The sequence below is a fragment of the Lachnoanaerobaculum sp. genome (assembly GCF_057250505.1).
In genome coordinates this window covers 1-46,256 of the sequence record NZ_DBHIEQ010000008.1, presented here as the reverse complement: position 1 = coordinate 46,256, position 46,256 = coordinate 1, and the positions used below count along the sequence as shown (strand labels likewise).

The window sequence follows — 46,256 nt, the reverse complement described above, 5'->3', positions numbered from 1 at the left end:
AAAATTAACTTAATTATATAAAAGTTAAGGTTTAAAATCATTTAAGTATCTTCTTCATTTGTTGTGCAAAATCTAATTTATAATTAATGTTTCTTTTTGCCTGTTTAATGTATAATGTAAGTATCAATCTATATGGAGGGAAAATGAAAAGATTATTTTTATATTTGACAATAGTTGCAATGCCTCTGCTTTTTGCAGGCTGTAAAAAGGCTGATACTACAGACTTAAAAAGTATTATGACAACCGAGGCAAACGGAGCCATGTCTCCTACCACAGCATCGGCCGATGAAAGTAAAACCGCTACCGATAACAAAAAACCTACCGCTGAAGCTAAAAAGGGTATCACCGAACAGTCACAAAGTTTTTCCAAGGATAAAAGTGAGATATCCTATCCTAAGCTTACAGGAAGCAAGGATGATACTTCTCTGAACACTATGATTTCAGATAATGCCAAGCTTGGATTAAGTACATTTGCAAAAGCACCCGACTCCGATGTAGAGATCAAATACAATATAAAGAATCAGAGCGGCAAGAGAATGAGTATTGTATACACAGGAAAAAGCGGTGACAACAATATTATTTTTACAAACAATATCGACCTTGAGAGCGGAAAGAGTATCGGACTTTCAGACTTTGCGGATCCGCTTACAATCGCAAACTATATACTCTCAGATGATGTGGTACTTGAGAACGCTTCCAATGCACAGGCGGCAGGATTTGCAGAGTACAAAAAAACCTTAAGTGTTGACATATTAAAGACTTTACTTGAGGATGCGGACTTCCCGCTGATTAAGGAAAATGACATAAACGAAGGATTTCCTAAGGTATTTTCATATGAAGCCGGAGGAGATATCTTTATAGCAATACCTGTATCGCATGAGCTTGGAGACTATGTTCTTGTAAAGTATTCTCCTGCAACAAAATAATTCTATGTACTTATATGTTTTTTTGAACTATAATAAGGAGAATTAAATTAAAGATTGAGGTGAAAGATGTCAAAAGTTTATATTAATAAGCATCCGTTGGTACAGCACAAGATTTCAAGACTTCGCGATAAAAACACAGGAACCAATGAGTTCAGAGCTTTGGTCGGAGAGATTGCAATGCTTATGGGTTATGAAGCGCTAAACGATCTTCCTACAGAGGATGTTCAGGTGGAAACTCCGCTTGAGGCTTGTATGACAGAGGTGATTTCAGGCAGAAAACTGGCGGTTGTTCCTATACTCAGAGCAGGTCTAGGTATGGTAGACGGTATTCTAAATCTTGTTCCGGCTTCAAAGGTAGGACATATAGGACTTTACAGAGACGAGGAAACCCATACACCTGTAGAATACTACTGCAAATTGCCTAAGCCTATTGAAGAGAGAATAATCGTTGTTACAGATCCTATGCTTGCAACCGGCGGTTCCGCTATAGATGCCATCACACAGATCAAAAAGCATGGCGGAAAGAAAATAAAGTTTATGTGTATAATCGCCGCTCCTGAGGGACTTAAGGCTTTAGAAGAAGCTCATCCTGATATACAGATTTATGTCGGACATCTTGACAGAGAGCTGAATAAAGATGCTTATATCTGTCCTGGACTTGGAGATGCCGGTGACAGAATATTCGGTACAAAATAATTAATTAAGCCGCCTTACGGCGGCTTTTTTAATTTAAAAAAGGCCTCGGGACAAAACCCGAAGCCTCGTAATTTTTAAAATAAGATTATCTCTTTACATTGAATGCCTTGATACCAGGATATACTGCGCTCTCACCAAGTTCTTCTTCGATTCTAAGCAACTGATTGTACTTAGCAACTCTCTCAGATCTTGAAGGTGCACCTGTCTTAATCTGACATGTGTTAAGAGCTACAGCAAGGTCAGCTATAGTTGTATCCTCTGTCTCACCTGATCTGTGTGAAGATATTGCAGTGTAACCTGCCTTATGAGCCATCTTGATAGCCTCAAGAGTCTCTGAAACTGAACCGATCTGGTTAAGCTTGATAAGGATTGAGTTTGCACATCCGTTATCAATACCCTTCTCCAATCTCTCTGTATTTGTAACGAATAAGTCATCACCTACAAGCTGTACTCTTCCGCCAAGTTCCTTTGTAAAGATCTTCCATCCTTCCCAGTCTTCCTCATCAAGACCGTCCTCAAGAGAGATGATAGGATACTTGTCGATAAGCTTCTTCCAATGCTCAACAAGCTCTGCCGATGTAAACTCCGTACCTGCCTTTGGAAGTTTGTACTTTCCTACAGTACCTGTCTTCCACTCACTTGAAGCTGCATCCATAGCGATCATGAAGTCAACACCCGGCTTGTAACCTGCCTTCTCAATTGCCTTAAGGATGAACTCGATAGCTTCCTCGTCACCGCCTGTAAGGTTAGGAGCAAAACCGCCCTCATCACCTACGCTTGTAGCAAGACCTTCCGCCTTTAAAAGTGCTGCCAAGTTGTGGAATACTTCAGCACACCATCTGAGAGCTTCTTTAAAGCTTGGAGCTCCAACAGGCATTATCATGAACTCCTGTACATCTACGTTGTTTGATGCATGAGCACCACCGTTTAAGATGTTCATCATAGGAACAGGAAGTCTGTTTGCGTTAACACCGCCAAGGAATCTGTATAGCGGGATGTCAAGTGAGATAGCTGCAGCTCTTGCACAAGCTATAGATACTGCAAGGATTGCATTTGCACCGAGCTTTGACTTATCCTTTGTACCGTCAGCCTCGATCATAGCCTTATCAACCGCATATGTGTCTGATGCATCCATACCCTCAAGTACATCATTGATAACTGTATTTATATTCTCAACCGCCTTTGAAACACCCTTTCCAAGGTAGCGTGACTTGTCACCGTCTCTAAGCTCAAGTGCCTCAAACTCACCTGTAGATGCACCTGACGGAGCTGTTCCTCTTCCAACTGTTCCGTCTACCAGATAAACCTCTGCCTCTACTGTAGGGTTTCCTCTGGAGTCAAGTATTTCTCTTCCGATTACCTTCTCAATTTCTAAATAGTTCATTGGTAAAACCTCCTTTTGGTCTCATATATCGCTTATCTATATGAAATTAACTGTCTGCGACGATAGTATAATAACACAAATCAGAACATAACTCTATATAATTTTATAGTTTTTTGTTATAATGTGAAAATAACGGTTACAGTATTCATTTAGGAGTGTTTATGTCAGATTTCAAATACAGTGAACAAGTTGATATAGAGAATATCCAAAAGCTTAGAAAGATGCTTTCCGAGCTGCCTGCATTCTTCAAAGATTTCTTTAGAGGTATCGAACCCAGAACCCTTTCAAGAACCAGAATAGCCTACGCCTATGATATAAAAGTCTTTTTGGAATTCTTACTGAATGAAAATCCGAATATCAAAAGTACATACTCCAAAATATCCGACATTCCGCTATCGGTACTTGAGAATTTGTCGGTCACAGATATAGAGGAATTTATGGAGTATCTTAAGTATCGTGACAGTGAAGGCAGGAAAATCTCCAACAAGGAAAATGCAGTAAAAAGAAAGATATCCACTCTAAAAAGCGTCTTTAAATACTTTTATCGTGTTGAAAAAATCAGTGAAAATATTATGGAAAAGGTACAGCTGCCTAAGCTTCATACTAAGGAAATAATAAGACTTGATATAGAAGAAGTCGCTATGATGATTGATGAAGCCGAAAAGGGTGAAGGACTGAGCGACAGGCAAAAGGCTTACCATGAAAAGACCAAGGTAAGAGATGTAGCCCTGCTCTCACTGCTGCTCGGCACCGGTATCAGAGTCTCCGAATGTGTGGGACTTAATATTTCAGATGTTGACTTTAAAAATAACGGAATACTGATACACAGAAAAGGCGGCAAGGAAGTCACTATATATTTCTCGGATGAAGTAAAAGAAGCTCTTCAAAACTACTGTGATGAAAGAGTACTTATCCTTGAAGAAAGCGGACATGAAGGTGCCTTCTTTCTATCCATGCAGAATAAAAGGATGTCTGTACGCAGTGTAGAAAATCTGGTTAAAAAATATGCGAGAATAATAAGTCCGCTAAAAAAGATTACACCTCATAAGCTGCGCTCCACCTACGGCACCAATCTTTATAAGGAAACCGGAGATATATATCTGGTAGCGGATGTGCTTGGACACAGTGATGTAAACACCACCAAAAAGCACTACGCAGCTATAGAGGATGACAGACGAAGAAGCGCAAGGAATGCCGTAAAGCTTAGGGAGAGTTGATCTCCCTTTGCTTATTCTTCTTTATAGCTTACCACTATAAAGCAACCCGGATGTACTTTCTCGGATTCCATTTTGTTCATCCTAAGTACATCTTTAACGTACTCCGCATGTGATACGCCTGTGTTGTTATATTTTCTTGATATACTGTCAAGGCTGTCGCCATACTCGACTTTCACTGTGGTATATCTTATATTCTCTCTATCCATATCAGCTCTTGTGGTATTGGCTCTGCCCAGTAAAAAACTGACTAAAAACAATGTAAAAATAAAAGCTAAAAATAATTTTCTCATATTCCCTCCAAACATTTGTTCTATGTCATAATATTACAATAAGAACATATGTTTGTCAAGAATAAAATCGAACAAATGTTTATCTCACGCTTCTCTTCATTGCTTTTTCTATTTCTCTTTGCTGTGTCTTCTTTGCAAGTGTCTCTCTCTTATCATAGTTTTTCTTACCCTTTGCAAGACCTATTTCCACTTTTACAAGGCTTCCCTTAAGATACACTTTAAGAGGTACTATGGTAAGTCCCTTTTCATTAAGCTTTGCATCAAGCTTTAATATCTCTTTTTTGTGCATCAAAAGCTTCCTTACTCTGAGCGGATCTTTATTGAATATATTTCCCTTCTCATACGGGTTGATATGCATACCCATTATGAAAAGTTCTCCTTTTTCAATCCTTATCCATGACTCTTTTATAGAAACATGACCCATTCTCACAGATTTTACTTCCGTTCCGAAAAGCTCAATACCTGTTTCATAGTTTTCCAAGATAAAATAGTCAAAATACGCCTTTTTGTTATTTGCAATAACCTTAATCCCCTCTGCCATTTTTCTCCTTTACAAGTTTGAAGTCAATTCTTTTTGCAAGCCTGTCAATATCGTATACCTTAACTCTGACTTTTTGACCCAAAACAAATTTCTTTTTTGTAAATTCTCCTACCAGCTCATATCCGGCCTCATTGTATACAAAGTAATCACCTTCCAAATCAGCCATTTTTATAAAGCCTTCCACCGTATTTTCAAGCTCCACAAATATTCCGAAGCCTGTTACTCCGCTTATTATTCCGTCAAACTCTTCGCCGATGTGATTTAACATATATTCACATTTTTTATACTTTACAGTCTCTCTTTCCGCCTCTTCAGCCCTTCTCTCCATCTGAGACGACTGCAAGGCCACGCTGTCCAATATGGACCTATAGTGTTCTATACGCCTGCCTGAGAGTCCTTTTTTTATATTCTCTTTGATTATCCTGTGTATCTGAAGATCCGGATATCTTCTTATAGGTGAAGTAAAATGTGTGTAATATTTTGCAGCCAAACCGAAATGCCCTACACAAACCGTATCATATCTTGCCTGCTTCATACTTCTTAGTGCAATTCTTGATATTATAGGCTCGGCATCACTTCCTTCTATATTTGCAAGCAACTTTTGAAGTTCCTTAGGTGACACCTCATCATTTTTTCTTCTCAGTGTAAATCCGAAATTGTTGATAAATATTGCAAGACTCTTCATCTTCTCAGGATCCGGATTTTCATGTACTCTGTAAAGGAAAGGTATATCCTGCCAGAAAAAATCCTCAGCTACAGTCTCATTTGCAGCCAACATAAAATCTTCTATAAGCTTTGTCGCCGCATTCCTGTCATAAGGCTTTATATCTACAGCCTTGCCGTTTTTATCAAGTATCACCTTGCTCTCAGGCAGATCAAAGTCTATAGAGCCTCTCTTTGTCCTGGCTCCTCTAAGCAAATCTGAAACTTTCTTAAAATCATGAAACAAGTCTACATAATCGGCATATCTTTTTTTAGTCTCTTCATTGCTGTCTGTGATGACTTCATTGACCGCCGTATATGTCATCCTTTCATTTACATTAATAACGCTCTCACAGATATTGTGGCCTATTATATTGCCCTTTTTATCTATCTCCATAATACATGAGAGTGCAAGTCTGTCCTCGCCCTGATTGAGTGAACATATGCCGTTACTTAGCTTTCTTGGAAGCATTGGTATTACTCTGTCTACCAGATACACACTTGTAGCCCTGTGAAGCGCCTCCTTATCCAAAGCGGTATTTTCTTTTACATAGTGAGTAACATCCGCTATATGTACTCCCAAGTGCCATATATTGCCGTTTCTTTCAAGTGTAATTGCGTCATCAAGATCTTTTGCATCCTCTCCGTCTATGGTCACAGTTACTTTATCTCTAAAGTCCGCTCTTCCTCTTATATCCTTTTTTAACACCTTGGTCGGGATACTATTAAGCTCATTTTCCACCTCTTCATTAAACTTTTCAGGCAGTCCGAATGACTTTGCTATAGAAAGTATGTCTACTCCCGCATCCGTATTCTTTCCGAGGATTTCAACCACCTTGCCTTCAGGCTTTCTCTTATCTCCACCGAAGTCCGTGATTTCAACCACTACCTTGTCGCCTGTTTTGGCTCCCTTACCCCTTGTCTCAGGGATATATATATCCTTAAAAAGCTTGGTGTTATCAGGCAGTACAAAACCGAATCTGTTGTTCTTTTGATAGTAACCGACAACCTGAACATTGGCATGTTTTTCTATACCTATAATATGTCCTTCAGCTCTTTTTTCACCGTTTTCCACGTCTATAACCACTTTTACCGTGTCACCGTTCATAGCGTTATTTACATACTCTGTAGGTATAAATATATCCGATTCTCTTCCTTCCACTCTTACGAAGCCGAAACCTCTTTGGTTTGCCATAAATTCACCGATCAAAAAATTATGCTCGGGCTTTCTGTACTTACCTCTTTTGGTTATTTCAAGCTTTCCTTCAAGCAAAAGCTCCTGTAAGACCTCGTTTAGCTCATATCTTTTTGCTTTTTCAATACCGAAGAAGGTCGCCAGCTCCTTTGCCTTCATAGGTACATACATCGGACTTTCTACAAAGTCCATAATTACTTTTTTTCTGTTCTCTATAATGTTATACATGTCTACCCTTATAAAACTTATAATAAAAAGCACTCGTGTGAGTGCTTTTTATTATTTAACAATATTTAATACTAATGATAAAATCAAAAACAGTGCCGCAGCCACCTTGGTAAGCTTCTCAAGCAAACCTTCTACTGAACGTCCTCTGTTCTTACCCCAATATGTATCTGCGATACCGCCTATTGAGCCAAGTCCCTGCTCGTTACCCTCCTGAAACAGTACCACTGCAGTCAGGAAAACACACACTAAAATAAATATTATTGAAATCAACTTATTTAACATATCTACACTCCATTTTATACAAAACTGTTTTTATAATATCACTAAACCATAACTATTGCAAGCAAAGATTACTCTATCTTCACACTGCTTCCGGTTTTACTCTTAACATCTGTCTGTAAAGACTCGTTACCGTCCACAACTTTTACATTTGCACTGTTACTTATCCAAGTATTCGGCAATATCTCATAGGAATATTTTACAGTGTATTCGCCCTTTTTCTTTGTATCTACATTGCTTTCGACCTTTATCTTACCTCTGTCTATATCGGTAATTTCACTTCCGTTTTGAAGTTTTGCCGATATCAAATTGTCAAATTCATTCCACTCTTTACCAAGCGCCACCTCGCTGTCATTGCAATCCAGCACTTTTTGAAATTCCACATATACCTTTGAAAGGATATGCCCGTATTTATCCTTTTTTCCAAGGTTCAGTTCAAGTCCGTCTTCATAAATATGCTTTTTTTCGCCCACTATAAAATCATATTTATTCTCCAATGTAAAATCTTTTATAAGTAATGAATATCCTCTGTCCTTTACCAAATCCTGTAACCCCTTTGTATCCACACTTACAAAGGTATAGTCATTTACAAATGCATCTTTGCTTTCATCTAAGCTGAACATTGAAAAGGAAGCCGTATTTGCATCGCCGAATTTATCTATTATATCACTTGGTAATATATCATAGCTTTCCTCGTCTCTTTTTGCTATACCTACTATTTTACCGTTTGCAAAATCTTCCGTTTTCTCACTTCCGTGGCAGGTAGCAATGCTTAAGTCAAGGTTCTTTTTGATAGGGTATCTGTAGTTTATCTTAAAATCAAAATTATTGTCGGTATTTATCTCATCAATAGTTTTTAAATCATCTACAAACTCATCTTTTTTCTCAGGTAATGATTTATTTTCAATGATTTCCATCGGTAAAATACCTTCAAATTTTTGCCCGGCAGATATTTTACCGTCTATCTTGATTGTCTTTACCTTATTAAAGTCAAGTTCATTTCCGGATTTTCTTTGTGCCTCTGTAATATTGCCGCTACCTGTCTCATACTTGATATCCACACCTGTCAAATCTCCCTTAAAGATATCAAGATCCGAGTTGATAAGCCTGATTGTGGACACACTGCCGTCAGTACCTGACGGCATTACTATGTCCACACTTATATCTCTGTCCACATTTGAACCGTTTTCTATATTTGCACAAAAACAGAGGTTGCTGTATATATCCATATCCAAGATATCCGCAAAGTTCTTTATTGTACTTTTTTTATTGTCCTCATCACTTACCGATATAAGTGACATTGCATTGGATCCGTACTCTACCTCTCCGCTCAGATTGTTGAGTGCTCTCAATCTGAACGATGTCTTTACGCCGTTATCATTGCTCTCATAATCCGGATTGACAGGATTTTTAAATATAGCACTTCTTCCTTCTCCATAAGCCCCGGCATCATCTCCAATCAGTAAAGAAGTAAGTAAGATAACAGCACATACAAAAAGGCAAAAATACCTGATAAAAGCTTTACTCTTTTTTTTCCTTCTCCTACTTCTACCCATTTTTTCTCACTTTTCAAAAAACAATACCGCTAAAGACTCATGTAAAAGACTTAAGATCTGATTTTTATATTCTTAGCCTCAAGCTTATTTAAAATCTTATCCATAACCTCGTTCACCTCGGTATCCAGAAGAGTTCTCTCCTTATTTCTGAATGTCAGTGAATAAGCCACAGACTTAAATCCCGCTTCTATCTGGTCACCCTCGTATATATCGAATAATTTGAATGACTCAAGGTTGTTTCCTCCGTTTTGCTCGATAACATCCTCTATCTCGCCGACTAAGATATTTTTCGGCACTACAAGTGAAATATCTCTTGATGTTGCAGGGTATTTTGCTATTCCCGTATACTTTATATCAAAGTTTACAAAAGGAATAATATTCGGCAAATCAAGCACTGCAATATATGTTCTCTCACCGAGCTTATAATTCTCACAAACACTCGGATGTACCTCGCCCAAGTATCCGATGCGTACACCGTCAAGTATTATATCGGCCTTTCTTCCCGGATGTAGAAACTCTTCCTTACAGCTTGGGTCATAGTTAAGTTTTGCATCAATTCCTATAGTTGTAAGGAATTCCTCCACAACTCCCTTCATATCAAAGAAATCTTCTTTTCCGTAGAATCCGAGAACGAACTGCATTCTCTCGTCAGGTAATTCCTTTAGCGGAAGTTCCTTAGGAATATAGATGTTTGCAAGTTCGAAAAGATGAACATCCTTATTTCTTCTGTTGTAGTTGGTTGATAAAGAATTCAAAATGCCGTTTACAGCCTGAGTTCTCATCATCCTGAAGTCCTCACCGAGAGGATTTGAAATCTCAATAGCTTTTCTGTAGTGACTGTCCTTTGAAAGGTTCAGCTTATCAAATACCTTGGCACTTTCAAATGAATAGTTCATCGCTTCAGAAAATCCCAAGAATTTTGCAACTTCTCTTGCAATCTCTTCTATCTCAAGCTTTAAATTGATTCCGCCTATAGTTGCACTTGATTTCGGCAATGTGGTAGGTATCTTGTCGTATCCGAAGAATCTTGCAACTTCCTCTGCAAGGTCTGCCATAAAGTGAATATCCTGTCTGAAGGTCGGAGCCACTATCTCATCAGTCTCTTTATCATATTTTAACTCAATTCTGTCAAAGATTTCAAGCATCTCTTCTTTTGATATATTTGTTCCCAGTAACTTGTTAATCCTGTCAGGCTCAAATTTTACCCTTGATTCCACAACCTTTACAGGATATACATCAACACATCCTCCTACAACTTCACCTGCACCGAGCTCTTCCACCAAAGAACAAGCTCTCATCATAGCATCATATGCATTGTTCGGGTCAAGTCCTTTTTCAAACTTACCTGACGAGTCTGTACGAAGTCCGAGTCTCTTTGATGAAAGTCTGATATTTGTACCGTCAAATGTAGCACACTCAAATACCATTGTAGATACATCATCTGTAATCTTTGAGTTTTCACCGCCCATGATACCTGCAATTGCCACAGCCTTTTTTGCATCATTTATCATAAGAATGTCTTTGTCAAGCTTTCTTACAACTCCGTCAAGTGTCTCAAACTCTTCCCCGTCTTTTGCTCTGTCAACTACTATCTTATGTCCTTCAAGTAAGTCATAGTCAAAGGCGTGCATAGGTTGTCCGTACTCTTCCATTACATAGTTTGTAATATCAACTATATTGTTTATAGGCCTTATACCTACGGCACGAAGTCTCTCCTGCATCCAGGCAGGTGAAGGTGCAAGCTTGATATTTTTTACAACTCTTGCAACATATCTCTTACAAAGCTCATTATCTTTTACTTCAACGCTCAGATATTCGGCTACATTCTTACTGTTTCCGGTTTCATTTACCTTCGGTAATACAAACTTTTTCTTAAATGTAGCTGCGGCCTCTCTTGCAATTCCTATTACACCGTAGCAATCCACTCTGTTTGATGTTATTTCATACTCAAATACGGTATCTCTGAGTCCTAAAAGCTCTATAGCGTCGCCTCCTACCTTTGCATCCTTTGGCAGAATATAGATTCCGCTCTCAGGTGCGTCAGGGAAGTAGTTTTTGTCCTGTCCGAGCTCGTCAATAGAGCACATCATTCCAAGTGACTCCACTCCGCGAAGCTTACCCTTTTTTATCTTTATTCCGTTCTCAGGTAGAGGGCCGCCGTCATGTCCGCCTGCCACCTTTCCTCCGTCAAGTACTACAGGAACTTTATCTCCTACTGAAACATTAGGCGCTCCTGTAACTATCTGTATTTTCTCATTGCCTACATCCACCTGACAAATAATAAGTTTATTTGCATCGGGATGTTTTTCTATCGAAAGTATCTCACCTACAACTATCTTTTCAAGATTTTTATCTAAATTCTTATAACCCTCTACCTTGGTTCCGGTTAGAGTCATTGCATCTGTATATTCACTTGGTGTCACATCCAAGTCAGGCACATATGCCTTTACCCATGATAATGCTGTATCCATTCTTTACCTCTGCTCTATGTATATTTTGTTGACTAAAACTGCTTTAAAAATCTGATATCGTTCTCGTATAAGAGTCTCATATCGTCTATCTCATACTTTAAGAGTGCAATTCTCTCAAGTCCGATACCGAATGCAAAGCCGTTATACTCATTCTTATCAACTCCACACATATCAAATACATGAGGATGTACCATTCCACAGCCAAGTATCTCTATCCAGCCACTGCCCTTACAAAATCTGCATCCGCTTCCGTGACATTTAAAACAGGTCACATCCATCTCCGCACTCGGCTCTGTGAAAGGGAAATGGTGAGGTCTGAACTTAACCTTTGTTTCTTCTCCAAAAAGTTTCTTTGCAAAGACTTCAAGTGTTCCCTTAAGGTCTGCAAATGTAATGTCCTTATCTACAATAAGTCCCTCTATCTGGTTAAATGTAGGTGAATGTGTAGCATCCACCTCGTCTGAACGGTATACTCTTCCCGGGCTTATCATCTTTATAGGAAGCTTACCCGTCTCCATAATTCTTGCCTGTACAGGTGATGTCTGTGTACGAAGTACTATATCCTTTGATATATAGAAGGTATCCTGTTCATCCTTTGCAGGGTGATTTGCAGGTATATTAAGCTTTGTAAAGTTGTACTCGTCAAACTCTATCTCAGGTCCTTCGACCACTTCATAGCCCATATTTGTAAATATTTTTTCAACTTCATGTAATGCAATTACATTCGGATGGCTGTGTCCGAACTCTCTTTTGTTGGCAGGTAGTGTAACATCTATGGTCTCAGCCTGCAGTCTTGCCTTAAGTGCAAGTTTTGAAAGCTCGTTTCCTACATTTTCAAGTGTATTTTCTATAGCCTCTCTTGCTTCATTCACTACTTTACCGAACTCCGCTCTGTCCTCAGGAGCTATATTCTTCATATTTTTAAGAAGTGCGGTAAGCTCTCCTTTTTTACCGAGATATGCTACTTTCAGCTCGTTTAATCTTTCTTTATTCTCTGCACTGTTTATCTTCTCTAAAGCTTCCTTTTGAAGCTTCTCTATTATGTCTATCATTATTTCTCCTTACTTAATGCATAGTCAAGCCCCATATCAGTTTATGCTGATATGGGGCAAATCACTATTTGGGCTTATCTATAGATAATATCATCTCTGCCCGGGCCGTTGCTTACCAATTTTACAGGCACTTCAAGTTCTTTTTCTATAAACTCGATATATTTCCTACAATTCTCAGGCAACTTATCATATTCCTTTATGCCTCTGATATCACATTTCCATCCCGGAAGATATTCATATACAGGCTTTGCAAGCTTTAAGTTGTTTGTCGTAGGGAAATCCCTTGTAATCTCACCGTTTATATCATAGCCTACACATACCGGAATCTCATCAAGATATCCGAGTACATCAAGTACTGTAAGAGCAACCTCTGTAGTACCCTGTATTCTTACACCGTATCTTGAAGCAACAGCATCAAACCATCCCATTCTTCTCGGTCTTCCTGTGGTTGCACCGAACTCACCGCCGTCGCCGCCTCTTCTTCTAAGCTCGTCGGCTACAGCTTCATCCAAAATTTCACTTACAAACTCTCCCGCTCCTACTGCAGATGAGTATGCTTTAACCACTGTTGTGATATCACTTATTTCATATGGCGCTATACCTGCACCGATTGCACCGTATGCCGCCAATGTGGATGATGATGTAACCATAGGGTAGATTCCGTGGTCAGGGTCTTTAAGTGAACCCAGCTGTCCCTCTAAAAGAATACTCTTACCCTCTTTTATTGCCTTATATAAATATGCACTTACATCACATACAAAAGGCTCTATCATATCTCTGTACTCGTGAAGTGTATTCATAAGTTCGGTTTTATCAAGCTCAGGCATATGATACAGATGCTTAAACATTACATTCTTAAGTGTGCAGATTTTTTCAACTTTTTCTTCAAGTATCTCATCGTCAAACAGCTCGCTTACCTGAATACCGATTTTTGCAAACTTATCTGAATAAAAAGGAGCTATTCCCGACTTGGTAGAGCCATATGCCTTTCCGGCAAGCCTTGCTTCCTCATAGGTATCTTGCAAAATATGATACGGCATCAAAAGCTGTGCTCTGTCGGATACCAAAATCCTAGGCCTCGGAACACCTTTTTCTACTATTTCATTTATTTCCTTAATCAAATATGGAATATTAAGTGCAACTCCATTGCCTATAACGCTTGTTGTATGATCATAGAATACTCCTGAAGGCAATAAATGCAATGCAAACTTACCATAATTGTTTATGATTGTATGGCCTGCGTTGCTTCCGCCTTGGAAACGGATAATAATATCTGCCTTTGCAGCCAGCATATCTGTAATTTTACCTTTACCCTCGTCTCCCCAGTTAGCACCTACTATAGCTCTTACCATTTAATTCAATTCTCCTTACACATTTATATCAGCCTTTAATCCCAGAATATCCTTGTATTCATCTAAGATAGGCTTGATATTTCTTTTTATAAAATCTTCCACCTGAACACTGCTTCTTCCGATGTATTTTTCAGGCTTCATAGATTCTTCCAACTCTTCCTTTGAAAGATTGAACATAGGATCGTTTGCAATCAAATCAAGCAGATTGTTGTCTTCTCCAAGTTCTTTTACATTTTTTCCGGCGATCATTGAAAGTTCTCTTATTCTTTCATGCAGCTCCTGTCTGTCGCCGCCCGCTTTCACGGCATCCATCATTATATTCTCTGTAGCCATAAAAGGCAATTCAGCCATCAAATGTTTTTCTATAACTTTAGGATATACCACCAGTCCGTCCACAACATTCAAATATAAGTCAAGTATACCGTCTATGCATAAAAATCCCTCAGGTACGGACAGTCTCTTGTTTGCGGAATCGTCCAATGTCCTCTCAAACCACTGTGTGGAAGCCACCATCATCGGATTCATAACATCGCTCATAACATAGTTTGAGAGTGATGCAATTCTTTCGCTTCTCATAGGATTTCTCTTATATGCCATTGCCGATGAACCTATCTGTGATTTTTCAAAAGGCTCTTCGATTTCTTTAAGGTGTTGTAAAAGTCTGATGTCATTTGAAAACTTATGTGCGGAAGCCGCAATTCCCGCAAGGACATTCAACACCTTTATGTCCACTTTTCTGGAATAAGTCTGTCCTGAAACAGGATAGCATTCTTTAAATCCCATCTTATTTGCAATCATAGGATCTATTTTATCTATCTTTTCATTATCTCCGTCAAAAAGCTCCACAAAAGAGGCTTGAGTACCTGTAGTACCCTTGCATCCCAAAAGCTTCAGATTATCAATGGTGTAGTTTATATCCTCATAGTCAAGCAAAAGCTCATTTATCCAAAGCGTGGCTCTCTTTCCGACTGTAGTCGGCTGTGCAGGCTGAAAATGAGTGAACGCCAAAGTAGGAAGGTCTTTATACTTTAGGGCAAACTTTGAAAGCTCGTTTATTACATTGACAAGTTTCTCCCTTACAAGCTCCAAAGCCTCTTTCATAATTATAATGTCGGTATTATCACCTACGTAGCAGCTTGTAGCTCCGAGATGTATTATTCCCTTTGCCTTCGGACATTGTACTCCGTAAGCATATACATGACTCATTACATCATGTCTTACTTGCTTTTCTCTCTCAATTGCCACATCAAAGTTTATATCATCTTTGAATTTTTTCAGCTCTTCTATCTGTTCGTCGGTTATATTAAGACCGAGTTCTTTTTCGGTCTCCGCCAGCGCAATCCACAGCCTTCTCCAGGTTTTAAACTTCTTATCCTGTGAAAAAATATACTGCATCTTTGCACTTGCATATCTTTCACAAAGCGGGCTTATATATCTGTCTCTCAAACCTGCCTCCTAATTTATTCCAAGTCTTCTGAATACTTCGGCATATGCGTCTTCCACTCCGCCAAGGTCTCTTCTGAATCTGTCCTTATCAAGCTTTTCATGTGTCTGCTTGTCCCAAAGCCTGCAGGTATCAGGAGAAATCTCATCAGCAAGAATTATATCTCCTTTATATCTTCCGAATTCAATTTTAAAATCTATCAGGTCTATACCTAAATTGTCAAAGTAATTTATCAATGTCTCATTTACCTTGAAAGCATATGAAGCAATCTTATCTATCTCTTCCTGTGTGGCAAGATCAAGTGCAAGTGCGTAATATCCGTTGATGAAAGGATCTCCAAGTGCATCATCCTTATATGAAAACTCAAGAGTAGGTGTCTTTAACTTAATTCCCTCTTCCATTCCGAGCTTCTTTGCAAAGCTTCCTGCAGAATAGTTTCTTACTATGACCTCAAGCGGAACTATCTTTACGGCTTTTACAGCGGTCTCTCTGTCATTCAGCTCTTTTATATAGTGAGTAGGAACCCCTTTCTTTTCCAAAATCTTAAACAAATGATTTGTCATACGATTGTTAATCGCACCTTTACCGACTATAGTTCCTTTTTTCTCACCGTTAAATGCCGTGGCATCATCCTTATAAGAAACTATCAGCACATCCGGGTCGGCAGTTTTGAACACCTTTTTTGCTTTTCCTTCATATAACTGCTCCAACTTTTCCATTGTATACCTCCATTTGCTTTCAAAATGCAACATTTCTCTGTCCGCTGTCACATAAAGCGGGCAAACACCACGACTGTATTATATACTACTCTATTGAATGTGGCAATATATTAGGGAAAATACTTACATTCCGTTCATATATTCACACATTAAAAAAGATATTTCCACTTACCGTATGGCAAACGGAAATATCTTTAAAATGAAGTATGCTATTTTATCTTCAGGAATAATCCTGATTTGATAAGTACGGGCCTTAGTGCTGTGTACAGTATTACTATAAGTACTGTACTGACAATTGCATTTATAAGAGTGGTTCCTGCCGCCCATGTAGCCATTATTTTGGCTGCATCGGCCTGAACTCCCAATATATATGTCTTATACAGATATCCTACTATCGGATCAAAGATAACATTAAATCCGAGTCCGCATATTGAAGATATTGCAGTCCACTTTATAATATACTTTGTATCATGACTCTCTGTGATATGAGCAATCTTATGTGCAACAAAACCTGATATAAGTCCTATACAAAGCTTCAATATAAATGTCTTCGGTGCCGATGTAATGTATACAGGATCCAAAACATCCGCTATTGTCATTCCGAGGCTTCCGGCCACTCCGCCATATACACCGCCAAGCAATATTGCCGCTATAACACAGAATGCGTTGCCTATATGCAGCGCCGTCATATCACCTGATATTGTAGGAATCGGAATCTTCAAATATGTAAAGCTGACATAACATAATGCCGCCATAAGTGCCGTTACCACAAGTTTAAATACCGTACTGTCTTTCATTCTCTCCATGACTCTTTCCTCCATGTCTTAAACTGTCATTATTATATAAAAATAGTGGTATGATTAAAACATCCAATCTTGATAATTTCAATCATACCACTTATAAGTTTTAAATATATTTTCCCTGAAATCAATAAAATTTTATTTATTATTCCGGATTCAATTTATTGCTTATAATGTAGTAATTAAGCACATATGATATAATGAGCACTGCTATATTTATAATTGCAATAAGAATCAGACTGATTATTGTACCTGTTTCTGTACTGTAGTAGTCCGCTTTAGCAACTTCGGTAACTATCAGATTTAGAATCCATTCAAAAGCCGCAATTATTCTGTTTATAACTATAAATGATACCACTCCCATAAGTATTCTGTGTGAATTAAACAGCTGACCTATTGATGCGGATAAAAGCAGTACAAATGTTCCGGATACTGTTTGTATCACTGCAGATATTCCGAACATAGTTACCGCCAACACAATTCCGAAACCTGTATAAAAGTATCTGCCCTCAAATATTTGTAACAGACTTGAAATATTGTACATCGCATTTTCAAATCCGTCTTTTGCCACATAATATCCTAAAAATATGATCACTCCCGATATTATGATCATTAAATCAATCAATATCTGTACCGCTATGGCAGGTATTGTCTTGCCTAAAATAAGCTCATTTATACTTAAAGGCAATGTATGTGTAAAATATCCTGTAGACGAATACATACTTTTATAGAATCTGTAGCCTATAAATATGTTCATTCCTATTGCTATAACCATCAGTATAAAGGCGTAAGCCAAAAATGAAATGCTTACCATAAATATAGACCATATGCCTGTTCCCAAATCTTTACCGCCGAAAATCAAAATAGGCATTACGCCAATCAAAAATCCTATAAGAGTAACAAAAAATAATGCTATAAAAGCGACAAGTAAAACCGGACTCATTTGCTTAAATTCGTACTTTATCATTTTGACCGTCATCATACACCTCCCTAAAGTACTCATCTACGGAACATCCCTTTTCATTTCTCATGGCAGCCGATGTCTCATGCAGTATTATTTCTCCATCTTTTATAAAGATTACATCATCAAGTATCTTTTCAACATCTGCAATAAGATGTGTTGATATAATTACCGTAGCTGTTTTGTTGTAATTTCCCACAATTGTATTTAATATGTAGTCTCTGGCCACAGGGTCAACTCCCGCTATCGGCTCATCAAGTACATACAACTTGGCTCTTCTGCTCATCACAAGTATAAGCATAAGTTTTTCTCTGTTTCCCTTTGACAATGCCTTTATCTTAAATTTATAAGGTACCTGCAAATCTTCAAGCAATTTATATGCTATGCCTATATCAAAATCAGAATAAAAACCGGCAAACATCCTCATAGTATCTTCAATACTCATATTTATATCCAAAAAGTCTTTATCCGGCAGATATGATACATATGACTTGGTTACCTTACCGGGTTCATGTCCGCATATTGTTACTATTCCGCTGCTTGGCTTTGTAAGTCCTACCATAAGCTTTATCATAGTGGTCTTTCCGCTTCCGTTCGGACCAAGCAAGCCCACTATCTTTCCGCTCTCTATGTTAAGATTGATATTTTTGAGTGCCTGTTTTGCACCGTAACTCTTATTTACACTTTTTAAATTCACCGAATCAAACATAAAACTACCGTCTCCCCAATACAATATCAGTCCAAATATTTTTTGAAGCCTTCCTCACTCATATCGGCTCTTTTTGCCGCTTCACTAACACTTATTAAGCCGTCTTTAAGTAATGAAACCAGACTGCTTAACACACCTTCCGCTCTTCCTTCTTCTATACTCTTTTCCATTCCTTCTCTCATGGCCGCTTTCATAGACTCTCTGTCAACTTCTTCTCGCAGCGCTTCATATACTCCTCTTAATGCCTCTGTCATCTTTTCTCCCTTCGTTTTTCTGTTAAATCTAAGTTTCATCTCCGATGTTACAGGAAATTTTAATCTGAAAAACAATAAATTTTATATTTAATCTCTGCTCTCCACCACCAGTATCTCACCGTTAAATATAGCACTCATATAGTCATCCACTATCTCATTGCTGATAAACAGGCTTGGATTTTCTATATTGTCAAGATATTTGTTTTCTACAGGATATGCAACTCCGGTAAGAGATTCTATAAATACCTTTTCTTTCACGGCAAAAAAGCTTATATACTTGCCCCACACCGAGCGCTTCTCCAAAATAAAAGGATTTGACTTTACATATATCCTGTTGCATCTGTCAACGACCGTTATATCCACTCCCAGTTTTTTGTACTTTCTGAGCAGTAAAATATTTGCAAATGTGTGGTCAAATCTTCTGCCAAGTGCTCCGAAAATTACTATTTCAGTTATATTTCTTTTGTATGCCCAGTCTATTGCAAGCTCAGTATCGGAGAAATCTTTAACCGGATTATGTCTTACTATTTCAATGCCCGAACCGGCATAGTACTCAAGTCTCTTTTCATCCGCCAATGTATCAAAATCTCCGACCATTACATTTGGCAACTTACCTATCTCTTCAAGCTTTTTAACAGCCGCATCAACACTTATAACAGTCGTATATTTATTTTTACTTATATATGACTCAAGCAGTGATAAATCAATATCACCGCCTGTAACAATTATTGCGTTCATTAAACTTTATGCCTTTCCATTGCATTTCTCAAATCAAGGATATTCTTCAAAATATCTCCTTTAAATACGGAAGAACCTGCAACAAACTCATCCACACCGGCGTATGAAAGTTCCTTTATATTGTCAACGCCGACACCGCCGTCCACCTGTATTATAAGATTCTTATTTTTTTCATCCCTAAGTTTTGACAACTCTCTTACCTTCTCAAGGCTGTAAGGAATAAACTTCTGTCCTCCAAACCCCGGATTCACACTCATTATAAGCACCATATCTACTTCACTGATGATATTTTGTAAAAATGAAACCGGTGTTGCCGGATTTATGGCAATACCGCTTCTAAGTCCGAAGGACTTTATCTGTGCGATACATCTGTCTATATGCTTACAAGCCTCGAAGTGTATTGTAATGCCGTTTGCACCGCTCTTATAAAAATCCTCTATATACCTTTCAGGATTTTCCACCATCATATGCACATCAAATAAAAAGTCTACAGACTTTCTTAGTGAGCTTATAACAGGCATACCGAATGAAATACTCGGCACAAACATTCCGTCCATTACATCAAGGTGCAAAACCTCTATATCTCCTTTTTTAAGCAGTTCAAGCTGTGACGACAAATCAAAAAAATTTGCAGCAAGCAGTGAAGGTGCAATATTCTTTTTCAATATTTTCTCCTTTCAGACAGTTCCTCATACATCTTCTTATAGCTCTGATATCTTATCTTGCTGATACTACCGGTTTCTAAAGCTTTTTTAACCGCACATTCAGGTTCATTGATATGTACACAGCCTGCAAACCTGCACTTTCCCTCATACTTATCAAACTCATGGAAATGAAATCTGAGCTCTTCTTTATCAAAGGTAGGAGACTCAACACTTGTAAATCCCGGCGTGTCAAAAACAAATGTGTTAGCATCAATCATAAAAAGCTCGGAATGTCTGGTAGTATGTCTGCCTCTTTCTATCTTCCTGCTGACGGTATTGGTGTCCATATTTGCCTTAGGTGCAAGTATATTGGTTATAGACGACTTACCGACTCCCGACGCTCCCGCAAGTACACTGACTTCACCCTTTAGAGCCTCTCTAAGCTCATCAAGTCCGCCTTCAGTCTTAGTTGATGCCATAATATTTTTAAATCCGGCATTTTCATAAATTTCAGCGTACTCTATAGCTTTAGCTTCATTCAAATCGCTCTTATTCCAACATATATCCACTCTTATCCCCGCATTTGACATATTTATCAAATACTTGTCCAGATAGTAGAATGCCGGCGACGGAGATTCCACCGCCAAAACAAGCACTACCTTATCAATATTTGCCACCGCTGGCCTTATCAGGGCATTTTTTCTTTTATGAATCTTTACAACATTTCCTTCAAGATCCTTGGTATGGGTAATCTCAAAATCCACATTGTCTCCGACAAGCGGCTTCATACCGATATTTCTGAAAATACCCTTCGCCTTACAGGAAAAAATTTGCCCTTTTCTCTCGCACTCATCAAGTATTATACAGTAATAAAAACCTGCAATGCCCTTTATTATCTTTGCAAAATAAACTTTGCCTTCATCCAAATTACTCAACTCTAAAGAACTCCACCGTATATGACTTCAATACTTCTCCGCTATCCACATTTACAATCTCAACCTGTCCCTGGTCCACACCGTTTGCACCTACAATAGTCCTGAACCTTACAGGAAGTATAGTATCACCCGTTACGGTTCTTGCATCCATAAGTGTGGAATATACATCACTGCCGTTTACAGTCTGCTTAAGTCTTATCATAACCTTTACACTGGTAAGTCCCGAGCTTGGTCCTATAACATCCTGCAACGAATAGTTTGTATCGATTGAACCTACATATCTGTAATTTGCCGCTGCACTTGCAGGTGCCACAGTTGCTTTGGTAGGCTGTGTCTGCTGCTGTTCATTTGTACTTTGACTTGACTGCTGTTCACTGCTTGCCTGAGTTGTCTCAGGTGCAACACCGTTACTTACCGCATAGTCTACGCTGCTTCCGCTGTCCACGCTTGAACCTGCCGCAGTCGACTGACCTATTATAACTCCCTTTGCTACGGTCGCACTGTGTTGTTCGGCTTTTTTACCAAGTATGAGACCGTTTGTCTCAAGCAAAGTCTTAGCCTCCGACTCGCTCATGCCTGTGATATTAGGAACCACCACCTTCGTCACCTTCTTGCCACTGCTTACGGTAAGAGTCACTCTTTCACCGTTCTTAGGTTTTGTAGGTGCATATGATATAACTGAGCCCTTCGGAACAGTATCTGAAGGTTCTTCTTTAGTATCTGTAGAGAATCCGTTTTCCTTTAACAAACTTTCCGCACTCTCCTTTGTCTTACCTACAAGGTTTAACTTGGATATATCAAATGCGTCCGAACCCAGACTTATTACCACACTCACCTTTGAATACTTTGATACCACCTCATCGGCCTTAGGCTCCTGTGATATAACATTGCCCTTTTCCACAGTATCCGAGTACTCACTTGACTTTACCTGCATCTGAAGATTGTTATCGGAAAGCTTCTTATCGGCCATCTTCTCCGACAGTCCCACTACATCAGGCATTTTTGTCTGTGTGGAATCAAGCTTACTCTGTGAAGTGTCGGAACCCTTACCTCCGAATACTCCTGTAAATCTGCCTACAAAGAACACCAAAAGTACCACAATGATTACCGCTATGACAACACCTGCAACGGACATAATCTTGTCCATCTTTTCATCTTCTTCATCATAGTCGTCATCGTCGTCTTCTTCCTCTTTGTCTCCTCTTTCGTACTCATCATCACTCATATCGTCAATCGGCTCCACCCTACTGAGCATTGCGGTATCCTCAGCCTTAATTATCTTTGTGGAACCGCTTATCTCATACGGTGTATCAGGATTCAAAAGCACATTTTCAAGGTCGTCAAGAAGCTCCGTAATATTTTGATATCTGTTGGCAGGGTCCTTCTTTGTACACTTTAATATAATTCTTTCAAGGTTAGGTGAAATCTTATTATTGTATACACTCGGAGGTGTCATAGCCTGCTCAAGATGTGCAAGTGCCACCGCTACTGTAGACTCTCCTGTAAAAGGAACTCTTCCTGTAAACATCTCATACATTGTAATACCCAAAGAGTATATATCACTTCTGGCATCGCATCTTCCGCCTCTTGCCTGCTCAGGCGAAATATAATGTACCGAACCTATTGCGTTCGCATTTACAGTCTGCTCGGATACCGCTCTTGCTATGCCGAAATCGGCAACCTTTACTTTGCTGTCATCTGTTATAAGTATATTTTGAGGCTTTATATCTCTATGTACTATATGCTGAGCATGAGCCGTCTTAAGCGCTCTTGCCACCTGTATAGCTATACTTACACCCTCCGTTATATCAAGCTTTCCCTTTATCCTTATATATTCTTTCAGGGTTATACCGTCTACAAGCTCCATTACTATAAAATGGTATCTACCCTCATCCACTACATCATAGATATTTACTATATTTTCACCCAAAAGACTTGCCGCCGCCTGTGCCTCTCTTTTAAACTTTTCAACAAAGTTTAAGTCGGTACAAAATTCATCCTTTAACACCTTTATAGCGACCATTCTTCCAAGTTTTAAGTCCTTGGCTCTGAATACATTAGACATGCCGCCTGAGCCTATCTTCTCTATGATTTCATATCTTCCTTGCAAGACAACTGATTCAAGATTCATAATATTACCTCGCATTCACATCTATAAGCAAAATTGATATATTATCACTTCCGCCTGACAGATTTGCCTCCTCTATTAGTCTTTTTGCACTTGACTCTACACCGGCTCCTGAAGATATTATATTAAAAATCTTCTTATCATCAACCATGTTTGTAAGTCCGTCCGAACATAATAACACATACTCGTTTCCCAAAAGTTCAACCTCAAAGCTGTCAATCAGTACCTTGGCTTCCGCCCCTACAGCTCTTGTTATCTTACTCTTGTTCTCCTTGTACTCGTCACTTTCCCTTGTAATTTCGCCCTTTGATACAAGCATCTCTACAAGAGAGTGATCCTTTGTTATTTGAGCTATTCCGTTCTCATCAAGTATATAACATCTGGAATCTCCGACATTGAAAACATACAATGTATTATCTATTATACTTGCCGCCACTACAGTGGTTCCCATACCTGTAAGGTTCGGATTTTTAATACCCTCCGCATACAAATTTTCATTTGCATACTCTATAGCTTCTCGGATAGCCACCACAGGCATTTTCATTGTATTTTCAATATATGTTATCATATATCCGATAAGAGACTTTGATGCATAATCTCCTGCTTTTTCTCCTCCCATGCCGTCAGCCACAATATATAAATTCGGCAGTACCCCTATCGGTACATCACTTACATATACTGTATCCTGATTTATGAGTCTGATCCTGCCTACATCGGTCAATGCAACCGAATACATATTTACACCTCCAAGCTTTCAGATTCACCGTTCGTCTCGATAAATCTTCTTCTCAACTGTCCACAGGCACCATCAATATCTCTGCCCATCTCTCTTCTGACTGTGGCATTGACACCTTTTTTCTCCAAAAACTCTCTGAAAGCCTTTATCTTAAGCTTATCCGACTGCTTAAAATCCCTCTCTTTTATCGGATTTACAGGTATCAGATTGATGTGTATGTTTCTTCCGTTTACAAGTTTTACAAGTTTTTTTGCCTCCTCTATGTTGTCATTTACTCCCGCTACCAACGAGTACTCATATGATACTCTTCTTCCTGTCTTTTTAAAGTAATAATCACAGGCTGAAATAACATCTTTTAATGCATACTTGTTGGCTACAGGCATTATAGTTCTTCTTATCTCATCATTGGGCGCATGCAGTGAAAGTGCCAATGTTATATTAAGTCCTTCATCTGCAAGTTGCCTTATCTTAGGCACAATGCCGCAGGTGGACACCGTAATATTTCGTTGACTTATATTTAACCCCATATCACTGCTTATAATTCTGACAAATTTTACTATATTTTCATAGTTGTCCATAGGCTCTCCGGAACCCATCACCACTATATTCGATACCCTCTCTCCCAAAAGTCTTTGAATGCTGTACACCTGATCAAGCATCTCACCTGCAGTAAGATTTCTGACAAGTCCGTCCAATGTGGAAGCACAAAACTTACAGCCCATTCTGCATCCCACCTGTGATGAAATACAGACAGAGTTGCCGTGTTCATACTTCATTCTCACACTTTCTATAATATTTCCGTCATACAGTGCAAACAAATACTTTCTTGTATCGTCTAGCTTTGATTTAAAGACCTCCACAGGCTTAAGCTCTGTAAGTTTCGCTTGTAAATTCAATCTTTCTCTAAATACCTTTGAAAGATTCGTACACTCATCAAAGGACTCTATAAGTGACTTATGCATCCATTTAAACAACTGCTTTGCTCTGAATGCAGGCTCACCCATATCCTTTACAAAGGTCTTTAACTCATCCAAATCCATTGACTTTATATCAGTCATTATCTCTCCTAAATACTGCAATGAAAAAGCCGTCGCAGTCATCTCTTCCCGGTATCAACTTAAGATACCCTCTCTTTAATTCCTCCGTATCAAAACGTTCAAGCAAATCGCCTTTTAATCTGCCTGTCAAATCCGGCTGCTTAAAATCACAGTGATTTTTCAAAAAATTTGACACGTTCTCTTCGTTTTCAGCTTTGTTCAATGTACAGGTTGAAAATATAAGTTCTCCGCCCTTTTTTACATACTTTGATACATTGTCAAGTATCTCTTTTTGTAAGTCTGACAGAGATTTAATACCTTCGGAATCAAGTCTGTATTTTATATCAGGCTTCTTTCCGATAATACCTATACCGCTACACGGAAGGTCCGCCAGTACCAAATCACTTTCTGCAAATCTCTCATCAAATACTCTTGCATCCGCCACTACAGGATTTATATTTTTAAAACTCTGTACTCTTACATTCTCTATTATCAGATTGACCTTATTTTCACTGACATCACAGGAATAAATCACAGCTTCACTTTTTAATTCATCAGCCAGCAAAAAGCTCTTTCCTCCCGGAGCCGCACATACATCCACAGCCTTTTTTATATTCTCAGGTACTATAAGCTTAGATATCATTGAGGATGAAACATCGGTAATATAACACTTTCCTGATTTTATTGCTGAGATTTCATCTACTTTATCAAATCCGCTTATATATAGAACAGAGTCGTTAATCTTTGACCTTTCAACCTTGATATTGCTATCTTTCAGTTCCTTAATCACATCCGTAACATCTGACTTTGATGTATTCACTCTTACGGATAAAGGTCTGTTTGAGAGAAAGTACTCCAATGTTTTATCAAAGTACTCGCCTGTATTTTCTTTTATTATATCAAGCAAAAACTCCGGCACTGAGTACTTAATACATTTATCCTCAAAGCTTATAGATTCTTTTTCAGCACTTATCTTTCTTAATATACCGTTTACAAAACCTGTAAGTGCATTAAGTCTTCTTTGCTTTACAAGGTTAACGGCTTCATTTATTATTGCTCTGTCAGGTACTCTGTCCATATAAAGCATTTGATAGATTGCCATTCTCAGTATTTCTCTGATTACAGGCTTAACACGCTTGCCGTTATTATATTTTTTTATAATAAAATCAAGCTGCAACCTGTACTCCACGACTCCGTGTACAACCCTTGAAAAGAAGCCTCTGTCCGCCTTTGACAGATATGAATACTTTTCAAGCGCCATATCTATGACCTTGTGGCTGTACTCCCCTTCAACATCTATAAGCATCAAAGCTTCCAAAATAAGAGCTCTTATATTCGTTTTTTCCATTGTCAGTCTCTTCTTCCTCTGCCGTTAAATAAGAGCAAAAGTCTCAGCAACTGCAATACTCCCGAAGCGGCTGCAGCCACATAGGTCATAGCTGCCGCAAAAAGCACCTTGCTTGCACTCTTATCTTCATTTGACGGCAATATATTATTGCTTTGTAACTCAATCAGTGCTCTTCTTGAGGCGTCAAACTCTACAGGCAATGTTATTATCTGGAATATTACCGCAAGTAAAAACAGTCCTATTCCAAGCTGTATAAGTATATTTGACATATTTCCGTAGCCAAGCAATATGCCTATAAATATCATAGGCCAGGCAAGTCTGCTTCCCCAGCTTGCTATAGGTACAAATGCACTTCTTAAGTTCAGCGGAACATAGCCTACATTGTCCTGTATGGCATGACCGCATTCATGTGCCGCAACGGCTATTGCAGCCACGGATGTTGAATTATATATAACCTCACTGAGGCTGACAGTCTTGTCTCTCGGGTCATAGTGGTCTGTAAGTCTGCCTGATACAGGTCTTACTCCCACATCGTAGATTCCGTTTGCCCTAAGTATTCTCTCAGCCACCTCTCTTCCTGTAAGGTTTGATTCGGATCTCACTCTCTCATACTTTGCAAATGTCGCCTTCATTCTCCATGAAGCAAGCAATGTGATTACCATTCCGATTATTACAAATATGTATGTTATATCAAAGCCGTAACCGTAGTACATAAGCCCCTCCTTATTTTCCTAATACATATCCCTGCTTTATCTCTCTGCCAAGCAAAAAGTCCTTTGCAGACATTCTTTTCTTACCTTCAAGTTGTAAAGACAGCACCTTTAAAACGCTGTTATTACATATTATAAAAATGTCTTTATTAATGCTATATATTTTGCCGTAATTTTCGCTTAAATTTATATTTGGTAATTCCGATATATTACCTGCAACCTCGGCTTCCCAAATCTTTAATACCTTACCCTCATACTTTGTATATGCACTTGGCCAAGGATTCATTCCCCTTATAAGTCTTTCAATCTCCGTGGCGGATTTATTAAAGTCTATCTCACCCATCTGCTTTGAAATCATCTTGGCATACTCCGTAGTCGCCTCCCCCTGAGGTGTAGGAGTAATACTGTCAAAATTTGCTATAGTATCCGCTATAGCCTCACCTCCAAGTATTGCCAGCTTGTCAAAAAGCGATCCTCCTGTCTCATCATCTGTGATAGGAAGTTCATATTGCTTTAAGATATCTCCGGTATCAAGGCCTTCATCCATAAGCATTGTGGTAATACCGGTCTTTTTCTTGCCGTCTATAATCGACCACTGTATAGGTGCCGCGCCTCTGTACTCCGGCAAAAGTGATGCATGAATGTTGATGCAACCCAGCTTCGGAATATCAAGTATTTCCTTAGGTAAAATCTTTCCGTACGCCACCACCACAAAAAAATCGGCATTTTCAGACTTCAGTCTTTCAATCAGCGCTTCATCTTTCATCTTTGAAGGGGTAAGCACCGGAATATTTAATTCCTGCGCCAGCTCCTTTACAGGTGTCGGGCTAAGTTCTCCTCTGTTTCTTTTCTTATCCTCTCTTGTAAGTACCAAGCTGACATCATGTCCTGCTTCTACCAGGCTTTTAAGAGGCTGTAGCGAAAAATCGGGAGTTCCCATAAAAACTATTTTCATTCTTCATCTTCCTCTTCTTCGTACATTTTTTCAAGTTCCTCATTGTCTATCAGTTCACCCTCTACAAGGTCTACATAAAGCTCTCCGTCAAGATGTGCGCACTCATGGCAGATAGCTCTTGCAAGCAATCCCTCGCCCTCTATAGTGTACTCATTCATATCAATGTCAAATGCCCTTGCAACCACATGATTAGGTCTTTTTACTATACCGCTCTTTCCCGGAACGCTGAGACAGCCCTCATATCCCACCTGCTCTCCGTCCTGCTCAAGAATAACAGGATTTATAAGAACATGTACGTTTTCAGGCTCGGTCTCTATTACCACTATTCTCTTTAAAACACCTACCTGAGGAGCCGCAAGTCCGACACCGTTAGCCTCTCTCATTGTGTCAATCATATCTTCCACCAAAACTCTTGTTCTGTCGTTTACTTCTTTTACTTCTTTACACTTCTTGTTTAAAACATTGTCTCCCATTACTCGTATTGCTCTTATTGCCATATCTATCTCCTTAATTAAAGTCATATACCGCTCCTACATTTTTGTAAGAGCCAAGACCTTCTTCTATTTTTTTTTGTATATCTAAAAGTATATCATAATTAGCATTTTTTATGTATACCAGTTTTCTGTAATAGTCCTTTACCTTCACAACACTTGGATCTGTAGGACCTATTATTACAGATTTTTTGAAAATATTGTCTGATTTTAATGTATTAACTATAGCAGTTGCACATTTATTCAGTTCTTCCTCTCTGACACTGCTAAACATCACTGTAAGCATATGACAGACCGGAGGGTAACCTCCCAGTTTCCTGTATGCAATCTCATTTTCAAAATATTTTTTATAATCCTGTGCCGCCGCAGCCACTATAGCATAATTTTCAGGCTTATATGTCTGTATCACGGCTTCACCGCTCTTTGCTCTGCCCGCTCTGCCTGCAGCCTGTGTAAGCAGCTCAAAAGTTCTCTGTGCACTGTTATAATTGCTCACATACAGTGAGGTGTCCGCCGCCATTATACCCACAAGCGTCACATTGTCAAAATCATGTCCTTTTACAATCATCTGTGTGCCGATCAAAATATCCGCATCACCCCTTGCAAAATCTCTTATCATATCATTTGCACTGTTCTTCTTTGAAACACTGTCCGTATCCATTCGTAAAACCTTGGCACTTGGAAAGACTTCCCTTGTCATAGCTTCAAGCTTCTGTGTGCCTGTACCGAAGTTTGCAATATACTTTGAACCGCAACTTGGACAAACTTTCGGTAAATCAATACTGTAACCGCAGTAATGACATACAAGTTTATTGTTATTGTGCAAAGTCATTGTAACATCACAGTGCTTACATTTTATGGCTTCTCCACATGAGCGGCAGGATACAAAGCTTGAATATCCTCTTCTGTTCATAAAAAGCATCACCTGCTCATGTTTTCTTAATCTGTCCTCTATCAAAGTTTTCAACTTGTTGCTGAAAATACTCCTGTTGCCCATTTTCAGCTCATCTCTCATATCGACTATACTTACCTTCGGCAGTAAGGTATTTTTTGCCCTTTCTTTCAGCTCCAAAAGTTTTATCTCTCCTGTTATGGCCCTGTTATAAGTCTCCGGAGTCGGGGTCGCAGATGCCAAAAGCAGTGAAGCTCCGGCTATATTTGCAAGTTTACCTGCCACATCTCTTACATTAAAAGTAGGTACATTCTCATTTTTGTAGGCGGAGTCATGCTCTTCATCTATTACTATAAGCCCCAATCTTTTTACAGGGGCAAATATTGCGGACCTCGGACCTATTATCACATCGGCATCGCCGTTTTTTATTCTGTCAAACTGATAAAACCTTTCATTTTTTGAAAGCTTTGAATTGATTATAGCCACTCTGTCTTTAAAATGCTCAGCCATTCTAAGCACTGTCTGATAAGTCAACGAAATCTCAGGTATAAGTACTATAGCCTGAAAACCCTTACTTATCACATATTTAATCATATTTATAAATACAAGAGTCTTACCGCTGCCTGTAATACCGTGCAGCAGATAGGTATTTTTATTTCCGGCATCAAAGTCTTTTTTGAAAATATCCACCGCAAGCTTTTGCTCCTCATTTAAAATATATTCATTTGTCGCCTGTATCTCATTAAAATCTTCCACTCCCAAAGACTTAAGTATAGGCAAAAGCGGATTTGATTTTCTTTTCTTATTTTCTACTGTGATATATCCCTCTTCCACCATCCTCTTTATTGTAGCGGAATTCACTTTAAGTTCTTTATTTACATAGCTTTGCGGCAGGCTTTCAGTTTTCTTAAGTTCTTCTAAGAGTCTTACCCACGCAACTTTTCGCTTCTTTGTAAGTTCTTCCAAGATATCCTCACAAATATCTTGATTTAAAAAAATTTCATTGCTTGTCTTTTCTTCCACATTTGACTTTACAGGCATTACGGTAGAAATAGCTTTATCAAAGGTCACACCGTATCTGTGCTTTATCCATATGGCAAGGCGCAGCAGGTTTTCATCTGTGCCAAGCTCACCCTTTTCTATATCCTTTATATATTTTAACCTGGATATATCTACATCACTTTCTTCTTTTATATCTATTATATAACCTTTTTTGGTCAATTTTCCAAATTCAATCAAAACAGGACAGCCCGGAGTAACCTTATCCCTCAAATTCATGGGGATAAGGTATGTAAACGGTCTGTCCACATTTGTATTTGCTACAACTATATCAGCGAATAAATTTTTCATGGTTTTTTATTTTGTCTACTACATCAAAAAGTCTCATACTGTTTGAACCCTTTAAAAGGCATACATCGCCTTCCTGTAAATATTCAAGCAGATAACTTTCCAGTTCTTCATTATTTTCAAAACTTTTGTTAAATGTATTTAAACGGCCTGTAATCTCTTTTGCCAAATCTCCTACACTAAACACAGCATCAAGCTTAAGATTCTTTAATATGAACTCTCCAATCTCTCTATGAAGTTTGGTTTCATCAACTCCCAGCTCTTTCATATCCGCCAAAACCGCCACTTTTCTTTTCGCATCAAAATCTTTTAATATAGAAAGCGACGCCTTCATAGAATCGGGAGAAGCGTTATAGGTGTCATCTATCACAGTGATATTCTTAAGCTTTAAAAGTTCCTGTCTGTGTGCAAAGCCTCTAAAAGATGCCAGATGTCTGCTTGCAGACTCAAGGTTCAGATTATAGTGATCTGCTACAGCCAGTGCCGCAAGCGCATTTGATATCTGATGTTCTCCGAATACATTCAAAGCCACCTTTACACTTTTACCGCATATATGCGCCACAAATTCAGGAAGAGCATTGTGAAATACAATATCGCTTGCATAATAATCACAATCCTTATTTCCCTTGGCACTGAAAAATTTATATATTATGCCCTCTTTTTTGGGATGATCACAAAGCATATCATTATCGGCGTTTAAAAACATCACACTGCCTGCCTTCATGCCGTCAGTTATATGGAACTTTTCAGACCTTATATTCTCTCTTGTATGAAGGTTTTCAATATGTGCGGTGCCTATATTTGTGACTACAGCACAGTCACATTTGACTATTTTTGCGATACGCTCCATCTCACCGAACATACTCATTCCAAGTTCTATAACACCTATCTCTTCATCATTTATTCTGCTGATTGTGACAGGTACTCCAAGCTGTGAGTTGAAGTTGTTCGGAGTCTTAAATACCTTAAGATCTGAAAGTGCAAGTGCAACCATCTCTCTTGTAGTGGTCTTTCCGACACTTCCTGTTATACCTACCAGCGGCAGTGAGAGTTTGCTTCTAATATATGTGCCCAGATCCTGTAGAGCCTTGGTAGTGTTTTCCACAAGTACTATATTAAAGTCGGGTTTTAAGAAAATATCTTTTCTTGAACTTATAGCCGCTCTGCATCCGGCAGCATATACCGATTCCAAAAATTTATGTGCATCGTTTTTTTCACCCACTACCGGCACAAAGAGACTGTTTTTATCCACCTCTCTTGAGTCGATTACAATATTTGAAAATACGGCATCTTCACTTCCCGAAATAAGTACTCCGCCTGTCACAGCTATAAGCTCTCTTACACTAGTTTCTTTCATTCATCTTCTCCAAGCATTCTTCTACGACTTCCCTGTCAAGGAAATGATGTCTCACCCCGTTTATCTCCTGATAGTCCTCATGTCCCTTACCTATTATCGCAATGATATCGCCGGGCTTGGAGTTTTCTATAGCGTAGAATATCGCTTCTTTTCTGTCCGGAATAGTGATATACTTTCCGCCTGTTGCAGATAATTTCTCAACAATATCCGCAATAATGTCCTCCGTCTTTTCATATCTTGAGTTATCTGCGGTAACTACGGAAAAGTCCGCCATCTTTCCGCAGATCTCACCCATTGAATATCTTCTGTCTTTAGATCTGTTTCCTCCCGAACCGAAGACTACTACAAGTCTCTTAGGCTTATACTGACGAAGTGTATTTATCAGACTTTCGGTACTTATTGCATTATGCGCATAATCAATAATTATCTTTATATCATGTGAAGAATATGCCACTTCCATTCTGCCGTTTACCTTGATATCTTTTAAGGCTGTCTGTAATACCTGCGGCTTTACTTTACAGATAATTGCCGCACTCAGTGCGGATAATGCGTTGTATACATTAAATTCTCCGGGAATTCCTACAAGTATATCTCCAACACTTTCTATACCGTATTTATCCTTTATCACATCACAACAACTTATGCAAAAGCTTGTACCCAAAAAGTCCTTATCGGAAATATAATTGATATAATTTATAACAAAATCTCCGTTCTTTCCGAACTTATACTTCTCATCCGATGTTGACTGCTTTAACACATAGTCCGAATGTTCGTCATCGGCATTTACAATTGTCTTTTCACACTGCTTAAAGAAAAGTGATTTGTACATAAGATACTCTTCAAAGTCCTTATGCTCGTCAGGTCCTATATGGTCAGGTGAAATATTTGTAAATATACCTATATAGAAATTTATTCCCTCTATTCTCTTTAACATTACGGCCTGTGAAGATACCTCCATCACAACATATTCACAGCCTGCGTCCAAACATTCTTTGAAAGTCTTTTGTAATTCATATGACTCAGGTGTTGTATTCAGTGTGCTTCTGTGCATATCCCCTATAGTTATACCGTTTGTACCTATAAGTCCCACCTTGGCATTTTGCTCCAAGAGTTTTTTCAGCATATGAGATGATGTTGTCTTACCCTTAGTTCCGGTAATACCTATTATCTTCATCTTCTTTGAAGGATGGTCAAAGTATGCAGCTGATAGTCTTGCAAGTGCCGCTCTGGTATTGTCCACCTTTATAACACAGATATCATCTCTTTTTATATCCTTTTCCACTACCACAGCCTTGACACCCTGCTTTACAATCTCATCTATTGCATCATGTGTATCAAAGTTTCTACCCTTTATACATACAAATAAACAATCCTTAACTATCTTTTTTGTATTGAATACCAAATCTGAAAAATTATCATCAAGTTCTCCTGATATTATATCTATATCAAGACCTTCCGTATTTTCTATAAGTTTCATTTTTTCTCCCAAGTCCTTTAGAAAAGCCCTACTATATTTCCGTTTTCATCCACATCCACAGCCTCGGCCGCAGGTACCTTAGGAAGTCCCGGCATTGTCATAATGCTGCCTGTAATTGCAACTATAAAACCCGCACCGGCATTCACATAGGCTTCTCTTACATTTATATCGAAGTTTTCAGGTCTTCCAAGCTTCTTCGGGTCATCTGAAAGTGAATATTGATTCTTTGCCACACATACGGGCAGATTGCCGTATCCGAGTACCTTTGCCATTTCAATCGCCTTCTTTGCGGCAGGAGAATATGTCACATTCTTTGCTCCATATATCTTTGTTGCAATAGTGTAGAGCTTATCTTCAATGCTCATATCGTCAGGGTAGAGCGGTGTGAAGTGACTTTCTTTGTTTTCAAGTGTATAAAGAATCTTCTTTGCAAGTTCGACTCCGCCATTGCCGCCTTCTTCCCATACCTTTGAGATTGCAAACTCACAGTCTCTGCTTTCGCAAAACTCTTTTATAAAGTTAACTTCAGATTCGCCATCGGTTACAAAATGATTTAATGTAACAACTACAGGTACACCGAAAAGCTTGATATTTTCGATATGCTTTTCAAGGTTCACAATTCCCTTTTTAAGCGCTTCAAGATTTTCTTTTGAAAGCTCTTCCTTTGCAACTCCGCCGTTGTACTTTAAAGCCCTTACAGTAGCCACAAGCACTACACAATCAGGTGAAATACCGGCCTTTCTACACTTTATATCAAAGAATTTCTCAGCTCCGAGGTCCGCACCGAATCCCGCCTCTGTAAGTGCGATATCTGCCATACCCATAGCAATCTTGGTGGCTCTGATAGAGTTACATCCGTGTGCAATATTTGCAAAAGGTCCTCCGTGTACCAAAGCAAGCGAATGCTCAAGTGTCTGTACGATATTCGGCTTTATTGCGTCCTTTAAAAGCGCGGCCATAGCACCCACCGCCTTAATATCTCTTGCAAACACAGGCTCGCCCTTAAAATTATAAGCTACAATAATATTTGAAAGTCTCTCCTTCAAATCATTCATATCATCAGCCAAACAAAGTATTGCCATTATCTCTGAAGCCACCGATATTACAAAGTGATCTTCTCTTACCACTCCGTCAGCCTTACCGCCTATGCCTACCACTATATTTCTCAGCACTCTGTCATTCATATCAATACATCTTTTGTGGATAATCGCATTGGTATCTATTCCGAGTGCATTGCCCTGCTTAATATGATTGTCAAGCATTGCTGCCAAAAGATTGTTGGCGGATGTTATAGCATGAAAATCTCCTGTAAAATGAAGATTGAGCTCATCCATAGGTACTACCTGAGAGAGTCCGCCGCCTGCAGCACCTCCCTTTATACCGAAGCAAGGTCCGAGTGAAGGCTCTCTAAGTGCTATAACCGCTTTTTTGCCCATCTTTTTGAAAGCTTGACCAAGTCCTACAAGTGTAGTGGTCTTACCCTCTCCTGCAGGTGTAGGATTGATAGCTGTAACAAGTACAAGCTTACCGTTTTTGATTTCTTTGCGGGATTTTAAAAACTCCTCACCAAGTTTTGCCTTATACTTGCCGTACATTTCAAGGTCGTCAAAACCTATCCCGTACTCGCTTGCCACATCGGCAATATTTTTCATCTCAACGCTTCTTGCAATTTCGATATCACTACGCATACATCCTCCTTAGGACAAATCTATAATACATCCAAGAATTCGTCCATATTCATTAGTATTTCTCTTCTCTTTGTTCCTGCTTCATCACCTACCACACCTGCACTTGCAAGCTGATCCATAATTCTTGCAGCTCTGTTAAAGCCAATCTTAAAATTCCTTTGAAGATTGCCTATTGAAGCTCTGTCCTTTTCTATAATATATCTGCCTGCCGCCTCAAACAGCTCATCTCTTTCAGATACCTCTCCTGATGCACCGGCAGTCTTTTCACTCTCTTCTATATGCTTTATAGTATCTTCATCATACCTTGCCTGCATACCTTGATTTTTTAAAAAGTCCACTACGGCGGATACTTCCTCATCCGAAACAAATGCACCCTGTACTCTTATAGGATTCGGCGATCCGTACGGAGCAAACAGCATATCACCCTTTCCGAGAAGCTTTTCGGCACCGTTACTGTCAAGTATGGTTCTTGAGTCCGTACCTGATGATACCGCGAAAGCGATTCTTGAAGGAATATTTGCCTTTATTATACCCGTTATGACATTGACACTCGGTCTTTGTGTAGCTATAACCAGATGTATACCGCAGGCTCTTGCAAGCTGAGCAAGCCTTACTATAGCATCCTCAACCTCCGCATTTGCCACCATCATAAGGTCTGCCAACTCGTCAATAATTATAACAATCTTCGGCAACTTATCAGGAAGCCCCTCGATATTTCCTCTTCTTCTCGCCTCATCTATTCTCTTATTGTAGGCGGTCAAATCTCTGACACCCGTAGCCGCAAACTTTTTATATCTCTCACCCATCTCCGCAACAGCCCAGTTAAGTGCCGATGCGGCCTTTTTCGGCTCGGTCACTACAGGAATAAGAAGGTGCGGAATGCCGTTATAAACTGAAAGTTCCACCACCTTCGGATCTACCATAATAAGCTTCACATCATCAGGTGAATACTTATATATGATACTCATAATCAATGTATTGATACATACGGATTTACCTGAACCTGTAGCACCTGCAATAAGTACATGAGGCATCTTTGCAATATCCGCAACAATTACCTTACCCGAAATATCCTTGCCTACCGCAAAACCAATGCTCTCTCCACCGTTTCTGAAGGCTCTGCTCTCAAACAAATCGCGCAAAAATACCGTCTGCTTTTGTTTGTTCGGAACCTCTATACCGATAGCGGATTTTCCGGGAATAGGTGCTTCTATTCTTATATCACTGGCTGCAAGTGCAAGTTTTATATCGTTTGCAAGTGACAGTACCTTTGATACCTTAACTCCCTGCTCAGGCTTAAGCTCATACAGTGTAACAGAAGGTCCTATACTTATATCCTCTACAGTCACATTTACATCAAAGCTTGCCAAAGTCTCCTGTAATGTGATGGCGGTCTGTCTGTATTCACTGTCCGAGAGTACCTGATTGTTATTATTACTCTTCTTTAAAAGATATGTACCCGGATATGCATAAGGTCTTATGGCAGCCTTCTTTTTTTTAATCTCAGACCTTATCTTACCTTGTTGAGAAGCCGCCCTTTGCTCTTCCATCTTCTTTTGAAGTGCGGATGTGTCTGAAACTATCACCTTACCTGCCGCCGTGACTAAAGTTCTCTCACCGTCACTGCTTACCAAGGAATTGTCCTTTTTTGTATCCACATTAACAGACTTTTCATTATCTGTATAATTATTGTATACGGTTTCGTTATGATTTTCGTTATAAGGCTTTTTATAACTGTCGTCTTTTTGATACGGTGCATCATAAGTAGAAGTGTTTTGATGAGTATAGCCCTCATCATCACCGTATTCTTTTCTGAATTCTATATCATTGTTTATGTTTGCCACACCTACAGGAGTATCGTCATTTATATAACTGAAATCCTCATGTGCATCATCCTCAGTGATACTTATAGTGGAAACCGGCTGTGAATAGATATCTATCTCATCTTTTCTGGCAAGTATCTCATTGGCTCTTCTTAAAGTTTCCTCATCTATATCATTTTCAAACCTTGAGTCGTCATTTCCTCTGTTTATATTGCCGTAGAATGTATCGGCCCTCTTATTCATTATTATAGAATCCTTGGCGGACTCCTCGGTTCTTTCATTTGAAAAGTTATGGTTTGTATCTATCACTCCCTCATCGGCATCTGTCTTCTCAAAGCCCACATTGTTTTTACTGTCAAAAAGTCCGCCTATCGCTTCATTCTTCTTTGCACCTGCATTTGAAGGAGGTAAATCCACTCTGTGCTTAACCTTTCTCTTTGAAAAGTCTATAGCACCAAGATCTATGTTCCCTCTGTTCGGTCTTTTATTGTAGTCAAGGAGTTCTTCTATATAGCAGTCTTTTTTATTATCAATATCAAGCTCTTCAAAGTTGTCCTCATCATAATCTTCATCGTAGTCATACTCCGCTTCTTTTCTTTGTTTCCTCTGCTCCATCACCCTTGTCACATCATTTTTTGCCTTTGATATGGTCATCTGTCCGCCTGTCTTTACCATGGACACGAATGACTTACCTGTAAGTATAACAACAGATACTATAAACATCGCCAAAAAGAATATGATTGCACCGATCTTACCAAGTATTAACGATATGATAAGTCCGAGACTTCCTCCTACAAAGCCGCCATACCAGCCTTCAGTATAAAATTTCAAAAATCCGACTGCCTTCAGACTTGGAATACCTATCAGTGATATAAGGGTATCCACCGCCAAAACAGCCAACACCACTCCGATAAACTTTGTTTTTGCGACACTTGAACCTACATTGGACAAAAGGAATGCACCGCCTATAAATACAAACATAGGTACCGCATAGCCAAGTATGCCGAACAGTCCCATCTGCAATGATCTGAAGAACTTTCCCACTACTCCCATAAGCCCGAAATGGCTCAAAAAAAGCACCAAGGACACTACAAAAAGGGCAATCATCAGAATTTCGGAATTCAAAAATTCCAGTTGCTCATTGTTCTCCGTCTTTTTGCTCACTCTATTTGTACTACTACTCTTTTTTGTTTTTTTGGTTGTTTGTTTTCGACTTGCCACATCAATTCTCCACTTCCATAAAGTCTACCCTAGAGTATACCTAATATGGATATTATTTGCAATAAGCTTAAAATATTCAGACATATCATTTACTCTTCAATAATAATACCTATATCCATATTTACAAGCTTTCCTATATGCTTTTTACCTTCCTCGCTTACAAGCCCCTTTTTCAAAAAGCCTATACTTACTGTAAGGTCGGAATTCACACAAATATTTGACTCTCCCGTATCTCCGTTCATACCTGAGTTGATATCCGCACTGACTACAAAAGCCTTAGAGTCGTTTAAAGCTTTTATAAGTGAATACACAGGTTCTCTCACCTCACCTGTAAAGCCGGTTCCGTATATACAGTCAAGAATATAGTCATATGAATCAAACTTTTCTCGCAAAGTATTATAATCCGTATTCTCATCCAATGCGGTATGCTTAATATCTTTTTGAAGGCATCTGTTAAAATAGTACCTTCCGTCCTCCGAGAATTTATCCTTGATAAGCAAAATCTCGGTTTCAATTCCTTCAATATTCAATAAGTCGGCCACAACATATCCGTCACCTGCATTGTTGCCGCTGCCTGCCACTATAAGAACCCTGTCTCCTATATTCCAACCAACTACATAAAATATAGCCTCTCCGGCTCTGTACATAAGTTCCTTACTGTCAACAAAGTTTTTTATGGTGTAGGAGTCCGCATCCCTCATCTCCTTTACAGAAAGCACTCTCTTATCCTTATCAAAGGAATCGAAGAACTTCTTTACAAGTGATTTGTAGTCGCTCTCTTTGATTTCCATGCCCTTTGCACCCATAAGCTCAAACTCAACTCCCATCTCTACAACTCTTGTATCCAGAGTCTCAAATCCGTTCTTCTCATAGAATGCGAGTCTTTTCTTTCTCTGTTTTATATTGTCACTGTTCTCTTCTATAGGTTCTATAGCAAGTGAAAGTTTAGGGTGTATCTTCTTATATTCACGGATTATCTTGCTTCCGTATCCGCTCTGTCTGAGACTGCCGTCTATAGCAAAATAAAAGATATATGAAAGCTTATCTCCCACCAAAGTATGTATAAACCCAAGCCAGGTATCATCATCATATATCGATAAGAACTCAACACCTCTGTCATTTCCTACCGATACCATAATATAAAAAGGTATTCTCTCCTCAAAAGGAAAGGCATCCATATATAACTGTTTTATATCTTCCAAGTTCTTCGTATTTTCATCTATCTTCTCAAATCTTATCATAATGCTCCAATCTGTAATACCACACAATAATATATCAAGCCGATATTTTATACCATATCAAAACGCCGATTCGGTCATCTTAAAAACTTATCTCTTATTTTTAATTTATTCTTTCGAAAGTTTTTCCGTTTTTTTTAGATACAAAGCATAATTTCATTTGACTTTTTTAATGAATAGGTATAAAATCGGTTCTTGTTAAAGGACATAGGAAAGTGTCTATTAAGGGAGGTATTAAAAATGTTAAAATTTAAATTATTTGCTGTTGCTGCTGTAGCTATGCTTGCTTTCACTGCTTGTGGTTCAAGCGCACCTAAGGCTGACGCTTCAAGTGCCGTTGAGTCTGCTGCTAAGGATGCTTCAAGCGCTGTTGAGTCTGCAGGTAAGGAAGTTTCAAGTGCTGCAGAGTCTGCTGCTAAAGATGCTTCAAGTGCCGTTGAGTCTGCTTCAAGCGCTGTTGAGTCTGCAAAGGATAGCGTTGCAAGCGAGGCTTCAAGCGAGTCAGGTGCCGAGACAACAGCTGTAGAGTCTACAACTGCTAAATAATTATACAAACACCTTTAGGTCAGCCTTTCGGCTGACCTTTTTTATTTCATTGATTTTAATGTTGCTTTTGATATCGCCTCTATTACACCGGCCCTGAAACTATAATCCTCCAATGTCTTTACGCCCTCTATGGTAGTGCCTGCAGGTGAACAAACCATATCTTTTAAAACTGCCGGATGAATATTTGTTTCAAGAATTTGTGCAGCACTTCCAAGTACAGTCTTTGCGGCCATCTTTAATGCCACATCCCTCTTTAATCCGTGAAGTACACCCGCATCCGCCAACGCCTCTATAAACATAGCCACATATGCAGGTCCACCTCCTGAAAGTCCTGTGACTACAGGGAAAAGTCTCTCCTCTACCCATTCAACCATACCTATCTTTGAAAAAGCATTTTCAAAAATTCTTTTTTCTTCATCTGTAGCGTTTGAATCACTGTCAAGCGCAAATACACCCTCACCTACAAGCGCAGGAGTGTTCGGCATAATCCTAAGAATCCTCTGTTCACCTATATATGACCTTATAACTTCACTTTCAAGTCCTGCAACTATAGATACTATAAGCTTACCGCCAATATGCTTTGAAATTTTTTCAAAAAGCGCTTTTGCATGTATCGGCTTTACAGCCACAAGCACGGCATCACAGGATTTTGCCAATTCAATCTCATCACTGTGTACAAAAAATCCGTCTTCCTTTGCCTTTTCTCCGGATTTTGAATATGTATCAAAAATACCTATATCTTTAATATCAATTGCATTCTTGCTTACAAAGCCCTTTGCAATTGCTGAACCCATATTTCCAAAACCTATTACTCCTAATTTCATAATTTCTCCTATTCTAAAGTCTTATCCTTAAACTTCGCCACTTCTTCCAAATATTTCTTGCCAAGCTCGCTGATGGAAATATCCTTTCTTATAATATACCCTATAGTCATCTTTTCATCCGAATCAAGCTTTATCGCCTTATACTTTTCACCGTTTAACTCCTCACAGATTATACCTGAACAAAGTGTATACCCGTTAAGTCCCACCATAAGATTCAATAATGTCGCTCTGTCATTTGCCTTTATCAGTCTGTGGTACTCATAAGTGGAAAGCACCTCCTCCGCAAAGTAAAATGAGTTATACTCACCCTGCTCAAACGACAGACAAGGATAGTCCATAAGTTCTTCCATCTTTATCTTATCATGATTTGCCAAAGGATGATCTTCGTAAAGATATACATAGATACTGCATTCCATCAAAGGCGTAAATAAAAGATTTGAATCCTTAAACAGCTTGGTCAAAATATTCTTGTTAAACTCATTTATATAAAGTATACCAATCTCACTTTTAAATGTCTTTACATCATTTATGACATCATATGTCTTAGTCTCATTCACCGCAAACTCATACTCGTCCATACCGAACTGCTTTACAAGATTGACAAAGGCACTGACTGCAAAGGTATAATGCTGCATGGACACACTGAACTTCTTTTTTAAGTTCTGATTTGAGATATACTTTGCTTCTATAAGATTAAACTGCTCCACCACCTGTCTTGCATATCCTACAAACTCGCTTCCCGCAGGTGTCAAAAATATACCTCTGTTGTTCCTTGAAAAAAGCTTTACACCTATCTCGGCCTCAAGTTCGGCAATAGCTGACGACAGACTTGGCTGTGTGATAAATAAATTACCGGCAGCCTTATTTATAGAGCCGGCATTTGCAACCTCTATAGCATATTTTAATTGTGTTAAAGTCATATCTTTACTTCTTTATTATCCAATGTGTTTTTTATAACTTCACTTACTTTTTTTGCAATTACCTTATGTGAATCCGCCGTCAAATGCATAAAATCAATGTCATTCATCTCTACATAAGGAGCGGCATCCAAAAATCCCACATTAAGTTCATCAGCCACAAGCTTATACTCCCCCGCAAGCTCATATGATTTATCCGAGCATTTACCCATATTTTTGCCGACATCCGACAGCTCACATTCCTTTAATATAGGGCCCGGTGCAATTATAAGTATATTCGGCTTATCTCTCCATACATCGGCTATTAAAGCCTTCATAACAAGTCTCCTCATTCCAAGTGCAATATTTGCACCTGTCAGCGAAAATCTTTCCTTACAGTCGTTTGTTCCAAGCATTATCACCAACATATCAAGAGGTGAGTGACTCTGAAGACATGGCAAAAGATAGCTAAGCCCTGAAAGTCCCTCATTGAAAGGGTCGTCAAGACAGGTGGTTCTGCCGCAAAGCCCCTCTTCATAGACTCTGCAACTCTCTCCAAGCAGCTTGGCCGCTACCATAGGCCATCTGATTTCTTCATTAAACCTGCCGCCGCTCTTTGCATCATAACCCCATGTATTTGAATCTCCAAAAATAACAATTCTCTTTTTCATATGTTTTCCTATCTCGTTTTTCTTTCTATTATATAAACAAATAAAGGGATTGGCAAATGCCAACCCCTCTTAAATATAAATTATTTTTTCTTCTTATTTGAATAGTACGTATCGTCCATAGGAAGCTTCGGTCTGAGCTTGCCGTCTCTCTTATAGTAAGCATTCTGTACAGCAGGAGCTGTAGGAATGGTGGCAATCTCTCCGATACCCTTAGATCCGTATGCAACTCCTAAGAGTTCCTTCTTCTCAACATAAATGGCCTGAATCTCCGGTATATCTGTAGCTCTCATAAGTCCAAGTGTTCCGTACTTTGATTTAACCATACAGTCTTGAAGCTTAAAGTCCTCAGTAAGCGCATAACCAAGTGACATAAGCACTCCGCCCTCAATCTGACCCTGTATTGAAATAGGGTTTACAACCTTACCTGAATCATGTGCCGCAACAACCTTTGAAACCTTGCCATCCTCATCAAGCACAACAAGATGTGTAGCATATGCATATGCCACATGAGACTTAGGGAAAGGTACATCCGCACCGAGCTTGTCTGTAGGCTCGAAGTACTCGGCATAGAACTCTCTGCCGTTAAGCTTATCAAGGTCACCGCCCACCTCATCAAGTGCAGCCTTAGCCTCAACTGAAACTCTTCTGATAGCCTCACCGCTTATAAGTGTCTGTCTTGAACCTGATGTAGTACCTGAATCAGGATCAAGTTCCGAGTTACTTCCCATATTCTTAATCTTAGACTTAGGAAGTCCCAGTGTCTCGGATGCCATCTGTACAAATACTGTCGCACAACCCTGTCCGATATCTGAAGCGCCGCAGTATATCTCCACCTTGCCGTCATTTATCTTCAGTCTTGCACGACCTGTATCAGGAAGTCCTACACCTACACCTGCATTCTTCATGGCACAGGCAAGTCCTACATTCGGATAATACTTATCATAGTAAGGTTTTACCGCCTCCAACGTCTCCTTAAGCGCTGTAGAACAGTCGGCAATCTGACCGTTCGGAAGTACTTTCTCCGGCTCAATGGCATTTCTGTATCTGATTTCCCAAGGTGAAATACCTACCTTCTCTGCAAGCAAATCTATAATTGACTCAAGTGCAAACTCACTTTGGCAAACTCCGAAACCTCTGAACGCACCTGCCGGCGGATTGTTGGTATAGTAACCGTATCCTCTGATATCGTGGTTCTGATAGCAATAAGGTCCGACCGCATGTGTACAAGCACGCTCAAGTACCGGACCGCAAAGTGATGCATAAGCACCTGTGTCAAAATATATATCACAGTCAAGTCCTGTAAATATACCGTTTTCATCACAACCTAGTGTAAATGTACCGTGCATTGCATGTCGCTTCGGATGGAATGCAAGTGACTCATCTCTGCTAAACTTAGCCTTTACGGTTCTTTGAAGCTTATATGCACAAAGTGCCGCTATATGCTGTGTGGTAACATCCTCTTTTCCACCGAATCCGCCACCTACAAGCTTGTTCTCAACAACAATCTTTTCAGGATCCCATCCGAACATGATTGCCACTTCTTTTCTTGTATCAAATACACTTTGATCTGAAGTATATATCTTCACTCCGTCCTTATACGGGAATGCTACAGCACACTCAGGCTCAAGGAATGCATGCTCCGTAAAAGGTGTATCAAATGTCTCTGTAATTACATACTTTGAATTCTTGATTGCAGTCTCTGTATCGCCTCTTCTTACATGACGTGACTGACAAAGATTACCGTTAGGATGTATATTCGGTGCATCCTTTGCCATAGCTTCAGTAATATTTCTTACAGGCTCAAGTACTTCATAATCCACCTTCACCAAAGCCTTGGCCTTCTTTAATATGTCTTCACTCTTTGCTACAACAAGACATATTGCATCACCTACGAATCTGGTAATCTCGCCCTTCGGAATCATTACATCCCAATCCTGCTGTAAATGCCCGACCTTATTGTTCGGTACATCCTCAGCTGTATAAACCGCAACCACACCGTCCATTGCCAAAGCTTCAGAAAAGTCAATATCAAGTATTCTTGCTCTAGGGTACTTACTTCTAACAGCAGATACATGAAGCATATCATCCATCTCCACATCATCACAGTACTCACCGTATCCAAGTACTTTCTCTCTTACGTCAATTCTGAAAGCATTTGAACCTACACCGAACTTGTCACCCTTTTCAAGCTCCTTATCGACCTGCTTTTCACCTCTTCTTATCTGTGCTACCAAATCGATAGCTTCGATAATCTTCTTATATCCGGTACATCTGCAAATATTACCCTTGATAGCCTCTTTGATTTCAGCTTCCGTAGGGTTCGGATTCTTATCTATAAGAGCTTTACCTGACATTACCATTCCCGGAATACAAAAACCGCACTGTACCGCTCCCTTTGAGCCGAAGGCATACACAAAAATTTCTTTTTCCTCATCGTTTAGTCCCTCTACCGTAACGATATTCATTCCCTGAGCTCTCTTGGTAGTCATAACACAGGCTCTGGTAGCCTTACCGTCAATAATAATAGTACAGGTACCGCACGCTCCCTGGCTACATCCGTCCTTTATAGATTTGAGCTTTAAGTCGTCACGTAAAAACCTTAACAGTGACACCTCTTTTTCAGTTTCGACCAATTTTCCGTTTACTGTAAAACTGTACATCAAAATTCCCTCCATGATGCATTTATATCTAAAAAAAATTTAGATATATATATATTGTTGATAGCAAATCTTATTGCATAAACAGTATTTACTATCGAGAAATTTATTTATTGAAATTATCTATAAATGCTAATGTTAATAAAGTAACATTGTTAGTTATATATTATTTCATAAGTAAATTCCATAAATTCATTCACATTTTCAAACAATGTAATAACATTATTATAACACAACTATCTCAATAAATAAACTCATTTTTATTTAGGTTCTCAATAATTTATACCTGTATAAGATCTACTTTCCTTTATTTAAGCTATACCTTAGCTGTATAAAGCCTAAATATTTTTTATGTAATTTATATACCCGGGTCTTTGACAGTTTGTTTACCTAAATAAGCCTTAAGAAAGTCTCACAACCCGCATATAGCCTACATTTTTTGGTCGAAAAATTTGTCAAAATTTTCGTTTTATTATATAGTATTTTATAGTATTGTATGGTATAATGGGGATTGGAGGTTTCCTATGAAAGTTACTACATCAAAATCAAAAAATGCTGAGTCATTCTATATTTCTAAAAGTTTCATCAATGACAAAGGTGTTAGCACCTCTGTTAATGTACGCAAACTTGGTACGCTTGCTGATTTATTAAAAAAGCATGGACCTACCAGAGATGATGTAATGGAATGGGCTCGTGCTGAGGCGAAACTTGAAACACAAAAATATAAAGAAGAAAAAACAGTAAATATTTCTTTTAACTCCAATAAAAGACTTCAACCTCAACAACAAGTCTTCTATCGTGGGGGATATCTGTTTTTGCAATACTTTTATTATAAACTTGGCTTGGATAAAGTTTGCAGAAAGGTAAGGGATAAATATGGCTTCAAGTTTGATATCAACTCAATATTATCAGATTTGATTTACTCAAGAATACTTGAACCTTCCGGTAAGCCCTCAAGTTATAAATGTGCACCGGACTTTTTGGAGCCACCGTCTTACCAACTGCATGACGTGTACCGTTCTTTAAATGTACTTGCTAAAGAATGTGATCTTATACAATATGAAACTTATAAAAACAGCCACTTATTAGGAAAACGCAATGATAAGATTCTTTTTTATGAT

Annotated in this window: 39 protein-coding genes and 1 pseudogene; 5 read left to right on the top strand and 35 right to left on the bottom strand. The window is 38.9% G+C overall.

Going from position 1 to position 46,256, the window contains the following annotated elements; translation table 11 throughout:
* Nucleotides 1-143 precede the first annotated feature (143 nt).
* Together ACO6FI_RS05040 and upp are read left to right on the top strand one after the other, a co-directional pair.
* Entirely contained in the window at nucleotides 144-926 is a 783-nt protein-coding gene (locus tag ACO6FI_RS05040) for a hypothetical protein (protein ID WP_485456390.1), read from the top strand.
* A gap of 66 nt (nucleotides 927-992) precedes the next feature.
* Nucleotides 993-1,622: a uracil phosphoribosyltransferase gene (upp, locus tag ACO6FI_RS05035; RefSeq protein ID WP_485456389.1), complete on the top strand. Its 630-nt coding sequence runs from the start codon at nucleotides 993-995 to the stop codon at nucleotides 1,620-1,622.
* 85 nt (nucleotides 1,623-1,707) lie between these two features.
* Here the strand turns inward: upp and eno are convergent, their stop codons facing one another.
* Complete coding sequence (eno, locus tag ACO6FI_RS05030; RefSeq protein WP_060931843.1) at nucleotides 1,708-3,006, bottom strand: phosphopyruvate hydratase; 1,299 nt, start codon at nucleotides 3,004-3,006, stop codon at nucleotides 1,708-1,710.
* 161 nt (nucleotides 3,007-3,167) lie between these two features.
* On the opposite strand from eno, the gene ACO6FI_RS05025 reads away from it, so the two are divergent.
* On the top strand, nucleotides 3,168-4,223 hold the full coding sequence (locus tag ACO6FI_RS05025) for a tyrosine-type recombinase/integrase (RefSeq protein WP_485456388.1): 1,056 nt from the start codon (nucleotides 3,168-3,170) through the stop codon (nucleotides 4,221-4,223).
* An 11-nt stretch (nucleotides 4,224-4,234) separates the two neighbouring features.
* On the opposite strand, the gene ACO6FI_RS05020 is transcribed toward ACO6FI_RS05025, so the two are convergent.
* The 30 genes from ACO6FI_RS05020 to ACO6FI_RS04875 form a co-directional block, all read right to left on the bottom strand.
* Nucleotides 4,235-4,513 (bottom strand): LysM peptidoglycan-binding domain-containing protein, encoded by a 279-nt coding sequence (locus ACO6FI_RS05020; protein ID WP_288913229.1) that lies wholly within the window; start codon nucleotides 4,511-4,513, stop codon nucleotides 4,235-4,237.
* A 79-nt stretch (nucleotides 4,514-4,592) separates the two neighbouring features.
* Nucleotides 4,593-5,054: an SsrA-binding protein SmpB gene (gene smpB / locus ACO6FI_RS05015; protein ID WP_485456387.1), complete on the bottom strand. Its 462-nt coding sequence runs from the start codon at nucleotides 5,052-5,054 to the stop codon at nucleotides 4,593-4,595.
* A complete protein-coding gene (gene rnr / locus ACO6FI_RS05010; protein WP_485456386.1) occupies nucleotides 5,038-7,179 on the bottom strand; it encodes a ribonuclease R in 2,142 nt (713 codons plus the stop codon). Before rnr ends, smpB begins: the two co-directional genes overlap by 17 nt.
* Nucleotides 7,180-7,230: 51 nt before the next feature.
* On the bottom strand, nucleotides 7,231-7,461 hold the full coding sequence (gene secG, locus ACO6FI_RS05005) for a preprotein translocase subunit SecG (RefSeq protein WP_040457934.1): 231 nt from the start codon (nucleotides 7,459-7,461) through the stop codon (nucleotides 7,231-7,233).
* A gap of 68 nt (nucleotides 7,462-7,529) precedes the next feature.
* The gene (locus tag ACO6FI_RS05000) at nucleotides 7,530-9,014 is read right to left on the bottom strand and encodes a bacterial Ig-like domain-containing protein (RefSeq protein WP_485456385.1); all 1,485 of its coding nucleotides are present in this window, start codon (nucleotides 9,012-9,014) and stop codon (nucleotides 7,530-7,532) included.
* Between the two features lie 50 nt (nucleotides 9,015-9,064).
* Nucleotides 9,065-11,485 carry a phenylalanine--tRNA ligase subunit beta gene (gene pheT, locus ACO6FI_RS04995; RefSeq protein WP_485456384.1) on the bottom strand — a complete coding sequence of 807 codons (2,421 nt, stop codon included), beginning with the start codon at nucleotides 11,483-11,485 and terminating at the stop codon, nucleotides 9,065-9,067.
* Between the two features lie 32 nt (nucleotides 11,486-11,517).
* Nucleotides 11,518-12,537 (bottom strand): phenylalanine--tRNA ligase subunit alpha, encoded by a 1,020-nt coding sequence (pheS, locus tag ACO6FI_RS04990; protein ID WP_485456383.1) that lies wholly within the window; start codon nucleotides 12,535-12,537, stop codon nucleotides 11,518-11,520.
* 74 nt (nucleotides 12,538-12,611) lie between these two features.
* Entirely contained in the window at nucleotides 12,612-13,889 is a 1,278-nt protein-coding gene (locus ACO6FI_RS04985) for an adenylosuccinate synthase (protein ID WP_485456382.1), read from the bottom strand.
* A gap of 15 nt (nucleotides 13,890-13,904) precedes the next feature.
* Nucleotides 13,905-15,284 carry an adenylosuccinate lyase gene (gene purB / locus ACO6FI_RS04980; protein ID WP_485456444.1) on the bottom strand — a complete coding sequence of 460 codons (1,380 nt, stop codon included), beginning with the start codon at nucleotides 15,282-15,284 and terminating at the stop codon, nucleotides 13,905-13,907.
* Between the two features lie 60 nt (nucleotides 15,285-15,344).
* On the bottom strand, nucleotides 15,345-16,052 hold the full coding sequence (gene purC / locus ACO6FI_RS04975; RefSeq protein WP_485456381.1) for a phosphoribosylaminoimidazolesuccinocarboxamide synthase: 708 nt from the start codon (nucleotides 16,050-16,052) through the stop codon (nucleotides 15,345-15,347).
* A 209-nt stretch (nucleotides 16,053-16,261) separates the two neighbouring features.
* The gene (locus tag ACO6FI_RS04970) at nucleotides 16,262-16,858 is read right to left on the bottom strand and encodes an ECF transporter S component (protein WP_288913247.1); all 597 of its coding nucleotides are present in this window, start codon (nucleotides 16,856-16,858) and stop codon (nucleotides 16,262-16,264) included.
* A gap of 139 nt (nucleotides 16,859-16,997) precedes the next feature.
* On the bottom strand, nucleotides 16,998-17,834 hold the full coding sequence (locus tag ACO6FI_RS04965) for a hypothetical protein (RefSeq protein WP_485456380.1): 837 nt from the start codon (nucleotides 17,832-17,834) through the stop codon (nucleotides 16,998-17,000).
* On the bottom strand, nucleotides 17,800-18,522 hold the full coding sequence (locus ACO6FI_RS04960) for an ABC transporter ATP-binding protein (protein WP_485456379.1): 723 nt from the start codon (nucleotides 18,520-18,522) through the stop codon (nucleotides 17,800-17,802). The genes ACO6FI_RS04965 and ACO6FI_RS04960 overlap by 35 nt, the downstream gene beginning before the upstream one ends.
* 26 nt (nucleotides 18,523-18,548) lie before the next feature.
* The gene (locus ACO6FI_RS04955) at nucleotides 18,549-18,776 is read right to left on the bottom strand and encodes a helix-turn-helix domain-containing protein (RefSeq protein WP_485456378.1); all 228 of its coding nucleotides are present in this window, start codon (nucleotides 18,774-18,776) and stop codon (nucleotides 18,549-18,551) included.
* Nucleotides 18,777-18,863: 87 nt separating this feature from the next.
* Nucleotides 18,864-19,514, bottom strand: a complete 651-nt coding sequence (locus ACO6FI_RS04950; RefSeq protein WP_485456377.1) for a thiamine diphosphokinase — start codon at nucleotides 19,512-19,514, stop codon at nucleotides 18,864-18,866.
* Entirely contained in the window at nucleotides 19,514-20,179 is a 666-nt protein-coding gene (gene rpe / locus ACO6FI_RS04945) for a ribulose-phosphate 3-epimerase (RefSeq protein WP_485456376.1), read from the bottom strand. The genes ACO6FI_RS04950 and rpe overlap by 1 nt, the downstream gene beginning before the upstream one ends.
* Nucleotides 20,176-21,093: a ribosome small subunit-dependent GTPase A gene (gene rsgA, locus ACO6FI_RS04940; RefSeq protein ID WP_485456375.1), complete on the bottom strand. Its 918-nt coding sequence runs from the start codon at nucleotides 21,091-21,093 to the stop codon at nucleotides 20,176-20,178. The genes rpe and rsgA overlap by 4 nt, the downstream gene beginning before the upstream one ends.
* Nucleotides 21,086-23,224, bottom strand: a complete 2,139-nt coding sequence (gene pknB / locus ACO6FI_RS04935; RefSeq protein ID WP_485456374.1) for a Stk1 family PASTA domain-containing Ser/Thr kinase — start codon at nucleotides 23,222-23,224, stop codon at nucleotides 21,086-21,088. Before pknB ends, rsgA begins: the two co-directional genes overlap by 8 nt.
* A gap of 4 nt (nucleotides 23,225-23,228) precedes the next feature.
* Complete coding sequence (locus ACO6FI_RS04930; protein ID WP_485456373.1) at nucleotides 23,229-23,957, bottom strand: Stp1/IreP family PP2C-type Ser/Thr phosphatase; 729 nt, start codon at nucleotides 23,955-23,957, stop codon at nucleotides 23,229-23,231.
* 2 nt (nucleotides 23,958-23,959) lie between these two features.
* Nucleotides 23,960-25,015 carry a dual-specificity RNA methyltransferase RlmN gene (rlmN, locus tag ACO6FI_RS04925; protein ID WP_485456372.1) on the bottom strand — a complete coding sequence of 352 codons (1,056 nt, stop codon included), beginning with the start codon at nucleotides 25,013-25,015 and terminating at the stop codon, nucleotides 23,960-23,962.
* Nucleotides 25,008-26,342 (bottom strand): 16S rRNA (cytosine(967)-C(5))-methyltransferase RsmB, encoded by a 1,335-nt coding sequence (gene rsmB / locus ACO6FI_RS04920; RefSeq protein ID WP_485456371.1) that lies wholly within the window; start codon nucleotides 26,340-26,342, stop codon nucleotides 25,008-25,010. The genes rlmN and rsmB overlap by 8 nt, the downstream gene beginning before the upstream one ends.
* A gap of 2 nt (nucleotides 26,343-26,344) precedes the next feature.
* A complete protein-coding gene (locus ACO6FI_RS04915) occupies nucleotides 26,345-27,055 on the bottom strand; it encodes a zinc metallopeptidase (protein WP_485456370.1) in 711 nt (236 codons plus the stop codon).
* A 10-nt stretch (nucleotides 27,056-27,065) separates the two neighbouring features.
* Nucleotides 27,066-28,007 (bottom strand): methionyl-tRNA formyltransferase, encoded by a 942-nt coding sequence (fmt, locus tag ACO6FI_RS04910; RefSeq protein WP_485456369.1) that lies wholly within the window; start codon nucleotides 28,005-28,007, stop codon nucleotides 27,066-27,068.
* Nucleotides 28,004-28,504, bottom strand: coding sequence for a peptide deformylase (gene def, locus ACO6FI_RS04905; RefSeq protein ID WP_485456443.1), 501 nt, complete (start codon nucleotides 28,502-28,504; stop codon nucleotides 28,004-28,006). The genes fmt and def overlap by 4 nt, the downstream gene beginning before the upstream one ends.
* A 10-nt stretch (nucleotides 28,505-28,514) precedes the next feature.
* Complete coding sequence (gene priA / locus ACO6FI_RS04900; RefSeq protein ID WP_485456368.1) at nucleotides 28,515-30,740, bottom strand: replication restart helicase PriA; 2,226 nt, start codon at nucleotides 30,738-30,740, stop codon at nucleotides 28,515-28,517.
* Complete coding sequence (locus ACO6FI_RS04895; protein WP_485456367.1) at nucleotides 30,721-32,094, bottom strand: UDP-N-acetylmuramoyl-tripeptide--D-alanyl-D-alanine ligase; 1,374 nt, start codon at nucleotides 32,092-32,094, stop codon at nucleotides 30,721-30,723. The genes priA and ACO6FI_RS04895 overlap by 20 nt, the downstream gene beginning before the upstream one ends.
* Nucleotides 32,081-33,571, bottom strand: coding sequence for a UDP-N-acetylmuramoyl-L-alanyl-D-glutamate--2,6-diaminopimelate ligase (locus ACO6FI_RS04890; RefSeq protein WP_485456366.1), 1,491 nt, complete (start codon nucleotides 33,569-33,571; stop codon nucleotides 32,081-32,083). Before ACO6FI_RS04890 ends, ACO6FI_RS04895 begins: the two co-directional genes overlap by 14 nt.
* Nucleotides 33,572-33,588: 17 nt before the next feature.
* Nucleotides 33,589-35,259: a formate--tetrahydrofolate ligase gene (locus tag ACO6FI_RS04885; RefSeq protein WP_485456365.1), complete on the bottom strand. Its 1,671-nt coding sequence runs from the start codon at nucleotides 35,257-35,259 to the stop codon at nucleotides 33,589-33,591.
* Between the two features lie 20 nt (nucleotides 35,260-35,279).
* The gene (locus tag ACO6FI_RS04880; protein WP_485456364.1) at nucleotides 35,280-38,303 is read right to left on the bottom strand and encodes an FtsK/SpoIIIE family DNA translocase; all 3,024 of its coding nucleotides are present in this window, start codon (nucleotides 38,301-38,303) and stop codon (nucleotides 35,280-35,282) included.
* Between the two features lie 89 nt (nucleotides 38,304-38,392).
* Complete coding sequence (locus ACO6FI_RS04875) at nucleotides 38,393-39,544, bottom strand: NAD(P)H-hydrate epimerase (protein ID WP_485456363.1); 1,152 nt, start codon at nucleotides 39,542-39,544, stop codon at nucleotides 38,393-38,395.
* A gap of 237 nt (nucleotides 39,545-39,781) precedes the next feature.
* On the opposite strand from ACO6FI_RS04875, the gene ACO6FI_RS04870 reads away from it, so the two are divergent.
* Complete coding sequence (locus tag ACO6FI_RS04870; RefSeq protein ID WP_485456362.1) at nucleotides 39,782-40,087, top strand: hypothetical protein; 306 nt, start codon at nucleotides 39,782-39,784, stop codon at nucleotides 40,085-40,087.
* 41 nt (nucleotides 40,088-40,128) lie between these two features.
* On the opposite strand, the gene proC is transcribed toward ACO6FI_RS04870, so the two are convergent.
* From proC to xdh, 4 genes are all read right to left on the bottom strand, one after another.
* Entirely contained in the window at nucleotides 40,129-40,911 is a 783-nt protein-coding gene (proC, locus tag ACO6FI_RS04865) for a pyrroline-5-carboxylate reductase (protein ID WP_485456361.1), read from the bottom strand.
* 8 nt (nucleotides 40,912-40,919) lie between these two features.
* Complete coding sequence (locus tag ACO6FI_RS04860) at nucleotides 40,920-41,831, bottom strand: LysR family transcriptional regulator (RefSeq protein ID WP_485456360.1); 912 nt, start codon at nucleotides 41,829-41,831, stop codon at nucleotides 40,920-40,922.
* The gene (locus ACO6FI_RS04855; protein WP_485456359.1) at nucleotides 41,828-42,478 is read right to left on the bottom strand and encodes an SGNH/GDSL hydrolase family protein; all 651 of its coding nucleotides are present in this window, start codon (nucleotides 42,476-42,478) and stop codon (nucleotides 41,828-41,830) included. The genes ACO6FI_RS04860 and ACO6FI_RS04855 overlap by 4 nt, the downstream gene beginning before the upstream one ends.
* An 80-nt stretch (nucleotides 42,479-42,558) precedes the next feature.
* Entirely contained in the window at nucleotides 42,559-45,138 is a 2,580-nt protein-coding gene (gene xdh / locus ACO6FI_RS04850) for a selenium-dependent xanthine dehydrogenase (protein ID WP_485456358.1), read from the bottom strand.
* Between the two features lie 521 nt (nucleotides 45,139-45,659).
* Between xdh and ACO6FI_RS04845 the strand changes: the two are divergent.
* A pseudogene (locus tag ACO6FI_RS04845) lies at nucleotides 45,660-46,256 on the top strand (IS1634 family transposase); the annotation flags it as partial.

What these genes read in the sequence shown, in the direction of transcription:
- pheT (WP_485456384.1), bottom strand. Translation starts at nt 11,485, where the DNA reads ATGGATACAGCATTATCATGGGTAAAGGCATATGTGCCTGACTTGGAT.
- ACO6FI_RS04930 (WP_485456373.1), bottom strand. Translation starts at nt 23,957, where the DNA reads ATGTATTCGGTTGCATTGACCGATGTAGGCAGGATCAGACTCATAAAT.
- ACO6FI_RS04875 (WP_485456363.1), bottom strand. Translation starts at nt 39,544, where the DNA reads ATGATAAGATTTGAGAAGATAGATGAAAATACGAAGAACTTGGAAGAT.
- ACO6FI_RS04855 (WP_485456359.1), bottom strand. Translation starts at nt 42,478, where the DNA reads ATGAAAAAGAGAATTGTTATTTTTGGAGATTCAAATACATGGGGTTAT.
- ACO6FI_RS04890 (WP_485456366.1), bottom strand. Translation starts at nt 33,571, where the DNA reads ATGAAACTTATAGAAAATACGGAAGGTCTTGATATAGATATAATATCA.
- smpB (WP_485456387.1), bottom strand. Translation starts at nt 5,054, where the DNA reads ATGGCAGAGGGGATTAAGGTTATTGCAAATAACAAAAAGGCGTATTTT.
- secG (WP_040457934.1), bottom strand. Translation starts at nt 7,461, where the DNA reads ATGTTAAATAAGTTGATTTCAATAATATTTATTTTAGTGTGTGTTTTC.
- rsmB (WP_485456371.1), bottom strand. Translation starts at nt 26,342, where the DNA reads ATGGAAAAAACGAATATAAGAGCTCTTATTTTGGAAGCTTTGATGCTT.
- ACO6FI_RS04965 (WP_485456380.1), bottom strand. Translation starts at nt 17,834, where the DNA reads ATGATGACGGTCAAAATGATAAAGTACGAATTTAAGCAAATGAGTCCG.
- purB (WP_485456444.1), bottom strand. Translation starts at nt 15,284, where the DNA reads ATGCAGTATATTTTTTCACAGGATAAGAAGTTTAAAACCTGGAGAAGG.
- upp (WP_485456389.1), top strand. Translation starts at nt 993, where the DNA reads ATGTCAAAAGTTTATATTAATAAGCATCCGTTGGTACAGCACAAGATT.
- ACO6FI_RS04960 (WP_485456379.1), bottom strand. Translation starts at nt 18,522, where the DNA reads ATGTTTGATTCGGTGAATTTAAAAAGTGTAAATAAGAGTTACGGTGCA.
- priA (WP_485456368.1), bottom strand. Translation starts at nt 30,740, where the DNA reads ATGAAAAATTTATTCGCTGATATAGTTGTAGCAAATACAAATGTGGAC.
- ACO6FI_RS04885 (WP_485456365.1), bottom strand. Translation starts at nt 35,259, where the DNA reads ATGCGTAGTGATATCGAAATTGCAAGAAGCGTTGAGATGAAAAATATT.
- rnr (WP_485456386.1), bottom strand. Translation starts at nt 7,179, where the DNA reads ATGTATAACATTATAGAGAACAGAAAAAAAGTAATTATGGACTTTGTA.
- def (WP_485456443.1), bottom strand. Translation starts at nt 28,504, where the DNA reads ATGGCAATAAGAGCAATACGAGTAATGGGAGACAATGTTTTAAACAAG.
- ACO6FI_RS04955 (WP_485456378.1), bottom strand. Translation starts at nt 18,776, where the DNA reads ATGACAGAGGCATTAAGAGGAGTATATGAAGCGCTGCGAGAAGAAGTT.
- proC (WP_485456361.1), bottom strand. Translation starts at nt 40,911, where the DNA reads ATGAAATTAGGAGTAATAGGTTTTGGAAATATGGGTTCAGCAATTGCA.
- ACO6FI_RS04970 (WP_288913247.1), bottom strand. Translation starts at nt 16,858, where the DNA reads ATGGAGAGAATGAAAGACAGTACGGTATTTAAACTTGTGGTAACGGCA.
- pknB (WP_485456374.1), bottom strand. Translation starts at nt 23,224, where the DNA reads ATGAATCTTGAATCAGTTGTCTTGCAAGGAAGATATGAAATCATAGAG.
- ACO6FI_RS05020 (WP_288913229.1), bottom strand. Translation starts at nt 4,513, where the DNA reads ATGAGAAAATTATTTTTAGCTTTTATTTTTACATTGTTTTTAGTCAGT.
- fmt (WP_485456369.1), bottom strand. Translation starts at nt 28,007, where the DNA reads ATGAAAATAGTTTTTATGGGAACTCCCGATTTTTCGCTACAGCCTCTT.
- ACO6FI_RS04895 (WP_485456367.1), bottom strand. Translation starts at nt 32,094, where the DNA reads ATGAAAGAAACTAGTGTAAGAGAGCTTATAGCTGTGACAGGCGGAGTA.
- ACO6FI_RS04870 (WP_485456362.1), top strand. Translation starts at nt 39,782, where the DNA reads ATGTTAAAATTTAAATTATTTGCTGTTGCTGCTGTAGCTATGCTTGCT.
- ACO6FI_RS04950 (WP_485456377.1), bottom strand. Translation starts at nt 19,514, where the DNA reads ATGAACGCAATAATTGTTACAGGCGGTGATATTGATTTATCACTGCTT.
- ACO6FI_RS05040 (WP_485456390.1), top strand. Translation starts at nt 144, where the DNA reads ATGAAAAGATTATTTTTATATTTGACAATAGTTGCAATGCCTCTGCTT.
- ACO6FI_RS04985 (WP_485456382.1), bottom strand. Translation starts at nt 13,889, where the DNA reads ATGGTAAGAGCTATAGTAGGTGCTAACTGGGGAGACGAGGGTAAAGGT.
- pheS (WP_485456383.1), bottom strand. Translation starts at nt 12,537, where the DNA reads ATGATAGACATAATAGAGAAGCTTCAAAAGGAAGCTTTAGAGAAGATA.
- ACO6FI_RS05000 (WP_485456385.1), bottom strand. Translation starts at nt 9,014, where the DNA reads ATGGGTAGAAGTAGGAGAAGGAAAAAAAAGAGTAAAGCTTTTATCAGG.
- ACO6FI_RS04860 (WP_485456360.1), bottom strand. Translation starts at nt 41,831, where the DNA reads ATGACTTTAACACAATTAAAATATGCTATAGAGGTTGCAAATGCCGGC.
- purC (WP_485456381.1), bottom strand. Translation starts at nt 16,052, where the DNA reads ATGGAAAAGTTGGAGCAGTTATATGAAGGAAAAGCAAAAAAGGTGTTC.
- xdh (WP_485456358.1), bottom strand. Translation starts at nt 45,138, where the DNA reads ATGTACAGTTTTACAGTAAACGGAAAATTGGTCGAAACTGAAAAAGAG.
- ACO6FI_RS04915 (WP_485456370.1), bottom strand. Translation starts at nt 27,055, where the DNA reads ATGTACTACGGTTACGGCTTTGATATAACATACATATTTGTAATAATC.
- eno (WP_060931843.1), bottom strand. Translation starts at nt 3,006, where the DNA reads ATGAACTATTTAGAAATTGAGAAGGTAATCGGAAGAGAAATACTTGAC.
- ACO6FI_RS05025 (WP_485456388.1), top strand. Translation starts at nt 3,168, where the DNA reads ATGTCAGATTTCAAATACAGTGAACAAGTTGATATAGAGAATATCCAA.
- rlmN (WP_485456372.1), bottom strand. Translation starts at nt 25,015, where the DNA reads ATGACTGATATAAAGTCAATGGATTTGGATGAGTTAAAGACCTTTGTA.